We start from the raw sequence: 54,594 nt of genomic DNA, 5'->3' as shown, positions 1-54,594 counted from the left end.
AACACCGGCACCAGGAAGGCGGCGAGCAACGGCAGCGGTTTGCCCAGGCGCGACTCGCGGGGTTTTTCCACGCCTTCGGTGTCGGCGAGCAGTTCGCGCGCGGCTTCGGCGCGGCCGGTGTCGAGTTGGGCGGCGTTGAGCACGCCTTCGTCCTGCTGCACTTGCAACTCGGCGACGCGCTCTTGATACAGCGCCACGTTCAGCGCGGTGCGATCCTCTTCACGCTGGGCACGGCGGCCGCGCAGCACAGGGATCAACAGGAAACTCAGGGCAATCAGAAGCAGCAAGCCGGCTGCGAGCCAGAAATCAATCATCAGTCTTGGTGTCCAGCAATTGGTCGAGGCGTTTACGCTCTTCGGGGGACAGCGCGTCGGAGCCGTCAGTCGGCGCGGCGCGGCGGAGGCGGATGATCACGGCCATCACCACCACACCGCTCAGCAACAGCCCGGCGGGGCCGAACCAGAGCAGCGCGGTCTTGCCGGTGAGCGCCGGTTTGTAGCGCACGAAGTCACCGTAGCGGTCGACCATGAAGTCGATGATCTGCTGGTTGTCCTTGCCCTCCCCCAGCATGCGGAAGATCTCGCGGCGCAGGTCGGTGGCGATGGGCGCGTTGGAGTCAGCGATGTCCTGGTTCTGGCACTTGGGGCAGCGCAGTTCCTTGGTCAAGTCGCGGAAGCGCTCGCGCTCGGCGTCGTTGGCAAATTCGTAGGTGTCGATGGCGGCGTGAGCCACACCGGCCAGGCCCAACGCCAATACCGCGGCGGCTAACAGACGCTTCATGGCTTGGCCTCATCGACCAGCGCCTGGTACTTGGCGGCCAGTTGCTCACGCCACACCACTTCGTCGATCACGCCGACGTACTTGTCGCGGATCACGCCCTTGGCATCGATAAAGAAGGTTTCCGGAGCGCCGTACACGCCGAGGTTGAGGCCGAGGTTGCCGTCCTCATCGCGGATATCCAGCTGATACGGATTGTGGAACTCCGCCAGCCACTTCAAGGCGGCGGCGTTGTCGTCCTTGTAGTTGATGCCGTAGATCACCACGCCCTTCTCGGCCAGCTTGTTGAGCACCGGGTGTTCGACGCGGCAGGAGATGCACCAGGTGCCCCATACGTTGACCAGCGCCGGCTTGCCCAGCAGGTCGACCTGGGTCAGGGTCTTGTCGCCCTGCACCGTTGGCAGGCTGAACGCCGGGAACGGCTTGCCGATCATCGCCGAAGGCAGCTCGGACGGGTCCAGGTAGAGGCCGCGATACAAGACCACCGCACCCAGCAAAAACACGATCAGGGGGATCGCCATCAACCAACGTTTCATACCGCCGCTCCCTGCAGACCGAGGGCTTCACGCACCCGGCTCTTGACCTTGACCCGATAACGCCGATCCAGCGCCGCCAGCAAACCACCGAAGCCGGTGAGCAGGCCGCCGAACCAGATCCAGCGCACAAACGGCTTCACATGCACGCGCACTGCCCAGGCGCCGTCGCCCAGCGGTTCGCCGAGGGCCACGTAGAGGTCACGGGTGAAACCGGCGTCGATGCCGGCTTCGGTCATCATCGAACTCTGCACGGTGTACAGGCGTTTTTCCGGGTGCAGCACGGCCACTTCCTTGCCGTTACGGACTACGCGCACGGTGCCTTTGTCTGACGTGAAGTTCGGCCCTTCGAAGTGCTTGGCGCCTTCAAAGATGAAGTGGTAACCGGCCAGGTCCATGGACTCGCCCGGCGCCAGGCGCAGGTCGCGCTCGGCGCTGTTCTGGCTGGACAGCACCACGCCGAGGGCGCACACGGCGATGCCGATGTGGGCGATCTGCATGCCCCAGTAGCTGCGGGTCAGGCTTGGCAAACCCTTGAGCAGACCTTTGTGGCGGGTCTTGTCGAAGATGTCACGCACGCCGGCCAGCAACACCCAGGCGGCGAGCAGGAAGGTGGCGAGCACCGCCCAGTTGAAGTCGCCGTAGGCAAAGCCGGCGATCACCGCCAGGGCCACGCTGCCGAGCAAGACCGGGGCGAGCATGCCCGCCAGCCATTTCACCGGGGTGTCTTTCCAGCGCACCAGCACGCCGACCGCCATCACCACCATCAACAAGCCCATCAACGGGATAAACAACGCGTTGAAATACGGCGGGCCAACGGACAGCTTGGCGCCGCTCAGCGCATCCAGCACCAACGGGTACAGGGTGCCGAGCAGGATCATCGACGCGGCCACCACCAGCACCAGGTTGTTGCCCAGCAGCAGGGTTTCCCGCGACCACAGGTTGAAGCCGACCTGGCTCTTGACCACCGGCGCGCGCAGGGCGAACAGGGTCAGGGAGCCACCGACCACAAACAGCAGGAAGATCAGGATGAAGATGCCCCGCGCCGGGTCGGAAGCGAACGCATGCACCGACGTCAGCACGCCCGAACGCACGAGGAACGTGCCGAGCAGGCTAAGGGAAAATGCCGCGATGGCCAGCAACACGGTCCAGCTCTTGAACACGCCGCGTTTTTCGGTAACGGCCAGCGAGTGAATCAACGCGGTGCCCACCAGCCAAGGCATGAAGGAGGCGTTTTCCACCGGGTCCCAGAACCACCAGCCGCCCCAGCCGAGTTCGTAATAGGCCCACCACGAACCGAGGGTGATGCCGATGCCGAGGAAGGCCCAGGCGACGATGGTCCACGGCCGCGACCAGCGCGCCCACGCCGCATCCAGGCGCCCGCCGAGCAAGGCGGCGATGGCGAAGGCGAAGGCCACGGAGAAACCGACGTAACCCATGTAGAGCATCGGCGGGTGCACGATCAGGCCGATGTCTTGCAGCAGCGGGTTGAGGTCGTGCCCGTTCGTAGGAATCTGCGGCAGGATGCGGCTGAATGGGTTGGACGTCATGATCAGGAACATCAGGAAGCCGATGCTGATCATGCCCATCACCGCCAGCACCCGGGCCAGCATGACTTGCGGCAACTGGCGCGAGAACACCGACACGGCGAAGGTCCAGCCGCCGAGGATCAGCGCCCACAGCAGCAACGACCCTTCGTGGGCGCCCCACACGGCGCTGAACTTGTAGTACCAGGGCAAGGCGGTGTTGGAGTTATTCGCGACATAGCTGACGGAAAAGTCGTCAGTCATAAACGCGTAGGTCAGGCAACCAAACGCAAACAGCAGGAACGCAAACTGGCCCCAGGCGGCCGGCTGCGCCAGGCTCATCCACAGGCGGTCACCGCGCCAGGCGCCGAGCAACGGCACCACGGCTTGCACGATGGCAAAGCACAGCGCGAGGATCATCGCCAACTGGCCGAGTTCGGGAATAAACAAAGCGGCGTTCATGACTCAACCCTCCTTGGCGGGGGTGGGGGCGGACTGGCCGCTGTCCTTGAGGGCTTTGGTCACCTCAGGCGGCATGTATTTTTCATCGTGCTTGGCCAGCACTTCATCGGCCACCACCACGCCATCGGCGTTGAGCTTGCCCAGGGCGACGATGCCCTGGCCTTCGCGGAACAGGTCCGGGAGGATGCCACGGTAGCTGATGGTCACGGACTTGCTGAAGTCGGTGACCACGAAGGTGACGTCGAGGGAATCGCCGGATCGCTTCAAGGAGCCGGCCTCGACCATGCCGCCGGCGCGGATGCGCGTGTCCAGCGGGGCTTCGCCGTTGGCGATCTGGGTCGGGGTGTAGAACAGGTTGATGTTCTGTTGCAGGGCGCTCAAGGCCAGGGCCACGGCAATGCCGACGCCGGCCAGGATGGCAAGGATGATCAACAGACGCTTTCTACGCAGCGGATTCACTTTTCGGTCTCCCGGCGCAGACGACGCGCCTCTTGTTGCAGGTAACGCTTGCGCGCCAGGATCGGCGCGGCGACGTTGAGGGCCAGCACCGCCAGGCAGATGCCATAGGCCGTCCAGACGTACAGGCCGTGGTGGCCCATGGCGAGAAAATCACTGAACGAAGCAAAACTCATCCGCGCGCTCCCAGGCTGTGTTGCACTTCGGCCTTGACCCAACTGGCGCGGGCTTCGCGCTTGAGCACTTCGAGGCGCATGCGCAGCAGCAGCACCGCGCCGAAGAAGCAGTAGAACCCCAGCACCATCAGCAGCAGCGGCGCCCACATTTCCACGGGCATTGCCGGTTTTTCGGTGAGGGTGAAGGTGGCGCCCTGGTGCAGGGTGTTCCACCACTCCACCGAGTATTTGATGATCGGGATGTTGATCACGCCAACAATGGCCAGCACCGCGCAGGCCTTGGCGGCGCTGTCACGATTACTGATGGCGTTGCCCAAGGCAATCAGACCGAAGTACAGGAACAGCAGGATCAGCATCGACGTTAGTCGCGCATCCCACACCCACCACGAGCCCCAGGTCGGCTTGCCCCAGATGGCGCCGGTGACCAGCGCCACGGCAGTCATCCACGCACCGATCGGCGCGGCGCATTGCAGGGCGACGTCGGCGAGTTTCATCTTCCACACCAGGCCGACGATGCCGCACACGGCGAGCATCACGTAGCAGGACTGGGCCAGCATCGCGGCGGGCACGTGGATATAGATGATGCGAAAGCTGTTGCCTTGCTGGTAGTCCGGCGGCGCGAAGGCCAGGCCCCAGACCAGGCCGATGCCGATCAGCAACACGGCGAAGAGGCTCAACCACGGCAGCAGTTTGCCACTGATGCCGTAGAACCATTTGGGCGAGCCGAGCTTGTGAAACCAGGTCCAGTTCATTGCTGTTTCCATCACGGTTGCTTTTCGTCGATGCGAAAAGCTTAGGGTCTTTACTGGCTAACGCTTAGCCAGACCTCATTATTCGCCGACGCTGATCTTCAGGCCGGCCGCTATTGCAAAAGGTGTCAGGGTTATCGCCAGGGCGGTCAGGCTGCCAAGCCACAAAAGGTAACCCGTCGCCGGCATGCCCATCAGCGCGGCTTGCAACGCACCGCTACCGAGGATCAACACCGGGATATACAAAGGCAGAATCAGCAGGGCCAGCAACAGGCCGCCGCGCTTCAAACCCACGGTCAACGCCGCGCCCACTGCCCCCAGCAAGCTGAGGACCGGCGTACCGAGCAACAGGCTCAGGAGCAGGATCGGCAGGCATTCCGTGGGCAGGCCGAGCATCATCGCCAGCAGCGGCGAAAGCAAGACCAGCGCCAGGCCGGAAAACGCCCAGTGTGCCAGTACCTTGGCCAGGACCAGTAGTGGCAGGGGGTGCGACGAAAGGACCCACTGCTCCAGGGAACCGTCTTCGAAATCACTGCGAAACAGCCCGTCCAGCGAGAGCAGCACGGACAAAAGCGCCGCCACCCACACCAGTCCCGGCGACAAGGTTTGCAACAGTTTAGTCTCGGGACCGACCGCCAACGGGAACAAGGCGATGACGATGGCGAAGAACACCAGCGGGTTGGCCAGCTCGGCCGGGCGCCGACACAACAGCCGCGCTTCGCGGGCCACCAACAGGGCGAAGACACTCATGCTGACCACCGTCCCAGATCGAGGTCGCGGTAACCGGCGGGCAGGCGCGTCAGGGTGTGGTGTGTCGTCAGCACGACTAAACCGCCGCTCTCGCAGTGCTGGGCCAGGTGTGCTTCCAACTGGGCGACGCCTTGTTTATCGAGGGCGGTGAAGGGTTCGTCGAGAATCCACAGCGGCGGGCCCGGCAGGTACAAACGGGCCAGGGCCACGCGGCGCTGTTGGCCGGCGGACAGGGTGTGGCAAGGCACGTCTTCAAAACCCTTGAGGCCGACGGCGGCGAGGGCCTGCCAGATGGCGTCACGGGACGCGGGATGATGCAGGGCGCTGAGCCAGCTGAGGTTTTCTTCGGCGGTGAGCACGTCCTTGATCCCGGCGGCGTGGCCGATCCAGATCAGGTTGCGTGCAAGCTCGGTGCGTTGTTCGTTGAGGGGTTGGCCGTTGAGCCGCACTTCTCCGGCCGTCGGTTGCATCAAGCCGGCCAGCAGGCGCAGCAAACTGGTCTTGCCGCTGCCGTTGGGCCCGCTGATTTGCACCATGTCGCCGCCCGCCAGCCGCAGTTCGAGGTGTTCGAACAGCAGGCGCAGGTCGCGTTCACAGGAGAGCGCTACGGCTTCTAGAAGAGGGCTGGTCAAAAGATCGCGGGCCTTTACGGTTCAAGTCGGCGGTGCAGCGGCCGTTAAAGAGAAGTGCACAATAACGGCTTCGGCGACCGATTTTAGAGAGCTGGATCAAATAGTTGTGAGGTTTTTAGCGCTCTCTTTGCAGACGGGCCGCATTATACATGCGATGCCCTACTCTAAAGAGGGCAATTTCCTTCAAGACGGCGCGCGCGATGACCGGTGAGATCAACCTTCCTACGCTTCCACCTGCACCGGCGACCGGGCCCAGCCCTGCGCCCGCCAGCGGTGAATTGCTGAAACTGCTGGAACCGCAGATCGGCTTGATCACCCCGGGAAAAACCGTGAACGCCGAGGTCATCGCCCTGAAGCAAGGTGGTGAAGCCTTTCAGCTGCTGCTCAAGCTGACCCTGGAAAGCGGCCGCCAGACCCTGGTGCAAGCCAGCAGCGCCCAGCCCTTGCCCCTGGGCAGCAATGTCGCGGTGAGCCAGACCCCCGCCGGCAACCTGACCCTCAGCCTGCAACAGGCCTTGAGCGCCAATGTGGCCGCCCTGACCCGCATCGACACCAGCAAGATGCCCGAGGGCACGCTGTTGCAAGCCAAGGTGCTGACTACCCAGATGCTGCCCCAGGGCGCGGCGCAACCGGCGATCTACCGCTCACTGGTGACCGTGCTCAACAACGCCCTGGCCGGCGCCACGCTGACCCTGGAAAGCCCGCAACCGCTGCGCGTTGGCAGCTTGCTCAGCGCCGTGGTGCAGAACGCGCAGACCTTGAACTTCGTGCCGCTGAGCGGGCTCAAGGATCAACTGGCGATCACCCAGCAACTGGCCACCCAACAAAGCCGCCAAGGCTCGCTGGATGCGGTCTTCACCGCCTTGCAGAATCTGCCACGGGGCGCCGGCACCTCCGCCGAACTGCGCGCCGCCGCCGACCGCCTGCTGGCCGCCCTGCCCGACCTGGCCCAGGTCAGCAACCCGAAAATCCTCGCCCAGGTGATCCAGAACAGCGGCGCCTTTCTGGAGGCCAAGCTGCTCGCCGGGCAAAACCCTGGGGTTCCACCGCTGGACATGAAAGGTGCCTTGCTGCGCCTGGTCGCCGACCTGCTGCCGGCCCTGCCCACCAGCACCAACCTGAATGCCATCCTCGCCGCCAACACTCTGGCCCAAGTGCTGCCCAACTTCGTGCGCAGCCCGCTGAACACCCTCGGCCAGGTCAGCGCGCGCCAGGCCCCCGTAGGCTTCCCCCTGCCCGAGCGGCTGATGGCAAAACTGGAAGGCGAAGGCGATCTGGAAAACCTCCTGCGCCTGGCCGCTGGCGCCATCTCGCGCTTGCAGAGCCACCAGCTGTCGAGCCTGGAACAGACCGGCACCACCGCCGACGGTCGCCTGCAAACCACCTGGCAGCTGGAAATCCCCCTGCGCACCCTGCAAGACATCGTGCCGTTGCAGGTCAAGTTCCAGCGTGAAGAACCGGCGCCGGACAAGGACCAGCCAGAACGCAAGGACAAGAAAGACCCCAAGCAGATGCTCTGGCGCGTCGAGCTGGCCTTCGACATGGAACCGCTGGGGCCGTTGCAGGTTCAGGCGCAATTGAACCAGGGCAAGCTGTCGAGCCAGCTGTGGGCCAGCCGGCCCTTCACCGCGAGCCTGATCGAGAGCCACCTGGGCAACCTGCGCGAACGGCTGGTGACCTCGGGCATCAACGTCGGCGACCTCGACTGCCATCTCGGCACCCCGCCACGCGGGCCGAAAACCGGACTGGAACAACGCTGGGTGGATGAAACCGCATGAAGAACCCCAACCCGCCGCGCCAGGCGATTGCCCTCAAGTACGACGGCCAGCAAGCGCCGACCCTGACAGCCAAGGGCGACGATGCATTGGCCGAGGCGATCCTCAAGCTGGCGCGGGAGAATGAAGTACCGATCTATGAAAATGCCGAGCTGGTGAAGCTGTTGGCGCGCATGGAGCTGGGGGACAGCATTCCGGAAGAGTTGTACCGCACGGTGGCGGAGATCATTGCGTTTGCCTGGACGTTGAAGGGCAAGTTCCCGGTGGGGTATGACGCGGATGCGAGGCCGGTGGAGCGGGATATCACAGAGCGTGGCGACGACTACTGAGCACTTCCAGACATACATCAATCCAAATGTGGGAGCTGGCTTGCCTGCGATGGCGGTGGGTCTGTGCCAAATGGGCAAGCTGATCCGCCGCTATCGCAGGCAAGCCAGCTCCCACAAAAGCCAGCTCCCACAGTGGATCTTCACTGTCAGCAGAGGACTTCGCTCAGAGGGATGAAGTTGACACTGTCGCCAATCGCCAACGTCGTCCCTTCCAACACTTCCACAAACCCTTCCGCCCACGCCGCGCTGCGCAGCACGCCGGAGCTCTGGTTGCGGTAGATGATCGCCTTGCCCTGCTCGATGCGCCCACGCAGGTACTCGCGGCGGTTGCCCGGCTTGGGCCACACGAACCCCACCGGCACTGCGAAGCGCAGCGGCTCGACATCCGCCACCCCTTGGCGGCGCAGCAGGTACGGCCGCGCCAACAGCGCAAAGGTCACCAGGGTCGAAGCCGGATTGCCCGGCAGGCCAATCACCGGCACGCCACGGAAGTGCCCGAACGTCAGCGGTTTACCCGGCTTGATCGCCAGTTTCCACAACGCCAGCTCGCCTTCTTCACGCAGGGCAATGCCGAGGAAATCCGCCTCGCCCACCGACACACCGCCGGTGGACAGGATCAGGTCGACGTTACCCAGGCCCGCCAGGCGGGTGCGGGTCTGTTCCAGGTCATCGGGCAGGATGCCGGCGTCGATCACCTCGCAGCCCATGCGTTCCAGCCAGGTGCACAACACGCGGCGATTGCTGTTGTAGATCTGCCCGGGGCCCAGCGGCAGGCCGGGCTCGATCAGTTCGTCACCGGTGGACAGCACAGCGACGCGCGGACGGCGTACGACCTCAAGACTGGCGCGCCCCAGTGAGGCGGCAAGCCCCAGCTCGATCGGCCCCAGGCGTGTGCCGACGTTCAAGACCAACTCGCCGACCGTGGTTTCCTGGCCCTGGGGGCGGATGTTCTGCTGAAGGTGCAGGGGCTCGCTGAAACTCACGCGCTCGTCGGCGTGGACCACGGCGTTTTCCTGCATCTCCACGCAATCCGCGCCTTCCGGCACCGGCGCGCCGGTAAAGATGCGCGCGCAGGTACCGGCGGCCAAGGGCTGCGGCGCCTGCCCGGCGAAGATGCGCTGGCTGACCACCAGCGGCTCGCCGTGCCAGTCCGCCAGGCGCAGGGCGTAACCGTCCATGGCGCTGTTGGGCCAGGGCGGCAGGTCGAGGGTGGCGATCAGGTCGTGCGCCAGGACGCGGCCATCGCACTCGGCCAGGGGCAAGGTCTGCCGCTCGCGGATCGGCGCAGCCTCGGCCATCGCCAGCAGTTGCGCCAAGGCGTCTTCCACCGGCATCAGGGCGCCGGTCTTGCCAGGCTTACCCACGGGAGGCGCAGGGTTCGGCCTGCTTCAAGTGGGGGACGAAGTTGCACGGGCGATGACGGTTATCCAACTGCTCGGCGAGGATGCCATCCCAACCGGTGCGCACCGCATTGGTCGAACCCGGCAGGCAGCACACCAAGGTGCCGTTGGCCAGGCCGGCCAGGGCGCGGGATTGCACGGTGGAGGTGCCGATATCGGCCACGGAGATCTGGCGGAACAGTTCGCCAAAACCGTCGACCTGCTTGTCCAGCAGGCAGCTCACCGCTTCCGGGGTGCTGTCGCGGCCGGTGAAGCCGGTGCCGCCGGTGATCAGCACGACCTGCACCACGTCTTCGGCGATCCAGTGGGCAACCTGGGCGCGGATCTTGTAGAGGTCGTCCTTGAGCAGCACGCGCTCGGCCAGGTTGTGGCCTGCGGCGGTGAGGCGATCGACGAAGACCTGGCCCGAGGTGTCGGTGTCCAGGGTGCGGGTGTCGCTGACGGTCAATACAGCGATATTCAGGGGTACGAAGGGCGCATCTGCCTTGGCGGTCATGGCACGGTCCGGTTGTCGAAGAAACAGGCCGGTGTTATATCACAGCCCCCCCTTTTGCTGCCGCTGCGGAACTGCCATGCCTATCGATTCATCTGCCCTGCCCTGTTCGGTCCTGTTGCTGTCGGGGGGCCGTGGCCAGCGCATGGGCGGCCTGGACAAAGGCCTGCTGGAATGGCGCGGCCAACCGTTGATTGCGCATCTGCACGGCCTGGTGCGGCCGCTGACGGACGACCTGATTATCTCGTGCAATCGCAACCCCGAGAGGTACGCCGCCTTTGCCGACCAGCTGGTCAGCGACGACAGCGCGGACTTCCCCGGCCCGCTTGCCGGGATTCGTGCCGGGCTTGGCGCCGCACGCCATGGGCACCTGCTGATCCTGCCGTGCGATGTGCCGCAACTCGATGCACGACTACTGGCCGAGCTGCGTGAGACGGCGCAGCGCAATCCCCTTGTGCCGGTAATGGTCCGCCATGGTCAATTCTGGGAGCCGCTGATCTGCATCCTGCCCACCGCCCTGCGGGACGCGGTGGAAGCCGCGTGGCAGGCCGGCGAGCGCAGCCCACGGCAGATCTTCATGAAACTGGGCGCGGTGGGCGTGGAGTGCCCGGCGGATGATCCGCGCCTGGCCAACCTGAATACCCCCGAGCTGTTACTCCCACACGTTGGCGTGTCAGAATGAACCTCGCATCAGGAACTTTGTCGGCGCCTCGCGCGTCACAAGGTCAGCTTTTCAAAAGAATTCTCTCGGAGACAACACCATGACTCAACGGACCATCGCCGCTCTCATGCTTGCACTGGGCCTCGCTACCCTCGCCGGTTGCGCTTCGCCAACAGTGATCACCCTGAATGACGGTCGCGAAATCCAGGCCGTCGACACCCCTAAATTCGACAAGGATTCGGGCTTCTACGAGTTCGAACAACTGGACGGCAAGCAGACCCGCATCAACAAGGATCAGGTCCGCACCGTTAAAGACCTGTAAGTCTTAGCGTTTGCCAACAAGGCCCGCCGCGTGCGGGCCTTGTCATTTCCGAGGGTTACCAGTCGAGGGTGATCTGGCTGCGGAACTGGCGCTCTTCGCCGCTCACCGGGTCGATGAAACGCACGCCCTGGGCCAGCAGTTTCAGCGGGTTGGCGTAGTCGTCCACGGCATCCTTGAGCACATCGGGGTAGAACGGGTCGTTGCAGATACTCGCGCCAAGTGCGGTCATGTGCACGCGCAGCTGGTGCTTCTTGCCGGTCACGGGGAACAGGCCGTAGCGCCATAGGTCGCCGTGCTTCTCGCGCACCTCAACCGCCGTTTCGGTGTTGCTGGCGCCAGGACCTTCCTGCATGCGAAAGAACGGTTCTCCATCCACCAGACGGCTTTTATGCACCAGCGGAAAGCTCAGGCCTGGCAGCGCAGGTGCAATGGCTTCGTAGAATTTATCGATCTGGCGCGTGGGAAACAGCTGCTGGTACGCCGAGCGGCTGGCCGGGTTGGCCGAGAACAGCACCAGCCCCGCCGTGTGCCGGTCGATGCGGTGCAGGGGCACCAGCGAAGGGTTGTCCAAACGACGGATCAGGCGGCGCAGCAGGGTTTGCTCGACGTACTCACCGGCCGGCGTCACGGGCAGGAAGTGCGGCTTGTCGGCGACCACCAGGTGCTCGTCGGCGTAGAGGATGGTCTCCTCCACCGGGATCACTTTTTCGTTCGGCACTTCGCGGAAGTAGTAGATGCACAGGCCTTCCTTGTAGGCCAGGCCCAGGGGGATCGGGCTGCCGTGGATATCCAGCACCCGCCCCCGCGCAATGCGGTCCAGCCAGTGTTCACGGCTGATCGCCGGGAAGTGCTCGCACAGGCAATCGAGCACCGTGGCCCAAGCCCCGGGTGGCAGGTACAAGGTGCTGGCCTGGTGCTCGGACGGAATAAAAATCGAAGTGGACATGCGTAAAGCCTGGAGAAAACCGGCGGGCATTATCCCGCATGGCTCAGGCCTTGGCCAATTGCGCCCGCAGCACCGGCGAGGCGCTGGCGGCCTCGGTGAACTCCTTGAGCCAGCGCAGCACGTCCACCGCTTCCCAGCGGCCCGGATCGTACAACGCGTACAGCAAGCCCTGGTAACCCACCACATCCAACTGCTTGTGATAACCGGCGCGCTGGAACAGCGCCTCGATCTCGGCAAAGCAGGTATTGAAATGCACTTTGTTAAACGGCGTCTTGCCTTCCGTGACCAGGCCGTCGAGGCGCAGCTCGTTCACCGCATCGCGCACGACATCGGCGGACATGCGATTGACGCTGCTTTTCAGTTGTTCAACATTCACCACGGGCGTTCCCTCTATTCAATCGCTGTACAAACATACAGTAACGTAATATTTGGAAACCCGCTATCGCCTAAACCTCAGCTGAGGAAGGCGACTACCTGTTCGGCGTCGAACGGCCAGTCCAGCTCGGCGCCCGTGTCGGCCCGTCGGAGTACCGGAATCCTTAGGCCGTAGGCGTCGGTCAGGTCTTCAGGGTCGGTTATATCCACCAGTTCAACCAACAACCCGCGTTCGACGAGCGGCATGATTTCGGCTTCGGCAATCTCGCAAAGATGGCAACCCAGGGTGCCGAACAGCTGGCATTCAGGAAGCATGACGAATGGCTCTGATCAGAAAGTAGGCGGTCATTCTATGCCCGCAACACCCCTGTGGCGAGGGAGCTTGCTCCCGCTGGGCAGCGAAGCGGCCCCAAAATCCTGGGAGCGCTGCGCACTCCGCGGGAGCAAGCTCCCTCGCCACAATAAACCGTGACCTGAATCAGCATGGCCTATAACTGATTCAGCGATTCTCGCGGCTTTTTGCCTGCCCCTTGCAACGGAGATGCGTGTGTTTGCCAACCTGCTGATCATTCTGGCCTCATCCCTGGTGGTGATTGCGCTGTTTCGCCGGCTGCAATTGCCGCCCGTGCTCGGCTACCTGTGTGTGGGCCTGGCCGTGGGGCCGACCGCCCTGGACTGGGTGAATGACAGCGAAGAGCTGCCCGACCTCGCTGAGCTGGGCGTGGTGTTCCTGCTGTTCTCCCTGGGCCTGGAGTTTTCCCTGAGCAAGATGTTCGCCCTGCGCCGCGTGGTGTTTGGCCTGGGCAGTTTGCAGGTGCTGGGTTGCGGGGTGCTGCTGGGTGTGTTGCTGATGATCCTTGGTGTGGCGCCGGGCATCGCGTTGTTGCTGGGCGCGGGGCTGGCGTTGTCCTCCACGGCCATTGTCAGCAAGGAGTTGACCAGCCTCGGCGAAATCTTCAGCAGCCATGGGCAGAATGCGATTGGCGTGTTGCTGTTCCAGGACGTGGTGGCCGTACTGCTGCTGACCCTGGTGCCGGTGTTTGCCGGCACCGGCGAGCAGGCCTGGTATATCGCACTGCCGCTGACCCTGGCCAAGACCGTGGTGCTGTTTGTCGGTTTGTTGCTGGCCAGTCGCTGGTTATTGCCGCGCCTGTTTCATGAGGTGGCCGCGTCCCATTCGGCAGAGCTGTTTGTGCTGCTGGCGCTGGTGATCGTGTTGCTCACCGCGTGGCTCACGCACCTGCTGGGCCTGTCCCCTGCCCTCGGCGCCTTTCTCGCCGGCATGCTGCTGGGGGAAAGCCATTACCGCCATCAGATCGAAGCGGATATCCGCCCGTTTCGCGACATCTTGCTGGGGCTGTTTTTCGTCAGCATCGGCATGCTGATCGACCTGCAGCTGTTCGTCAGCCACAGCCTGTTGATCCTCGGCCTGACCCTCACCTTGATGCTGGTCAAAGGCTGCGTGGTCGCGCTGCTGGTCAAGTGGCGCGGCAGCGACAGTGAAACCGCCTGGCGCAGCGGCCTGGCCCTGGCCCAGGGCGGCGAGTTCTGTTTTGCGCTGATGGCGCAGATGCAGCAGAGCCGGCTGATCCCGGACGAGTTCAATGGCCTGCTGCTCGCCGCCACCTTCTGTTCGATGCTGCTCACGCCGCTGCTGTTGCGCGCCGCCCCGGCCATCGCCCTGCGCCTGCACCGCAAGCCCAACCAGCAAGTGCAACTGGAAGAAATCACCGCGCTCAACGCCGAGCTGCGCGGGCATGCGGTGATTTGCGGGTATGGCCGCGTCGGGCAATCCATCGGGCGGTTCCTGCGCAAGGAACAACAGGTGTTTATCGCCCTGGATGACGACCCGGAACGGGTGCAGGAAGCCGCCACCGAAGACAGCAGCGTGCATTACGGCGATTGCCGGCGCGGAGCCCTGCTCAGTGCGGTGGGCCTGGAGCGCGCGCGGCTGGTGGTGATTGCCGTGGACAACACCGAGGTGGCGCTGGCGGTGTTGAAGGAGGCGCGGCGCATCAACCGCGACGTGCCGATCCTGGTGCGCACTCGCGATGACAGCCAATTGGCCGAATTGAAAGCCGCGGGCGCCAGCGAAGTGGTGCCCGAGCTGCTGGAGTCGAGCCTGATGCTCGCCTCCCACGCCTTGATCCTGCTGGGCCTGCCGGACCAACAGGTGCAGGCGCGGGTCGATGAAGTGCGGCAGAACCGCTATCGCCTGCTGCACGGTTTCTACGCGTCGGCCGACAACCCGATCAATCCTGACTGACCGCGCCAATCTTATGGATCGACAAGTCCGCGCCGTAGTATTCCTCTTCCTGGCTCAGGCGCAGGCCCGTTACGCGCTTGAGGGTGCCATACACGAGGAACCCACCTGCCAACGCCACGGCCACGCCGAGGGCGGTGCCGATCAACTGGCTGATCAGGCTGACGCCGCCCAGCCCGCCGAGCGCGGTCTGGCCGAAGATGCCGCAGGCAATGCCGCCCCACACGCCACACAGGCCGTGCAGCGGCCACACGCCGAGCACGTCGTCGATCTTCCAGCGGTCCTGGGCGGCAATAAAGCACCAGACGAACAGGCCACCGGCCACTGCACCGGTGACCAGCGCACCCACCGGGTGCATCAGGTCGGAACCGGCGCAGATCGCCACCAGCCCGGCCAATGGGCCGTTGTGCAGGAAGCCTGGGTCGTTGCGGCCGATGATCAGCGCCGCCACGGTGCCGCCGACCATGGCCATCAGCGAGTTGACCGCCACCAGGCCACTGACGCCGTTCAGCGTTTGTGCACTCATGACGTTAAAGCCGAACCAGCCCACGATTAGAATCCACGAGCCCAACGCCAGGAACGGAATGCTCGACGGCGCAAACGCCACCAACCGGCCATCCCGGTAGCGCCCGTTACGCGGGCCCAGCAACAGCACCGCCGCCAGCGCCAGCCAGCCGCCCATGGCGTGCACCACCACGGAACCGGCGAAGTCATGGAAGCTCGCACCAAAGGTCGCCAGCAGCCAGGCTTGCAGGCCGAAGTTGCCGTTCCACACCATGCCTTCGAAAAACGGGTAGATAAACGCGACGATCAGCGCCGTGGCACACAGTTGCGGAACAAAGCGTGCACGCTCGGCAATGCCGCCGGAAATGATCGCCGGGATCGCCGCCGCGAAGGTCAGCAGAAAGAAGAACTTCACCAGGCCATAGCCGTGATCGGCGCTGATCACCGCGGCCGGTTGCATGAAGCTGACGCCGTAGGAGATCCAATAGCCTATAAAGAAATAGGCCAGGGTCGAGATGGCGAAGTCGCTGAGGATTTTCGACAGCGCGTTGACCTGGTTTTTCTGGCGCACGGTGCCGACTTCGAGGAACGCGAAGCCGGCGTGCATGGCCAGGACCATGACCGCGCCAATCAGGATAAACAGGGTGTTGGAACTGTGGACCAGCGTGTCCACTGCACTTTGCAAATTTTCCATGGAGGTTGGCAGGCCTGCATTAAAGGCAAAAAGCACCAAAGCGGTTCAAGCCCGGGTTACGCGCACTAAATTGGCACCACCGGTTCCACCCCTCTGCAGAGGGCGTGAACCGCTTTAGCGCAGCGATCAACACAACAGGCCGATGCCGACAGGGTTTTTCCGCGAGTTTCAGTTATTTAGGGTAAGGTTTTTGAAGGCTTCCTGCCCGACCGCCCGGATTTCGCGCAAGCCCCGTGGCGTGCGCACCAAGGCAAAGCAAAAGCTGTACCAGACAATTGCACTGAACCTTCACCGATACCGGTGACTCGAAACGACATCTACAGCTCAGCCCATCACGGAGATACCCATGGCCAGAAAAACCGCAAAGACTGCTCAAGAAATCCTGCTGGAGGATTTTCAAACCCTGGTCAGCGACACCGAGAAGCTGCTGGACGACACCAAGGTGCTGGCCGGCGACCAGGCTGACGAGCTGCGCAGCAAGATCCATGAAAGCCTGCTCAAGGCCCGCGAAACCCTGCAAGTGACCGAAGACTCTCTGCGCGAGCGCGGCCAGGCAGCGGTCACCGCCACCGAAGACTATGTGCAGGCCAATCCTTGGCAGTCGGTGGGCATTGCCGCCGGCGTGGGCTTTTTGATCGGCCTGCTGGCCACAAGGCGCTAATCATGTCTATCGGCGAAACCGGCTCGTCCACGGGCACTACCTCAAGACGTCTGGGCGCGGCCGTGCTGGGCTTGCTGCACAGTCATGTCGAGTTGTTTGGCATCGAATTGCAGGAACAGAAGGCCCGCACCGTCAGCCTGCTGCTGTTTGCCGGGCTGGCGCTGGTGTTCGCGCTGCTGTTGCTGGTGGGGTTGTCGACGCTGGTGATGATCCTCGTGTGGGACACCGGCTACCGCCTCACCGGGATCATTTGCCTCTGCGTGTTCTACAGCCTGGCTGCAGCGTTCTGCGGGGTGCGCTTGAAAGCGGCGGTGTTCGATGAGTCCACGCCGTTCCACGCCACCCTCGAAGAACTGGCCAATGACCGGGAGCGCCTGTTGCCATGAGCCTGACTGAAATCCCGCAGAACACCTCACGCCGGGAAATGCGCAAGGCGTTAATCCGCCTGCGCATGGAAATGCACCGCCAGGAGATCCGCCACGAATCCCAGCAACTGCTGGCACCGCTGACCAAGGTGCGCAACATGGGCCAGAACTGGCAGGACAACCTCGGCATCAAGCATGCGCCGCTGTGGGGCGTGGCCGCGGTGACGCTGCTCGGCTTCTTCACCGGCAAGGGCGCCAAGGGCGGCAGTATCAGCAGCCTGACGCGCCTGGTGCGGCTGGGCGCCGGGCTGATCCCGCTGATAAAGCTGGCCATGCAGGGCGCTTCGCGCAAAGGTTGAGCCACCCTGGCTGCATTCTTGCAAACAGAAGCGGCCCGGCTCTCGTGTTCGAGAGCCGGGTCTTTTTTTCGCCAACTCTTTAAGGAGGCCCTGTGATCGACGGGCAACCGCTCGCCTGCTTCCAGCCGTTTATCGACACCGCCACCGGGCGCATCGCTGGCGTCGAGGCCCTGGGTCGCTTGCGCCAACCAGACGGTAGCCTGCTCTCCGTGGGCCCGCTGTTCGCCGACCCGCGCACGCCTGGCGTGACCTTGCGCCGCCTTGATCGGCAAATCCGCGACAACGCGTTGAGCCGCCTGCATGAAGTGCCCGACGACTGGTTCCTCAGCCTGAATATCTCGCCGCGCTGGATCAACCGCCTGCGCCCCGGGCAAGCGCTGCCCAGCCTCAAGCAAGTGCACGCCCAGGGTGTCGATCCGCGGCGGATCGTGTTCGAGATCACGGAATTGGGCGGTGATATCCAACGCCTGGCCGACGTGGTGGCGCGCTATCGCGAAGCCGGCGCGCGGATTGCCATCGATGATTTCGGTGCCGGCTATTCCCAGCTCGACCGGGTGCTGGCCCTGCAGCCGGATATCCTCAAGCTCGACATGCGCCTGTTTCAGGAAGCCGCACGCGGCGGGCCGAGCAGTGAAGTGGTGCGCGCCCTTGCGCAAATGGCCGAGAAAACCGGCTGCTGGATCATTGCCGAAGGCGTGGAGACCGAAGCGCAGTTGAGCTTTGCCCTGGAGTGCGGTGCGCGGTATGTGCAGGGTTATCTGTTCGCCCAGGCGCAGTTGGACTGGTTCGCCGCCGATGCCTTTGTGCCCCGCTTTGCCCAACTGCGCACGCAGTACGTGCAGCAAAAACTCGCCGAGCGTGGGCGCATCATGCAGTTGCGCCAGCAGTTGGCCGAACTGATGAAAATCCTCCAGGCCTGGGCCCAGGGCCAGGCGCCGCTGACCCAGCTGCCGCAACTGCCGGACTTTCCGTGGCTGTTGCGCTTCTACCAGTGCGACCGCCATGGCACCCAACTGACCCCCAACTTCGAGTGGCGGCACGATGCCTGGCAGTCCGACAGCCGCTACCTGGGCCACAACTGGTCGTGGCGCCCGTACTTCTATCATTTGCTGGCCGAAGGCTGGGAGGAACGGCGGCTGAATCTGTCCTCGACCTACCGCGACGCCACCACCAACCAATACTGCCTGACCGCCGGACAATTCTTCGATAACGGTCAGCGCTTGCTGTTAATCGATGTCGATGCTGCCGGCCTGTAGATTTTCGCTTGCCCCGCCAGGGCGGAACCGGGAAGCTGGGCGGGTCATTCACCGAACGGAGCGTCCCCGCCTTGGATTGGCCCACCCTGCTGACTCGCGAACGTCTTGGGAAACCCCTGCACAGCCCGGAAGAACTGGGGCGCAGCCCGTTTCACAAGGATCACGACCGCATCATCTTCTCCGGCGCGTTTCGCCGCCTGGGCCGCAAGACCCAAGTGCACCCGGTGTCGAGCAACGATCACATCCATACGCGGCTGACCCACTCGCTGGAAGTCAGCTGCGTCGGCCGCTCCCTGGGCATGCGCGTCGGCGAAACCCTGCGCAGCGCCCTGCCCGACTGGTGCGACCCGAGCGACCTGGGCATGGTAGTGCAATCGGCCTGCCTGGCCCACGACATTGGCAACCCACCGTTCGGCCACTCCGGCGAAGACGCCATCCGCCACTGGTTCCAACAAGCGGCCGGGCGCGGCTGGCTGGACGACATGAGCAGCGCCGAGCGCAATGACTTCCTCAACTTCGAGGGCAATGCCCAGGGCTTCCGCGTGCTGACCCAGTTGGAGTATCACCAGTTCGACGGTGGCACCCGGCTGACCTATGCCACCTTGGGCACCTACCTCAAATACCCTTGGACCGCGCGCCACGCCGACGCACTGGGCTACAAGAAACACAAGTTCGGTTGCTACCAGAGCGAGTTGCCGATTCTTGAACAGATCGCCCAAAAGCTCGGCCTGCCGCAGCTGGAGGAACAACGCTGGGCGCGCCATCCGCTGGTTTACTTGATGGAGGCGGCAGATGACATCTGCTACGCCTTGATCGACCTGGAAGATGGCCTGGAAATGGAGTTGCTGCAATACGCCGAGGTCGAGGCACTGCTGCTCAACCTGGTGGGCGATGACTTGCCGCAAACCTATCGACAGCTGGGCCCCGGGGACTCGCGTCGACGCAAACTGGCGATCCTGCGCGGCAAGGCCATCGAACACCTGACCAACGCCGCGGCACAGGCTTTCGTTGAACAACAGGACGCCTTGCTCGCCGGCACCCTGCCCGGCGACCTGGTGGAACACATGCACGGCCCGGCCCAACGCTGTGTGCTGGATGCCAAGGACATGGCGCGCAAGAAAATCTTCCAGGACAAGCGCAAGACCCTGCATGAAATCGGCGCCTACACCACCCTGGAAATCCTCCTTAACGCCTTTTGCGGTGCCGCGCTGGAACAGCATGGCGGCCGTACGCCGTCGTTCAAGAACCGGCGCATTCTCGACTTGCTCGGCAACAGCGCACCGAACCCGGCCTGGCCGTTGCACGCCTCGTTCCTGCGCATGATCGATTTCATCGCCGGCATGACCGACAGCTACGCCACCGAAATGGCGCGGGAGATGACCGGGCGTTCCAGTCCTCAATAAACGTCGGCAATCAAGCAGCCTGTTCCCTGAAAAGAATCGCCCTACGATGGGAACAGAGCGGCCTGATCGAATTCGCACAACCACTCAAAGAATAATCACGCGCGCTTCCGGCCGACCTCGAGAGCAATTCCTACGCTCAGCCCTATCGACGCTTGACTCAGTGTGTGCCCTTTTATGCCCCAACATTGCCTGCGTATTCTGCTGGTGGAGGATCATCCCTTTCAGCTCCTGGCAACCCAATGCCTGCTCAAGAGCTTCGGCTTCGAGCAATTGACGCTGGCGGAAAATGCCGAACAGGCGATTCGCCAGATGACCCGGGCCCGGACGCCTTTCGACCTCATGCTGTGCGACCAGTGCCTGCCGGACCTGCCCGGGCTGGAACTGGTCGAAATAGCCAGCCGTCGGGGCTTCATTACCGCAGCCATTCTGCTCAGCGGCCTGTCCATGCTGGAACTTTCGAAGCTCTATGCCCAGGCACTGCAACGCGGCCTGCCTATATTGGGTTACTTACCCAAGCCATTGAATCGGGATGAACTTACCGTACTAATCAATCAAACTTCTGACTTTTAGCCGTAGGACGTTAAACATCACGCAATACGAAAAGCACAGTACAGAACCAACCTCGGCTCGCTATCCACGCCATTGTCTCCACACAACGCCCAACAGACTGACATACCCAAGCATTAAGTCCTGACAAATCGTAAGCAACAGCCTTTTTTACTGTAGGAAGTTTCTTGTTTTGTGTCCAGCACCACTGAGCTTCATGCTCACGACACACCATCTGAGCTAATGTGCCCGCTTTATTTGTACTTGCATGGAATGGGATCATGAACTCAGTTTTCATTATCGATGACCACCCCGTCATACGGCTGGCGATTCGAATGTTGTTGGAACACGAAGGCTATAAAGTCGTCGGCGAAACAGATAATGGTTGTGATGCGATACAGATGGTGCGCGAATGCCTCCCGGACCTGATCATTCTTGACATCAGCATTCCGAAACTTGACGGGCTCGAAGTGCTGTGCCGGTTCAATGCCATGAACACCCAGATGAAAACCCTTATCCTCACGGCCCAGAGCCCCACGCTGTTCGCCACGCGCTGTATGCGCTCGGGCGCCGATGGCTACGTGTGCAAGGAGGGCGACCTGAGTGAACTGCTGAGTGCCATCCGCGCGGTATTGTCGGGCTATAACTATTTCCCCAGCCAGGCATTGAATGCCGGCGCCACCGATGCCAACTCCCAGGAACTTGAACTGTTCAAGTCGGTTAACGACAGGGAATTAATGGTCTTGCAACTTTTTGCACAAGGTCGCACCAACAAAGAAATCGCCAAAGGCATGTTTTTAAGTAACAAAACCGTCAGCACCTATAAAAAGAGGCTCATGCAAAAACTGAAAGCCAAATCCTTGGTAGAACTTATCGAGTTGGCAAAACGAAACGCGCTAGTGTGAGAAAGCGGATACCCAGGCGTATAAAGGATTATCTGATTGTATTGAGTGCAGGCCTATGCTTGAACACTACTGTGGTCGCGGCTCAAATGGAGCCGCAGCACTTCACCCTGTTGAGCCGTGCAGGGTCCCTTCAACTGGACACTCAACTGGACAAAGCCCAGCGCCAATGGCTACAGAACAAACGCGAACTGGTGCTGGGCACTGCGCTGCCTGACTATCCCCCCTTCGACCTGACGTCCAGCGGCCAAGACTACGAAGGGCTCACCGCCGACTACGCCGGGATCCTCGCCAAGGCGCTGGCAATGCCCGTCAAGGTGGTGCGCTATCCCACGCGGGAGGCGTCCATTCAAGCGCTGGAAACCGGTGAAATCGACCTGCTCGGTTCCTCCAACGGCTTCGAGGCTGCCAACCCACGGCTGACCCTCTCCGAACCTTATGCGGTGGATCAACCGGTACTGGTAACCCGTGAAGGCGAAACCCGCAGCCTCAGCGAAGGCTTGGCCGGGCTGCGCTTGAGCCTGGTGTATCACTACCTGCCGCTGGACGAAGTGCAAAAGCTGTATCCCAAAGCGATTATCCGCGCCTACCCCTCCTATCAGAATGCCCTGAATGCAGTGGCATTCGATCAGGCGGACGTGTTTCTCGGCGACACCATTTCCACCCATTTCATGATCAACAAGGGCTACCTGAAAAATATCCGCATGGCCAACTTCGGCAAACACGAGGCCTATGGATTCAGCTTTGCCCTGCGCCAGGACCAGCACATGCTCCTGGGCATCGTCAATTCGGTGCTGGCCACGGTACCCAGTAGCGAACGGGAAAGCATTGCCAAGCGCTGGAGCGCCGGCAGCGACATCCTGTTGACCGACCAGAAGCTGCAACTGACCAGCCGCGAGGAGCGTTGGCTCAAGGACCATCCGGTGATCAAGGTAGTGGTCAACGAGACCTTCGCGCCGTTGACGTTCTTCGACACCGACGGCAATTTTCGCGGCATAACCGCCGACTTGCTGGAGTTGATCCGCCTGCGCACCGGCATGCGTTTCGAGATCACGCGCGTGCGGGGCGTGAGCACCATGATCGAACAGCTCGAGACCGGGAAGTCCGACATGATTGGCGCCATCGCACCAAGCGCCGAACGAGAAACCCAGCTCAACTTCAGCCGGCCCTACCTGGAAAACTCCTATGTGATGTTGACGCGCAAAGAGGATCAAGCGCCCGCCAGCCTGGAGGCAATGGGGGGCAAACGCCTGGCGTTGACCCAAGGCAGCCCGATGACACCCTTCCTGCGCGAGCACTTCCCCGACATTCAATTGGTAGAGACAAGCGATACCTTCAAGTCCGCCGAACTGCTGGTACAAGGCCATGTCGAGGGGGCGGTGAACACCTTGGTGGTAGCCAACTATTTCCTGTCCTCGCCCATGTTCCAGGACAAGATTCAGACCAGTTTCAGCATTGGTACCACGCCAGCCACCTTCGCCCTGGCGACGCCCCGCGCCGCCACCGAGCTGAGTTCAATCCTGGACAAGGCACTGCTGAGCATCGCCCCGGAAGAGCTGGGGGTCATCAACAGCCGGTGGCGGGGCTACACTGCCGCTTCCGACGGCTATTGGCGCAACTACCATGACCTGATAGCCCAGATCATCCTCGGCACCGGCCTGTTGTTATTGATCTCCCTGGCCTGGAACGCCTACATGCGCCGGCAGATCAAGCATCGCAAGATGGCGGAGCGGGCACTCAACGATCAGTTCGAATTCATGCGCGCGCTGGTCAACGAAACCCCTCATCCCATCTACGTGCGGGACCGCAAAGGGTTGCTGCAGACCTGTAACGACAGCTATTTGCAGGTGTTTGACGTCAAGCGTGAGGACGTGATCGGTAAAAGTGCGATGCAGATCAGCACCGCGCTGGAAGCCGAATCCACTCAATACCACGCCGACTACCAGCGCGTCGTGGCACAAGGCAACCCTCTGATTCTGGATCGCCCCCTGCATATCCGGGGGAAGAAATACACGATCTACCATTGGATCTTGCCCTACCGCGACTCTACCGGAGAGGTCCAGGGCATCATCGGCGGCTGGATTGACATCAGTGAACGGCGCCAGCTATTCGATGAGCTGCGTACCGCCAAAGAGCGCGCCGACGAGGCCAACCGCGCCAAGAGCACCTTTCTTGCAACCATGAGCCACGAAATCCGCACCCCGATGAACGCAGTGATCGGCATGCTGGAACTGACGCTCAAACGAGCCGACCAGGGGCACCTGGACCGCCCGGCAATCGAGGTGGCCTACAACTCGGCGAAGGATCTGCTGGAATTGATCGGCGATATCCTCGACATCGCACGCATCGAATCCGGCCGTCTGAGCCTGGCCCCCGAACGCGTCAACCTGAAGGAGGTGATCGAGTCGGTAGTGCGCGTGTTCGACGGCCTGGCCCGCCAGAAAACCCTCAGCCTGCTGCTTGAGTACAAGGCCGACTCGGACGACAACGACGTGCTGATCGATCCTTTGCGCTTCAAGCAGGTGTTGTCCAACCTGGTCAGCAATGCCATCAAATTCACTGAGCGCGGCCAGGTGAAGATCCGGGTCGAAGTATTCGCCACCGAGATGCCCCAGCAGGTCGAGATGAAACTGGTCGTAGAGGACACCGGCATCGGCATCAGCCGCGACGATCAACTGCGCCTGTTCGAACCTTTTTCCCAGGCGGACAACTCGGGGCACCTGGCCCGCAGTGGCGCGGGCCTGGGATTGGTCATCTGCCGCAGCCTGTGCTCGATGATGGGCGGGCAACTGAGCCTGAGTAGCGTGCCCATGGTGGGCACACAAGTGCATGTCAGCCTGAAAATGCCGCGCCTGCAGCCGCTCCAGGCAGTGGATGATCTCAAGCCGGCGACACCCGCATCCGCCCAGGTGCTTAACGTCCTGGTCGTGGACGATCATCCCGCCAACCGCCTGCTGATGTGCCAGCAACTGGGCTACCTGGGGCACCAGTTCACGGCCGCCCAGCACGGTGCAGCAGGATTCCAGGCGTGGCGTCAGGAACACTTCGACCTGGTGATCGCCGACTGCAACATGCCCATCATGAACGGTTACGAATTGACCCGGTCCATCCGTGAATACGAGCAGCGCGAACAGCGGCGCCCGTGCATCGTTCTGGGTTTTACCGCCAACGCTCAACCCGAAGAAAAGCAGCGCTGCGCTGAAGCCGGCATGGATGACTGCCTGTTCAAACCCATCAGCCTCACCGCACTGGAGCGACAACTGGCACAAATCAGGCCGCAGGCATCCGGCACGCAGCTAGACCTCGGCAGCCTGGACGCACTCACCGGGGGCGACCCGCAGCTCAGTCGGCGCCTGCTGGAAGAGCTGCTCAGCAGCAGCGGCCATGATCGTCAGGTATTGATGGGGTTGTTGGCACGCCGGGCCCCGGCACAGGAGATCATCGAGCAGGCCCACAAGATCAAGGGCGCCGCACGTATCGTGCAGGCCAGCGACTTGGCCGGGCAATGTGAAGCGCTGGAGCAAGCCTGCGCCCGGGAGGAGGAACAACCGGTAATCGAAACAGGCATCAAGGCCCTGGAAAAATCCATGCTGGAGCTGGAGAGAATGCTGCAGTCGCGCCTCAATGAGCTCAATCGCGCCTGACTGCGCGCCGCAGGAGCGGACTTGCTCGCTCCTGCGGCACCGGGTCAGCAGTCGGTCAAGCGCAGGAAAATCGACGCCAACTGTTCGATGCCCGCCTGGTCCTGCGCGGTAAAGCGCGCCAGCGACGGGCTGTCGAGATCAAGGACGCCGATCAACTGTCCATCCTTGACCAGCGGCACCACCAGCTCACTGTTGGAGGCGCTGTCACAGGCGATGTGCCCAGGGAACGCGTGCACGTCCTCTACCCGCTGGGTTTGTCGCGAGGCCGCAGCAGCACCGCACACGCCACGGCCAAACGGAATGCGCACACAGGCAATCTGGCCCTGGAATGGCCCAAGCACCAACTCTTCATTGCGGTTGAGATAGAAGCCGGCCCAGTTCAGATCGTCCAGCTGGTTGAACAGGAACGCAGAAAACTGTGCGCTGTTGGCGATAAAGTCACGCTCGTCGGCGAGCAGCGACTCCAGTTGCGCACACAGCATGGCGTAGCCATCGAGGCCAGTGCCGGCTTGTTGTAGATCGATCACGATTGACGCTCCAGCAATTTGAGGCCCACCCAGTAACGGGCGAATTGATACGCGCAACGGCCGTTGCGATTGCCGCGCCCGGTTGCCCAGCGCACGGCAAGGATGTCGAGATTTTCATCACGCTGCCACTGCAAACCGGCCTTGCCCGCCAGTTCGCCGATCCAGTGCTCCACCACATCCAGGAAGTGCTCCTGGGTGAACGGGTAGAACGACAGCCACAGGCCAAAACGGTCAGACAGGGCAATCTTGTCTTCCACCGCTTCGCTCGGGTGCAACTCGCCGTCCACACGCTTCCAGTTGTCATTGTCGCTCTGGTTTTCCGGCACCAGGTGACGACGGTTCGATGTGGCGTACAGCAGCACGTTTTCCGGCGCCTGCTCGAGGGAACCATCGAGCACGCTCTTGAGCACGCGGTAGTCACCCTCGCCCGCTTCGAACGACAGGTCATCACAAAACAGAATAAAGCGTTGCGGCAGCTTGAGCAGTTGCTCGACCACACGTGGCAGGTCGGCCAGGTGATCGCGTTCGATCTCGATCAAGCGCAGGCCGGCCTGCGCGTGCTGGGCCAGCAAGGCGCGCACCATGGACGACTTGCCGGTGCCCCGCGAACCCCACAGCAACGCATGGTTGGCGGGCAGGCCATCGAGGAACTGCTGGGTATTGCGTGCCAGGGTTTCACGCTGCTTGTCGACGCCGATCAGGTCGGACAGGCGCATGTCCAGGCTGACTTCCAGTGGCAACAAGAAGCCGCTGCGGCCTTCACGCTGCCAACGGGCAGCCAGGCACTGGTTCCAGTCGATGGCTTGGCGCGGCGCGGGCAACAAGGGTTCCAGGCGGGCGAGCACGGCATCGGCTCGCTCCAGAAAGGCATTCAATCGAGAATCCACGATTATTCCTCTGGCAAGTTCTTGCAAAAGATGGCGTATTGGCAGCCCCGCGGCAAAACACACGAGGCTGCGTAAAAACCGATTAGTGCCGGGCAAGCCAGAGCCGGTGGATGTTCAGCTATGCTTGCCGGGCGAAGGGAAACGTGAAGTGGTTCAACACCCAATGGATATCAAGTTCGCCCACCGCTTGTCTTATAAACAAGCCCGATTGACTGTGCTGGTCGGTTTCGTCTTGGGAACCTTGCTCAGTCTGATCCAAATCGGCATTGATTATGCCAGCGAAGACGCATCCATCAACCGTGAAATACGCTCGCTGCTCGAAATCAGCCACAACCCCGCGTCACGTATCGCCTACAACATCGACGCAGAACTGGCGCAAGAGCTGACCCTGGGCCTGCTGCACTCTCCGGCGATCATCCGCGCCCGGTTGGTCGACAACAACGGCGTAGTGCTCGCTGACGTCAACCGACCTCGCGCGCAAAGCACCTACCGGCCCATCAGCGACTTCCTGTTTGGTGCCAATCGCCAGTTTGAAGACCGCTTGTTCCTGACGCACATGCCCAACGAGTCCCTCGGCGAGCTGCACCTTGAGGTCGATACCTACGCGTTTGGCAGCCGCTTCCTGCACCGCGCCGAGATCACGCTGCTCAATGGCTTTGCCCGCAGCCTGCTGCTGACCGGGATCTTGCTCGGCCTGTTCTACGTGATGCTGACCCAACCCCTGGTACGCATCATCCGAGCGCTGAGCACCAGCAAACAAACACGCCTGGATTGCCCGCCCGGTCACGAAAACGACGAGATCGGCGTGTTGGTGAATGTGGCCAACCAGCAATTCGAAAACATGCAAACCGAGATCCAGCAGCGCCGCCACGCCGAAGACCGTCTCACCGAATACCTGGGCCAACTGGAACATATCGTCTCGGCCCGCACCCTGGAGCTCAAGACCAGCAACCAGCGGCTGAGCCAGTCCAATGCCGAGCTGGAAGCCGCGAAGGTCAACGCGATTGGCATGGCGCAGGCAAGAGCGGCGTTCCTGGCCAACATGAGCCACGAAATCCGCACGCCCCTCAATGGCCTGCTGGGGATGATCGCCTTGTCCCTGGACAGCCCGCTGAACGCCGAGCAGCGCCAGCAACTGTCCATCGCCCATGACTCGGGCAAGGTGCTGGTGGAGTTGCTCAACGATATTCTCGACCTGTCCAAGTTCGATGCCGGCCAGCTTGAACTGGAGTCGATCCCCTTCGACCTCGGTTCATTGGTGGAAGACACCGCGAACCTGCTGTCGCAGAACGCCGCGTCGAGCGTCGAGCTGACGTGCCTGATCGACCCGCTGTTCCCGGCCCAGGTCATCGGCGACCCGACGCGGGTGCGGCAGATTGTCAGCAACCTGCTCTCCAACGCGTTGAAATTCACGCGCTTCGGTCGCGTGGACGTGCGTCTCAGTGCCCACAATGGCCAGGTGAGGATTGAGGTGTGTGACACCGGGATCGGCATTGCGCCAGAAGCACAGCTGAAGATATTCCAGCCGTTTACCCAGGCGGGCGCGGGGATTACCCGGCAGTTCGGCGGCACCGGGCTGGGCCTGGCGTTGACCCACAACCTGTGCGAAGCGATGCGTGGCCGCTTGAGCATCAGTTCCGAAGTGGGCTTCGGCAGCCAGTTCTGCGCCGACCTGCCGCTGCCCACCCACTTGCCCGCCGCCCGCCAGGCGCTGCTCCAGGGCGAGGTGATCGTCATTACCAGTGCCGGCAGTGGCCTGGCGGAGCTGCTGAGCAGCCTGTTGCCCCATTGGGGGCTCACGCCGCATTGCTATCCCCGTGACGCGGACATGACCGGGCAAAAACCCGACCTGTTGATCACCGACTGCCCGGAATGCCTGTTCCGCCTGCGCCCGACCCTCAGCGCCCCGATCCTGCTGGTCACCGCCTATGGCAGTTTCATGCCCAGCGAAGAAGTCGCCGCGCTGGCGCCGTTGCAACAACAGGCGCGCCCGCTGAGCCGCAATGCGCTGTACCAGATCCTGCAACGCAACTTGCGCAGCGACGCGCAACCGTTCCTCGACCCGATCCAGATGGACGCCCCACCTCTTACCCACCGGGCGCGCATCCTGCTGGTGGAGGACAATCCGGTCAATCAACTGGTGGCCAAGGGCATGCTCGGCAAGCTGGGCTGCGAAGTGATCGTCGCCGCCCACGGCGGTGAGGCGCTCAAGTGCCTGGAGGAACAGCACTTTGACCTGGTCTTGATGGACTGCAACATGCCGGTCATGGACGGCTACGAGGCCAGCCGGCAGATTCGTCGCAGCGGGCGCTGGCCGGACCTGCCCATCGTGGCCTTGACCGCCAACGCCCTGGCCGAAGAACGCGAGCGCTGCCGGGCGGCGGGGATGAATGACTACCTGGCCAAGCCGTTCCGTCGTGAAGAGCTCAAGGGCCTGTTGGACCTGTGGGTGCCGCGCTCGACAAGTCTCTGATTTGCGCGAGTAGCTGATCCAGACCGTCGCGCAGGGCGTCGGCCTGGTTCAGGTCGACACCGCTGTCGCACAGCAGGCGGGTTTTCAGGCCGTGGGCCTGGTCCCGCAACTGCACGCCCGCCTCGCTCAGGCTCAAATGCACTTCACGCTCGTCCCGTGCACTGCGCTGGCGGCGCACCAGCCCAAGCTGCTCCAGGCGCTTGAGCAGCGGTGTGAGCGTGCCCGAATCCAGCATCAGCCGCTCCCCCAGCGCCCTGACCGTAGGCTGGGCCGGTGATGCGCCGTGCCATTCCCACAGCACCAGCATGGCCAGGTATTGCGGGTAGGTCAGGCCGAGTCGATCCAGCATGGGTTTGTAGGCACGCGTCACCGCCCGGGATGCCGCGTACAGCTTGAAACACAGCTGATCGTCGAGGGCCAGGGACACATCTGGCAAGCCGGTCATTTGAGCAGGGCTTCGATCTCTTGGGTCAGGTCTTGCGGCTTGGTGGTCGGGGCGAAACGCTTGACGACCTGGCCGTCGCGACCGATGAGGAACTTGGTGAAGTTCCACTTGATGCCTTTGGAGCCCAGCAAGCCCGGTGCCTGTTGTTTCAACTGCACGAACAACGGGTGGGCATCGCTGCCATTGACGTCGATTTTCTTGAACAGCGGAAAACTGACACCGAAGTTCAACTCGCAAAACTCGGTGATCGCGCCTTCGTTACCGGGCTCCTGTTTGCCGAACTGGTTGCAGGGGAAGCCCAGCACCACCAGGCCCTGGTCCTTGTAGTCCTGCCAGAGTTGCTCCAGGCCCTTGTACTGTGGGGTGAAGCCACATTTGCTGGCGGTGTTGACCACCAGGATGGCCTTGCCGGCGAAATCGGCCAAGGTCTTTTGCTCACCCTTGATGGTGGTGCAAGGGATGCTCAGCAGGTTGTTGCTCATGGCAGTGCCTCAGGAACGGGAAGGAGCGACAAACATAGCGAGCAATTAAATTGCATGCAATTTAATTAACTGAAATAGAACCGTGGCGAGGGATCTTGCTCCCGTTCGACTGCGCAGCAGTCGCAAGCTTTAGGGGCGCTTCGCACCCCAGCGGGAGCAAGCTCCCTCGCCACATCGTCTAGCGGGGTACGAAGTCCAGGCACACCGAGTTGATGCAATAGCGCAACCCCGTCGGCGGCGGGCCGTCCGGGAACACGTGGCCCAGGTGCGCGTCGCACTTGGCACAGGTGACTTCGGTGCGGATCATGCCGTGGCTGACGTCACGGATCTCGATCATCGCGCTGTCGGCAATCGGCGCGTAGAAGCTCGGCCAGCCGCAACCCGAATCGAATTTGGTGCTGGAATCAAACAACGGCTCATTGCAGCAGATGCAGTGATAGACGCCATCGGTCTTGGTGGCATTGTACTTGCCGCTGAAAGGTCGCTCGGTGCCCTTGAGACGGCACACGTTGTACTGCTCGGGGTCGAGCATCGCCTTCCACTCATCAACGGTTTTCTGCAACTTTTCCATCGGTACACCTCGGCAACTGAAAAACCCTGATCTGTGTCTTTTCCGTAGATCAGGTGGCACGTATGATTGCGCCTCTTCAAAACGCCAGTCTGGCACCCGCGCTACCGGCATTCAAACGTATTTATGGGTGCGGGCCCCGCAGGATTCACAGTACGGTAGTGCCCCTACCTTCTGGATCGTTCATTTTCAGGATCACATCGCCATGCAGGTCAGCAAATCGAACAAGCTCGCCAACGTCTGCTACGACATTCGCGGCCCAGTGCTCAAGCACGCCAAGCGCCTGGAAGAGGAAGGCCATCGCATCCTCAAGCTGAACATCGGCAACCCGGCGCCCTTTGGTTTCGAAGCGCCGGACGAAATCCTCCAGGACGTGATCCGCAACCTGCCAACCGCCCAGGGCTACAGTGACTCCAAGGGCCTGTTCAGCGCGCGCAAGGCGGTGATGCAGTACTACCAGCAGAAGCAGGTGGAAGGCGTCGGCATCGAAGACATCTACCTGGGCAATGGCGTGTCCGAGCTGATCGTGATGTCCATGCAGGCCCTGCTCAACAACGGCGACGAAGTGCTGGTGCCGGCGCCGGACTACCCGCTGTGGACCGCCGCCGTGACCCTGGCTGGTGGCCACCCGGTACATTACCTGTGTGACGAAGGCGCCGACTGGTTCCCGGACCTGGCCGACATCAAAGCCAAGATCACACCGAACACCAAGGCCCTGGTGATCATCAACCCGAACAACCCGACCGGTGCCGTGTACTCCAAGGAAGTCCTGCTGGGCATGCTGGAACTGGCGCGCCAGCACAATCTGGTGGTGTTCTCCGACGAGATCTACGACAAGATCCTCTACGACGACGCCGTGCACGTGTGCACCGCCTCCCTGGCGCCGGACCTGCTGTGCCTGACCTTCAACGGCCTGTCCAAGTCCTACCGCGTGGCGGGTTTCCGCTCCGGCTGGATCGCCATTTCCGGGCCCAAGCACAATGCCCAGAGCTACATCGAAGGCATCGACATGCTGGCCAACATGCGCCTGTGTGCCAACGTGCCGAGCCAGCACGCCATCCAGACCGCCCTTGGCGGCTACCAGAGCATCAACGACCTGGTCCTGCCTCAGGGCCGCCTGCTGGAGCAGCGCAACCGTACCTGGGAGCTGCTCAACGCGATCCCCGGCGTCAGCTGCGTGAAACCCATGGGCGCGCTGTACGCGTTCCCACGGATCGACCCGAAAGTCTGCCCCATCTTCAACGACGAGAAGTTCGTGCTCGACCTGCTGTTGTCGGAAAAGCTGCTGGTGGTCCAGGGCACCGCCTTCAACTGGCCGTGGCCGGATCACTTCCGCGTCGTGACCTTGCCGCGCGTGGATGACCTGGACATGGCCATTGGTCGCATCGGCAACTTCCTGAAGTCCTATCGCCAGTAACGACAATGGCGCTGTGCGACCGAGAATCGGTCGTACAGCGAGTATCTGGCAACACTTCTCTGCCTTTTGCTCCCCTTCCCCTGTCACTGCCTGCCAAGGATCGGCAAGCCCCCTATAATTACGGGACGCGAAGGCATGGGTGCGACGATCACGAGCGGTTTTCCAGGTCGGAAAATCCCTTCAAGGCTCTACATTCAAGCTGTAGGACACAGTTTGAAATAGTCGCTCGGTTGAATAGCCCCATGCCGCACCTTATATACCCCGCAGTACGCGACATATTAAGCATGAGGAGAACTCTACAACCATGATGCGCATCCTGCTGTTCTTGGCCACTAACCTGGCGGTCGTGCTGATTGCCAGCATCACCCTGAGCCTTTTTGGCTTCAACGGGTTCATGGCGGCCAACGGGGTTGACCTGAACCTCAATCAGCTGCTGGTTTTCTGTGCGGTCTTTGGTTTTGCCGGTTCGCTGTTCTCGCTGTTCATCTCCAAGTGGATGGCGAAAATGAGCACCAGCACCCAAGTCATCACCCAGCCACGCACCCGGCATGAGCAATGGTTGCTGCAGACCGTCGAGCAATTGTCCCGCGAGGCCGGTATCAAGATGCCCGAGGTCGGGATCTTCCCGGCTTATGAAGCCAACGCCTTTGCCACTGGCTGGAACAAGAACGACGCGCTCGTTGCAGTGAGCCAGGGCATGCTGGAACGCTTCTCGTATGACGAAGTGAAGGCGGTACTGGCCCACGAGATCGGCCACGTGGCCAACGGTGACATGGTCACCCTGGCGCTGGTGCAAGGCGTGGTGAACACCTTCGTGATGTTCTTCGCCCGGATCATCGGCAACTTTGTCGACAAGGTGATCTTCAAGAACGAAGAAGGCCGCGGCATTGCCTACTACGTGGCGACCATCTTCGCCGAATTGGTACTGGGCTTCCTGGCCAGTGCGATCACCATGTGGTTCTCGCGCAAACGGGAATTCCGGGCAGACGAAGCCGGTGCCCGCCTGGCCGGTACCGGGGCGATGATCGCAGCGCTGCAACACCTGCGCTCCGAACAAGGCCTGCCGGTGCATATGCCGGACAGCCTGACCGCCTTCGGCATCAACGGTGGCATCAAGCAAGGTTTTGCTCGGATGTTCATGAGCCACCCGCCGCTGGAAGAGCGGATCGACGCACTGCGTCGTCGGGGCTGACAGGCCAGGGGTGTCACAAAAAGGGGCGATCTGATCGCCCCTTTTTTGTGGGTGCTTACATCGCCATCGCGGGCAAGCCCGGCTCCCACATTCGAGCTGCATTCCCCTGTTGAAATGCGCTCCCCTGTGGGAGCGGGCTTGCCCGCGATGGCGCCAGCAGATTCAGCGCTTGACCAACTGATACACCCGCTCCTCAAGCCGCGTCACGCCGTCCTGCACAAACTTCCAGCTCTCACCCAGGATGTCCTGCTCTAGCAGCACCTGCAGCGCCCAGTGCTCGCCTAGCAGCAGCTGCACCTCTTCATCCGTCACCGCGAACGGAGGCCCCGCCTTCTGCACTTGCTCGTAGTCCAAGGTCACCAACAACCCTTGGCAACCTGATGGCAGCCACGCATTCAGATGATCGGTGTACTGCGCCCGCATCAGCGGCGGCAAGGCAATCAACGCGGCGCGATCATAAAGCGCCGCGCAATCGGCCAGCACCTCGGCATCCAACGCGAAGAAATCGCCGCACCAGATCTCGATCAGATCCGCCTGATACACCTTGAACACACCCCGCTCGGTGATGCGCGGCGTCAGATTCTGCTCACTGAAAAACGCCTCGACCGCCTGCTCCGACAGTTCCACACCCACTACCCGCAGGCCTTGGCTGGCCAGCCACATCAGGTCCAGGCTCTTGCCGCACAAAGGCACCAGCACTTTGGCGCCTACCGCCAGCGACGGCCAGTGCCGTTGCAGATAAGGGTTGACCTCGGGCAAGTGAAAGCCGATCTGATTGCGCGCCCAGCGCTCCTGCCAAAACTTAGGCTCCATGGATCACCCCGAAAATTCGATCAAATAGCGCTAAAACTTATATTAGATTTAGATCAATGATCTGATTGAAGATGGGCCCATATTAACGCTCAGGACCCTTCTTATGCTCCCTAGCCTGTTTATCTCCCATGGTTCGCCCATGCTCGCCCTGCAACCCGGCGCCAGTGGCCCGGCCTTGCAACGTCTGGCCGCGCAACTGCCACGTCCAAAGGCGATCGTGGTGGTTTCGGCGCACTGGGAAAGCCAAGAACTGCTGATCAGCGGCAGCGCCGCACCGGAAACCTGGCACGACTTCGGTGGCTTCCCACGTGAATTGTTTGCCGTGCAATACCCGGCACCGGGCAACCCACAGCTGGCCGGCGAGATTGTCGAGTTGCTGCACGCCGACGGCCTGGACGCGCGCATCGATGAGCGTCGGCCCTTCGACCATGGTACCTGGGTGCCACTGTCGCTGATGTACCCGGCGGCGGATATCCCGGTGGTGCAGGTTTCCCTGCCCAGCCGCATGGGCCCTGCCCTGCAGACGCGGGTCGGGCATGCGCTTGCCAGCCTGCGCGGGCAAGGCGTGCTGCTCATCGGTTCGGGCAGCATCACCCACAACCTCGGCGAGCTGGACTGGCACGCCGGACCGGAGAGCATCGAGCCGTGGGCGCGGGATTTCCGTGATTGGGTGGTGGACAAGCTGGCGGCCAATCATGAAAGCGCGCTGCATGATTATCGGCGCCAAGCACCGCATGCCGTGCGCAGCCATCCCAGCGACGAGCACCTGTTGCCGCTGTACTTTGCGCGTGGTGCCGGTGGGGATTTCAGCATCGCGCACCAAGGCTTCACCATGGGCGCCTTGGGGATGGACATCTATCGATTCGGCTGAAGGAAAACGTGCGCCTCTCTGTGGGAGCTGGCTTGCCTGCGATGGCGGTGTAACAGTGACCAATGTGCTGACTGAACCACCGCTATCGCAGGCAAGCCAGCTCCCACACTGATTGGGGCTGACCCTAGATTGAGCAGGCAAAAAAAATCCCCGAACCAGTCGGGGATTTTTTATGTGCGATCAATCAGCCCAGGGGCGGATCAATCTTCGCGGTAGCGACGCAGCTTCAGCTGCTTACCGGCAACGCGTGTGTCTTTCAGCTTGGCCAGCAGTTTTTCCAGACCGTCTTCCGGCAGCTCCACCAGGGAGAAGCTGTCACGAACCTGGATGCGACCGATGGCTTCACGTGCCAGGCCACCCTCGTTGAGGATAGCGCCCAGCAGGTTCTTGGCAGCAATACCATCACGCGCGCCCAGCGCGGTACGGCAACGAGCGCGGCCTTCAGCCAAAGGAACCGGAGCACGACGCTCACGATCACCACGGTCTGGACGGTCGCCAGTACGCTCTGGACGATCACCGCGTGGCGCGTTGTTCGGAACCAGTGGGCGTTCTTTCTCGATCGCAGCCAGGGTCAGGGCTTGACCGTTGGTTGCTTTGCGCAGCAGGGCGGCAGCCAGAGCACGTGGGGTGCAACCGATATCGGCGGTCAGGCGGTCCAGCAAGTCGCCGTGGGTCGATTCAGCGTCAGCCACCAGTGGCGACAGGCTGTTGGTCAGTTTCTTGATGCGCGCATCCAGAACTGCTTGAGCATCCGGCAGGCGCACTTCTGCAACTTTCTGACCGGTTACACGCTCGATCACTTGCAGCATGCGGCGCTCACGTGGAGTCACCAGCAGCAGTGCACGACCTTCGCGACCGGCACGGCCGGTACGGCCGATACGGTGAACGTAGGACTCTGGATCGTATGGCATGTCAACGTTGAACACGTGGGTGATACGTGGAACGTCGAGGCCACGAGCGGCAACGTCGGTCGCTACAACGATGTCCAGACGGCCATCCTTGAGGGAGTCGATCACGCGCTCACGTTGGTTCTGGGCGATGTCACCGTTCAGCGCAGCGGCTTTGTAGCCTTTGGCTTCCAGGGCACTGGCCAGGTCCAGGGTCGCTTGCTTGGTGCGCACGAACATGATCAGGGCGTCGAAGTCTTCGACTTCCAGCAGGCTCAATACAGCCGAGGTCTTCTGGTCAGCGTGAACCAACAGGTGAGCCTGTTCGATCGCGGTAACGGTCTGAGTCTTGGTCTGGATCTTGACGTGCTCTGGGTCACGCAGGTGACGTTCGGCAATGGCACGGATCGACTGTGGCAGGGTCGCCGAGAACAGTACCGTCTGACGGGTCGGTGGCAGTGCCTTGAAGATGACTTCCAGGTCATCCATGAAGCCCAGCTTCAACATTTCGTCAGCTTCGTCGAGAACCAGGTGGTTCACGGTCGACAGCACTTTCTCGTCACGACGCAGGTGGTCGCACAGACGGCCCGGCGTGGCGACAACGATCTGTGCGCCATTACGGATTGCTTTCAGTTGTGGGCCCATAGGCGCGCCGCCGTAAACGGCCACAACGGTTACACCTGGCATTTGCTTGGCGTAGGTTTCGAAAGCGGTTGCTACTTGCAGCGCCAACTCACGGGTTGGCGCCAGGATCAGGGCTTGCGGCTCGCGCTTGGCAGGATCGATGCAGTGCAGGATAGGCAGGGCGAACGCGGCGGTTTTACCGGTACCGGTTTGCGCCTGGCCAATCATGTCTTTGCCGGCCATGATGATCGGGATCGATTGCTGCTGAATCGCCGAAGGTTCTTCGTAGCCAGTCGCGATGACGGCAGCAAGAATGTTCGGGTTAAGATTAAAAGCGGCGAAGCCGCCGGTTTCCTGGGTCATGGGTCTGCCTCTAAGTGCATCCGCAAAGACCCATGCTCCAAAGCTGCGCATGCCGTGTTGAGACTCAAGAGTCGCCCTGGCTGCTTTGTCGGCGGGGATTTGCGAAAACGAATGAAAGAAAAAAGATTCGTCAAGGAAGAGTCCGCTGTGCGGACGTGCAGCCGAAGCTGACTTCGGGGAATTGCGCTACCTAAACGCGGCCCGGTTAAAGGCCGGCGCGCACTATACCGGAAATACCTGAAAAAGGGAGCTTTTTTTATCGCAAAGCGCCGATAAACCGCGCTGCGTCACAGTCTTTGCAGATAAGTGCCACAGGGTCTATTTTTCAAAGGCCCGGCCCTGCTGGTCATAACGCTTAAACGGTTCACCCAACCCTTCAGGCCCTTCGGTCTGAAACCTCTCCCGCGCCCGAGGGCACACCCCATGAATCAAGCCAGCAGCAGTCGCGTCAGCCGTGAATTACAGGGCCATGTCTTGCTGCTGGGCCTGGACCGGGTGGCCAAGCGCAACGCTTTCGACCTCGATCTGCTCAATGAGCTGAGCCTGGCGTATGGCGAATTTGATCGAAATGATGAGGCCCGGGTGGCCGTGGTGTTTGCCCACGGCGAACACTTCACCGCCGGGCTCGACCTGGCGAATGTCAGCGGCGTGATGGCCGGTGGCTGGCAACCGCCGCTGGGCGGCTGCGATCCATGGGGCGTGTTCGCCGGCCCCAGGGTCAGCAAACCGGTGATCGTGGCGGCCCAGGGCTATTGCCTGACCATCGGCATCGAGTTGATGTTGGCAGCCGATATCAACCTGTGCGCGAGCAACACGCGCTTTGCGCAGATGGAAGTGCAGCGTGGGATCTTTCCGTTTGGCGGCGCGACGTTGCGCTTTCATCAGATCGCCGGCTGGGGCAACGCGATGCGCTGGCTGCTCACCGGTGACGAGTTCGATGCCCATGAGGCGCTGCGCCTGGGGTTGGTGCAGGAGGTGATGGCCAGTGAAGACCTGCTGCCCCGCGCCATCGCGCTGGCCAACCGCATTGCGCGGCAGGCGCCGTTGGGGGTGCAGGCGACGTTGATGTCGGCGCGCTTGGCACGGATGGAAGGCGAAACCGTGGCGGCCGCCGCATTACAGCCGATGGTGGATAAACTGCTGAATAGCGAGGATGCCAAGGAAGGGGTGCTGGCGATGGTGGAGAAGCGGCCTGGGGTGTTCAAGGGAATTTGAGTGGACTGTGAGGGCCCCTTCGCGGGCAAGCCCGCTCCCACATTTGGACTGCATTCCCCTGTTGAAATGCATTCCCCTGTGGGAGCGGGCTTGCCCGCGAAGGGGCCAGTTCAGGCAATCAAGTAGCCGGCCGGATAGCCTTGATCAACGCCTGCAACGAATACCCCAAGCGCGGCGCCAAGGCCTCGGCACGCGCCGTCAACGCTTGCATATCCAGCTCCTGATCCAACTCCGAAGGCACCAGCAAGATCACATTGCCCTCCTTCACCGGCAGTTCCCAGTAATGCCGGTGATACAACCCGCGCAGCAACGCCGCACCCAACGGTTTGCCGTCGTCGGTGGCCCACTGGTTGATCACCAGCCAGCCGCCGGGATTGAGTTTCTTCTGGCAGTTCTCCAGGAAGCTCCAGGCCAAGTGCCCGACGCCAGGACCGACATCCGTATACAGATCGACAAAGATCAGATCGGCCGGCTCAGCGGTCTCCAGCAATTGCAGGGCGTCGCCGATGCGGACGTACAGACGCGGATCATCGTCCAGCCCCAGGTACTCAATGGCCAGGCGCGGCACATCCGGGCGCAGCTCGATGGCCTCGACATCTTCCAGTGGCAGGAACTTCAGGCACGCCTGGGTCAGCGTGCCGGCGCCGAGCCCAAGGAACAGCGCGCTCTCCGGCTGCTCATGGCACAACGCACCGATCAGCATCGCGCGGGTGTAGTCGTACTCCAGCCAGCTCGGGTCGGCAGTGAACACACAGCTTTGCTCGATGGCATCGCCAAACTCGAGAAAACGGTAATCGGCCACTTCGAGCACACGAATCATGCCGAAGTCATCATGGACTTCGGCCAACAGGCGCTCGACACGCTCCTCGGTCATCATTACTCCTAAAGGGTTTACCGCACGGCAAAGGCGCGATTGTCGGCCAACCGGCGGCAACAGGTCACGCACTAATTGCTGATAACATTGGCGCCCGACCGTCAATCAGCCAATCGAGTTCAAGATGAGCCAACCCTGGAGCCCCGACAGCTGGCGCGCCCTGCCGATCCAGCAACAACCCCAGTACCCGGACGCTGCACACTTGCTGCAAGTGGAGCAGAGCCTGGCCAGCTACCCACCGCTGGTGTTTGCCGGGGAAGCCCGCGAGTTGCGCCGTCAGTTTGCCGAAGTGACCCAGGGTCGCGCGTTCCTGTTGCAAGGCGGTGACTGCGCCGAGAGCTTTGTGGAGTTCTCCGCTGCGAAAATCCGCGACACCTTCAAAGTGCTGCTGCAAATGGCCATCGTGATGACCTTCGCCGCCGGCTGCCCGGTGGTGAAAGTCGGGCGCATGGCCGGCCAGTTCGCCAAGCCGCGTTCGGCCAACGATGAAACCATCGACGGCATCACCCTGCCCGCCTACCGTGGCGACATCGTCAACGGCATCGGCTTCGATGAAAAAAGCCGCGTGCCGGACCCGGATCGCCTGTTGCAGTCCTACCACCAGTCCACCGCCACCCTCAACTTGCTGCGAGCCTTCGCCCAGGGCGGTTTCGCCGACCTGCACCAGGTGCACAAGTGGAACCTGGACTTCATCGCCAACTCCGCCCTGGCCGAGAAGTACAGCCAACTGGCCGACCGTATCGATGAAACCCTGGCCTTTATGCGCGCCTGTGGCATGGACAGCTCGCCGCAACTGCGCGAAACCAGCTTCTTCACCGCCCACGAAGCGCTGCTGCTGAACTACGAGCAAGCCTTCGTGCGCCGCGACAGCCTGACCAACGACTACTACGATTGCTCGGCGCACATGCTGTGGATCGGCGACCGCACCCGCCAGCTGGACGGCGCCCACGTCGAATTCCTGCGCGGCGTGAACAACCCGATCGGCGTCAAGGTCGGCCCAAGCATGAACCCCGACGACCTGATCCGTCTGATCGACATTCTCAACCCAAGCAACGACCCCGGCCGCCTCAACCTGATCGCGCGCATGGGCGCTGGCAAGGTCGGCGACCACCTGCCCAACCTCATCCGCGCTGTACAGCGCGAGGGCAAGCAGGTGCTCTGGAGTTCCGACCCGATGCACGGCAACACCATCAAGGCCAGCAGCGGCTACAAGACCCGCGACTTTGCGCAGATCCTCGGCGAAGTGAAGGAGTTCTTCCAGGTGCACCAGGCGGAAGGCAGCTATGCCGGCGGGATTCATATCGAGATGACCGGGCAGAATGTCACCGAGTGCATCGGCGGTGCGCGGCCGATTACCGAAGATGGATTGTCGGACCGTTATCACACCCACTGTGATCCACGGATGAATGCGGACCAGTCGCTGGAGTTGGCGTTTTTGATTGCCGAGACCTTGAAGCAGGTCAAGCGCTGAGATTCAGGCTGCCTGCACTGACGCCATCGCGGGCAAGCCCGCTCCCACATTTTGATTTGTGAACACGATCAATTGTGGGAGCGGGCTTGCCCGCGATGAGGCCCTAGAGGCCGACACCCATACCGATCATTGCCACCCTCAACCGCACCGCACTCGCCCGCTGACAATTCAACTGCACCCGCGCCAACCCCAACCAATCCGCCATCTGCCGCAAATTCAGCGCCAACGCCACCATCCCCTCCTCATCCAGCCCCGGCTCTTCCTCATGCACAGCATGCACCGCCAGGCAGCCATTCGCGCGCTCGGCCCGCAGATCAACCCGCGCGGCGATCCGCTCATTGTGCAAAAACGGCAGCACGTAGTAGCCGTATACCCGCTTCTCCTGCGGGGTGTAGATCTCCAGCCGATAACGGAAATCGAACAGCCGCTCGGTGCGACTGCGCTCCCAGACCAGCGAATCGAACGGTGACAGCAATGCACTGGCCGACACTTTGCGCGGCACTTTTGTCTCTGGCAGGCAGTACGCCGCCTGCTTCCAGCCTTGCACCTGGCACGCCAGCAGTTGCCCATCTTCCACCAGCTCCGCGAGGCGAGTGCGGCTGTCGGCGGGGTCCAGGCGAAAGTAATCGCGCAGGTCCTTTTCCGTAGCCACCCCCAAGGCGGTGGCACTGTGCAGCAACAAGCCACGCAGCGCTGCGGCTTCGCCTACGCGGGCTTGCAGGACTTCGCCCGGGATCACCCGCTCCGGCAGGTCATAGAGGCGTTCAAACCCGCGCCGACCCGCCACGGTGACCAGCCCGGCGGCGAACAGCCATTCCAGCGCGTGCTTTTCCTCACTCCAGTCCCACCACGGCCCGGCGCGTTCTTCACGGGTGGACAAGCTGCCCGCCCCGACGGCGCCTTGCTGCTCAACCGTCTTCAGGACGCGCTGGATAATCGCCTGTTGTTCACGCCCAAAGCGCGCCATCTGCGCGTAAATCCCCTGCCCTTGCCGTGCCCGCTCCATGCGCCAGCGCATCAACGGGTACAGCGCCATCGGCAGCAACGAGGCCTCATGCCCCCAGTATTCAAACAGCGAGCGCCGCCGCCCCTGGCTCCAGGCGGCCTGTTCAAGGATCTGCGCAGAATAGTTGCCCAAGCGGGAAAACAGCGGCAGGTAGTGCGAGCGCACCACCGCGTTGACCGAATCGATCTGTAACACACCCAGGCGTTCGATCACCCGATTGAGCTGCGCGGCCTTGATCTGTGCAGGCGCCTGGCGCCCGGAAAAACCCTGGGCTGCCAGCGCCATGCGGCGAGCTTGCTTAAGTGAGAAAGACAGGTCGGCGGGCATGGGACTCTCCGTGTGGGCGCGCCAACCACCCTACTGCATCCACGGTCATTTTCGCAGCGGATCTTGCCAGGCATGCAGGCGGCGCTCACGCTCCACATCCGCACGGCGCAGCCCGATGTCCTTGAGTGCATCATCGCTCAAACTCGCCAACACCTGGCGCTCCTGCCAGCGGACTAGTGCATTCAGCACCCCGCTAAATGGGCGCTTCGCCAGCAATACGAAACCTTTTTGACCTTTCATCTTTTCGCCCTCCCTTGGGGATGGCACAAGTGTGTGGCCCGGCTTATGATCAATCCAACGAATGTTTCTTATGCAATACATCTCAGAGATTGATCAATTGTCAGGCTACCCCAGCATCGACACCGAAGTACTGCGCACCTTCGTCGCCATCGCCGACCAGGGCGGCTTTACCCGCGCCGGCGAACAGGTCAACCGCACCCAATCGGCGGTGAGCATGCAGATGAAGCGGCTGGAGGAGGACGTGTTGCAGCGCAAGCTGTTCGAACGCGATGGCCGCCAGGTGCGCCTGACCCCCGAGGGGCAAGTGTTGCTGGGCTATGCGCGGCGCATCCTGAAACTGCACAGCGAGGTGTTCAACACCCTGCGCGAGCCGCATATGGTCGGGCTGGTGCGCATCGGCACGCCGGACGACTACGTGATGCGCTTCCTGCCGGGGATTCTCAAGCAGTTTTCCAAGGCCTATCCGCTGATCCAGATCGAACTGCACTGCGAGTCGTCAACGGTGCTGATGCAACGCCGCGACCTGGCCTTGACCGTGATCAGCCGCGAACCCACCAAGGAAGTCGGCGAGTTGCTGCGCACCGAACGCATGGTGTGGGCGGCAGCGCCGTGTTTCTGCGTGGATGAACATGCGGCCTTGCCACTGGCGATTTCCGGCCCCGACTGCCTCTACACCCAGTGGGCCTGCTCGGCACTGGATGCCATCGGCCGCGACTATCGCCTGGCCTATCACAGCTCCAATGTCGCGGCGATCCAGGCGGTGGTCAACGCCGGCCTGGCGGTGATGGTCAGCATGGAAAGCCTGGTGACCGAAGACCTGCGCGTGCTGGGGAGCGACCAGGGTTTCCCGGCGCTGCCGTCGATGAACCTGCACTTGCTGCGCAACCCGCTGATGGCCTCGCCCATCACCGCATGCCTGGCCGACTACATCATCGAAGGTTTCAGACTTTGAAGGTCAGCATCACCGCACACACGATCAGGAAGCCGCAGAACAGCCCGCGCAGCACCCGCTCCCGCAAGGCATGGGCGACTTTCACCCCCCAGCTGATGCTGAGCAAACCGCCGACCGCCAAGGGCACGCCGATCACCCAATCGACTTCGTGGTGCCAGGCGTAGGTCACCAGGGTCACGCCGGTGCTGGGCAATGCCAGGGCCAGGGACAGGCCTTGGGCGACGACTTGGGTGGTGCCGAACAGGCTGGTCAGTACGGGCGTCGCCACCACCGCGCCACCGACGCCAAACAACCCGCCCATGGAACCGGAGGCTGCGCCCAGCACCCCAAGCCATGGCCAGGAGTAGCGCATCTCGGCCGTCGGCGGCGCATTACGTGTGAACATGCGCAACAGGTTGTAGGCCGACAGCGCCACCAGGAAGGCGATAAAACCGATACGCATCGCGCCCGCATCCAGGCCCACCGCCCAGATCGAGCCCAGCCACGCAAAGCAGAACCCCATGCTGCCCAACGGCAGGGCATGGCGCAGTTGAATACGGTTGCGCTGGTGGTAGCGCCACAGCGCGAGCATCACGTTGGGCACCACCATCACCAGGGCAGTGCCTTGGGCAATCTGCTGATCCAGGCCGAAAAACACCCCCAGCACCGGGATGGCAATCAACCCGCCGCCGATGCCGAACAAACCGCCCACCGTGCCCAAGGCCACGCCCAATACCAGGTACAACGCTAAATCCAACACAGCTGGCCACTCCACAATCCCAAGGCCTGCATGCTACGCAGTCCGCTCTAGCACGGAAACGCACAGCAACGCACAATGGCTGTGCCGATCTCGCATAAGCGCCTGCCATGAACCCGAATACGTTGACCGACCAATTGAGCCTGTTCCTCGATGTACTGGAAACCGGCAGCTTTTCCGCCGCCGCGCGCCGCCATCCCCTGACGCCCTCGGCGGTGGCGCGGCGTATCGACAGCCTGGAAAATTCCGTAGGCAGTCGCCTGTTCCAGCGCAGCACCCACGCCGTGGTGCCGACCCCGGCGGGCCTGGCGTTTGCCGAGCGGGCGCGGCGGATTGTCAGCGAGTTGCAGTTGGCGCGGGCCGAAGCGGTGTCCCTCAGCCATGCGCCGGAGGGCTTGATCCGGGTGGATGCGCCAGCCGCGTTTGGCCGCCGGCACCTGGCGCCGGTGATCGCCGACTTCCTCAATGTGTATCCGGGGCGGGACGTGCACCTGCACCTGATCGACAGCTTTGTGGATATGCAGGGCGCGCACCTGGGCAAGGTTGACCTGGTGCTGCGGGCCGGGCATATCGTCGACACACGGCTGATTGCCACGCCGCTGGCCAGTATCGTGCGCATCGCCTGCGCCAGCCCTACCTACTTGAAAAGCCGCGGTACACCGCGCCATCCCCGCGACCTGAATGAACATGATGGCCTGGATTGGGATGGCCTGGCGCCGATGTTCGCCTGGCGTTTCGAGCTGGACGGGCGCCGCGCCACTTATCGCCCGCAGCGCATCCGCATGAGCGCCAACAATGCCGAGGCCCTGCTCTCCGGCGCCTTGGCCGGCTTGGGCATCGCCCATTTGCCGACGTGGCTGGCCAGCGAATACCTGGTGCGCGGCGAACTGGTGCCGCTGTTTTGCGAAGACGGCCTGCCAAGCCCGGAGACCACCGGCATCTACGCCCTGCGCCTGGAACAACAGCCCAACGCCCGCAGCCGGTTGTTGCTGGAATACCTGAAAACCCGTTTCAGCCCGGTACCGCCCTGGGATCTGGCCTTGCAGAGCGGTTTGGTCTGACTGCCCGGACAGAATTATCTGGCGCCTTAAACATTTGCCCGCTAGATTCCAGCCCATAGATGCTTTGCGAGGTACCCCATGAGCAAAAATCCCGCCCCGTGCGAATCCCTGATGCTGGACAACCAGCTGTGCTTCGCCCTGCACTCCACGTCGCTGCTGATGACCAAGGTCTACAAGCCGCTGCTGCAAGCCCTTGGCCTGACCTATCCGCAATACCTGGCCATGATGGTCCTGTGGGAAGAAGACGGCTTGACCGTCGGCGAAATCAGCAGCCGCCTGCTGACGGACCCGGGCTCACTCACCCCGCTGCTCAAGCGCCTGGAAGCTGAAGGGCTGCTGAGCCGCACGCGCAGCCGTGAGGATGAGCGGGTGGTGGTGGTGGAACTGACCGCCGCCGGGCGCGCCCTGCAGGAGAAAGCCATGGGCATTCCGCAGTGCATCCTGGGTGCCAGCGGCCTGGAGCTGGAACAGCTGCGCAAGCTGCAAGCTGATTTGATTGCGTTGCGCAGCAACCTGCAAGCCAGCGTCTGACACAGTAGACCTGCCGCAGAAACCTGAAGTGTGGGAGCAATCAATGTGGGAGCGGGCTTGCCCGCGATAGCGGTAGATCAGTCAAAAACCTATCGACTGACACACCGCTATCGCAGGCAAGCCAGCTCCCACATTTGATTTTGTGGTGTGGCAAAAAGATCGCGAGGGAAATAATTTGCAAATTTATCTTGCGCGCAAAACATTAGCGCTATACATTCGCCTCACCAACTACTTAGCGCGCAAACATTTAGCGCTACACACCCAGAGGACGACACCATGCAAACTCTCTACACCGCAGTAGCTACCGCCACCGGCGGCCGTGATGGTCGTGCGGTTTCCAGCGACAACATCCTCGACGTCAAACTCTCCACCCCCAAGGAATTGGGCGGTGCCGGTGGCCAGGCCACCAACCCTGAGCAACTGTTCGCCGCCGGCTACTCGGCCTGCTTTATTGGCGCGCTGAAATTCGTCGCCAGCCAGACCAAACGCAAGATCCCGGATGACGCTTCGATCACTGCCCACGTCGGCATCGGTCAAATCCCCGGTGGTTTTGGCTTGGACATCGACCTGCACATCAGCCTGCCGGGCCTGGATCAGGACGATGCACAAAGCCTGGTCGACGCGGCCCACCAGGTGTGCCCGTACTCCAACGCCACGCGCGGCAATGTGGATGTGCGCCTGCACGTCACGGTCTGATAAACAGACGCCCATAAAAAACCCGACGCTAAGTCGGGTTTTTTTCGTAGCGGCGGGGCCAGAATTACTTCTTGGCGCGACCTTTGTACGAACCACCTTCACGGGTGTCGATCTCGATCATGTCGCCGATTTCGATGAAATCTGCAACAGCCAGCTCGGTACCGTTTTTCAGTTTGGCAGGCTTCATCACCTTGCCCGAAGTGTCGCCGCGAGCGGAACCTTCGGTGTAGTCAACCTGACGCACGATGGTGGTCGGCAGCTCTACGGAAACCAGACGGTCTTCGAAGAAGATAGCTTCGCAGATGTCTTCCATGCCTTCTTCAACGAACGGCAGAACGGCTTCGATGTCTTCAGCGTTCAGCTCGTACATGGTGTAGTCAGTGGTGTCCATGAACGTGTAGGTGTCGCCGCTGATGAAGGACAGGGTCGCTTCTTTGCGGTCGAGGATCACGTCGTCCAGTTTGTCGTCGGCGCTGTAGACGATCTCGGTCTTGTAACCGGTCAGCAGGTTCTTCAGCTTGGTCTTCATGATTGCGCTGTTACGACCAGACTTGGTGAACTCAGCTTTCTGAACCAGCCAAGGGTCGTTTTCGAGACGGATCACTGTACCGGGTTTCAGTTCTTTACCAGTTTTCATTGCATATATCCGAAATTTGGATGGGATTTACAAAATTCAAGGTGGCATATCATATCCAACTTTCATAAAACTGTACCAGCGCCGTCGCAAGATCGGCCTGCAAGGCCTGTTCCAGACACCAGGATTCGGCGTGCTGGTTGATCTCCGGCCAGTGCTCCATGAGCATTTTCCACGGTTGCGCCATATCGCCCTGCGTGTTCCAGGCTTGCCACAGCGTGATCAGGGCCGCCCGCGCCGCCGGTGACAAGGCGGCGGTGTACAGCGCCAGGAACGCGTCGAGCTTGTCGAGGTGAATGTCTTCGTCCTGCCGGTAGATGTGCCACAACAGCGGCCGGCCGGCCCATTGCGCCCGCACGAAGGAGTCTTCGCCGCGCACAGCATTGAACTCACAGCACCACAGCAGGCGGTCATATTGGTCCTGGCGCACAAACGGCAGCACCTGCACCGTCAGGGCACTGCGCTGATGCACGTCGCCCACCGCAAGCCCCTCGACACCCAGCCAACGCTGCACATCACCGAGGATGCGCCCTTCCGGCACCAATAGATGGGTGGTACGCCCGTCCGTCGATAACACGTCCAGCCAAGCAGCGAGCCCGGCGTTTTCGTAGGCAAACAGCGAGATCAGCCGCGCAGACGTCGCCGGAAATACGCCCAGGGTTTGCAGGAATTTTTGCTGCGCGGCGGCATCCTGCTGAAACGCCCGACGCTGCTCAAGCAGCCCGGCCTCGCGCAACAGCCCGCCTGTACCCGCACGGAAACCGGGAAAGAAGAAGTACTTCTGCACGCCCTTGAACTTCACCGAGGGCAAGCGGTGACAGCCCACGACCCAATCCTCGGCGCTCAGGTAATCCAGGTTCATCCACAACGGCGGGCGTTCGCGCGCGGCCATGGCGTCCATATAGTCAGGCGGCAGCTGGCAAGCGAATGCGGCAATCACCACATCCGCCGCTGCCGCGCCCTGCCACTCGGCCGGCCAGTGGCACACGTCGACGCCGGCCTGCGATTGCTGGCCCAGTTGTACGTCGATCTCCGGGCACATGCGCTCGAACGCGCGCAGGTCATCAACCCACAGGCGCACGTCACAGCCATGCTCTGCCACCAATTGCCGGGCCAGGCGCCAGGTCACGCCGATGTCGCCGTAGTTGTCGACGACGCTGCAAAAAATATCCCAGCGGGCTTTCATTCCGGGCTCCAACACTTAAAGGCTCGATTGTCCGTATAAATGCGCCGATGCAGAAGACTTGATCGCGATTATTCTGCACGGTGGCTGTGCGACAATCGCCGCCACGCCGCAAATGCCTGCCAGGAGGCCGCCATGTCTGATCGTCCGTTGTCGTTGTTCAAACTCAGTGCCGCCATCGCGTTTGGCGTATGGCTGGGGTTTGTCGCCATTGCGCTGACCGCCTGGCTGGCGTCGCGTTATCTATTCCCGCAAAGCCTGGCGCCAGTGGCGCAGGCGGTGCAGCAACTGGGCACGCCGGTGGAGGTGCCACCGGAACCGCCGAACCGCCTGTTCGAGCAGTATCAACAGAACCTGCACAAGCAGGAACAGCAACAAACCCTGGACCAGGCCCGCAACAATGCGCGCAACCTGTCCAACCCCAAATGCCAGTTCTGGCTGCAACAGGACCAGAACGCCCCCAACGAAAAGACCCGGGCCAATGTCCTGCAATTCTGCGATTGATGACCATGAATAAACACGCCGTCCACCTGTTGATCCTGGAAAAGCTCAGCGTCGATCTCGACATCGCCCAACGCGCTGCGCAAACCGCCTACGAAACCGCGACCCACGAAGAGAATATCGCCGAGAACAAGTACGACACCCTCGGGCTGGAAGCGTCCTACCTCGCGGCCGGGCAAGCCAAGCGCGTCGAAGAGATCAAGCAGGCGCTGACGCTGTGCCAGAACCTGCCACTGCGGGCCTACGATGATCAACGGGGTATAGAAATTGGCGCGCTACTGGGCCTGGAAGACGAGAACGGTCGCCAGCAGTGGCTGTTCCTCGCGCCGGACGGCGCAGGCTTGAAGGTGGATGTGGTGGGGCAACCGGTGACCGTCATCACCCCGCGCTCGCCCCTGGGCAAAAGCCTGCTGGGCAAGTTCGAAGGTGATGAGGTGGAGATTCTGGTGGCAGGCGCCCGGCAACACTTTACGGTTACCGAGGCCAAGTAAGCCACTCAGTGGACGGGCAGTTCAACGCCTTCAAACAGCTCTTCCAGTTCCTGCTTGTTGTGGCACTGGATCGCCTTGGCCATGACTTCGCGGGTCAGGTGCGGGGCGAACTTCTCGATGAAGTCGCACATGAAACCCCGCAGGAAAGTGCCGCGACGGAAGCCGATCTTGGTCACGCTGGATTCGAACAGCTCGCTGGCGTCGAGCACCACCAGGTCTTTATCGAGGTTGGTGTCCACCGCCATCTTGGCGACGATACCCACGCCCAGGCCCAGGCGCACGTAAGTCTTGATCACGTCGGCGTCGGCGGCGGTGAACACCACTTTCGGCGTGAGGCCGCGGTGGCTGAAGGCTTCGTCGAGCTTGGAGCGGCCGGTGAAACCGAACACGTACGTCACGATCGGGTATTCGGCCAGGGCTTCCAGGGTCAGCTTCGGCAGCTTGGCCAGCGGGTGACCTTGCGGCACCACCACGCAACGGTTCCAGCGGTAGCACGGCATCATCACCAGGTCACCGAACAGCTCCAGGGCTTCGGTGGCAATGGCGAAATCGACGGTGCCATCAGCGGCCATCTCGGCGATCTGCATTGGCGAACCCTGGTGCATGTGCAGGGCCACGTCCGGGTATTGCTTGATGAAGTCGCGGATCACCGGCGGCAGTGCATAACGTGCCTGGGTGTGGGTGGTGGCGATGGACAGCGTGCCCTTTTTCTCGTTGGAGAATTCCTGGGCGATCTGCTTGATGCTTTCGACTTTACGCAGGATCTCGCCAGCGGTGGTGATGATGCGCTCACCGGCCGGGGTCACACGGGTGAGGTGCTTGCCGCTGCGGGCGAACACTTCGACGCCCAGCTCGTCTTCGAGCAGGCGGATCTGCTTGCTGATACCAGGTTGCGAGGTGTAAAGGCTTTGAGCCGTAGCGGAAACGTTGAGGTCGTGGTGCGCCACTTCCCAGATGTAGCGCAGTTGTTGAAGCTTCATATGTATCCCTCAAAGCAGATAGACGCCACGGGTATCAGCGACGGTATATAACTATATTAAAGGTTAGACGGATAAATCTAGAACTTTTTATCGTTTTCTACCATCACGCGTCGTCACTGCGTCGACGCTGTAGCGAGGGCACCAGGTAAACCGGCACCGCAGACAGTTGCAGCACCCGTGCAGCGGTGCGTCCCAGCGGTGTGGCCGCCGCCGTTGCATGGCTATGACTGCCGACGATCACCAGATCGACCGACAGCCTACGCAACTGGTCGAGTATCACCTCGCACGGATCGCCCTGGATTACCCGCACCGAACGGATCAGCTTGAGGTCTTGCTCGCCCTCCCCCAACTCTTCGCGAAAACTGTCCAGTACCCGTTGTTCGATGGTCGCCATGACCGTGGTCAGCCCCTGGCTCTGCCATTCACTCAGGGCCTTCTCATCAAGGTAGCTTTGCAACACCGATTCGGCGAACAGCCCGATGGGCTCGACCACATGAATCACATACAGGTCCGCCTTGAACGTTCGCGCCAGCGCCAGTGCATGTTGCATCACATAAGGCGCGTACAGACCCAGGTCCGTGGCGTACAACATCGAACGAATCATAGAACCTCCTGGACTGCCAGGATGGCGGAGATTGAATGAGCTTAGCAGCGCATCAACGACTGCGACTGGCTTAGCTCTCGGACTGAACCCTTACCTCGTTGCTGATGCCATGGGGCACATGCCCGGTGGCCACCACCTCCCTGGCTTTCTCGCAATGACCGGCCTGGTCATCGAAAAACACATCGGCGGCAAACGCTTCCAGGAACGCGGATTTCTCCAGGCCACCCAGGAACAGCGACTCATCCAGGCGGATATCCCACTCACGCAACGTGCGAATCACCCGCTCGTGGGACGGCGCCGAACGGGCGGTGACCAACGCGGTGCGGATCGGGCACGCCTCCTGCGGGAACTCGCGCTGCAACAAATTCAGTGCCGCCAAAAAGCCCTTGAAGGGACCGCCGTGCAAGGGCTGGCGCGCCGACTCCCGCTCGCTGGCCTGGAACGCCTCCAGCCCGCCGGCCTGGTACACGCGCTCCGACTCATCGGAAAACAGTACCGCATCACCGTCAAACGCGATGCGCAGTTCGTCGCTGCACGCGCGGTTCGGGCCGCCGGACAAAATCGTCGCCGCGGCAAAGCCGGCATCGAGGGCGCTGCGCACATCTTCAGCATGGGTTGAAAGAAACAGATGGCAACCGAAGGCCGCCAAATAAGGATAGGGACTACGCCCGCCAACGAACGCGGCGCGGGAAATATCCAAGCCGTAGTGCTGGATCGAATTGAACACGCGCAAGCCGGTGTCGGCACTGTTGCGCGACACCAACACCACTTCGACGCGGGCACGCCCGAGGCTGGCGTTGAGGCTCAGGAGCTTCTTGACCAGCGCAAACGCATCGCCGGTCGCGAGGACTTCCTCCTCGTGCTCGATCTGGTATTTGCGGTAGGCCTCCACACCCTGGGCCAGGTAGACCTTGTGGCTGTCGCTCAGGTCGAACAGCGCGCGCGAGGAAATCGCCAGCACCAGTTTGTCGCCCAATCCCTTTGCCATCGTATGCCTCCCGAATCAGCGGTTATGCCGATCAATAAAACTCAACGCCTGATACAGCGCCTGCATCCGCGGCAGCTCGCAACCGGCAGCCTTGGCAGCGGCTAATGGCCGCGCGTAGATGGCGGCCAGTTCCAGCGGGCGCTTGTGGACATGGTCGTGGTACATGCTCGGCAGGTAATCGTCCATGGTTTCGGTCATGGCAAACATCTGCTCGGCGTAGCTCGCGGGAATCTCATGGCCACAGGCGTGGGCGCCCGCCACGACTTCGGCCATCAGCGCCTGGATCAGTTCGCGGCTGGACTCATCGGCCATCATCGCCGTCGTCCCCGTGCCCAACAACACGGAAAGGCCGTTGTACGGCACGTTCCACACCAGCTTGTGCCAGCGCGCCTGATGCACATTGGCCATGGCCTGGGACTCGATGCCCGCCTGGTGGAACAACGCCGCGCCGGCTTCGACAATCGCCTGCTGCTGCGCTTCGTCATTGGCCGCCGTGCCGCTGTGATAACCCAGGTTGACCCGGCCCAGGGCCTGATGCTCGACTACGCCAGGCCCGGAGCGGTGCACGCCGATGTAGCACAAGCCGCCAAGCAGATGCAGCGAGGCCGGCAGGTGTTCGCGCAGGCTGTCCTCGACATCCAGGCCGTTTTGCAGGAGCACCACCTTGGCGTCCGGCGCCGCGACCTGGGCGATGGTCGGGGCCAGGTCCACATTGCCGGTGGACTTGGTACCCACCAGCAACCAATCACACGGCGGCATGTCGGCAGCATTGGCATAGGCCTGCACCGGGTGCAGATGCATAGGGCCATGCACGCTGCTATTGATATGCAGGCCATGCTTGCTGACCGCCGCATACTCGCTGCGCAGCAGGAAGTGTACGTCGAAGCCGGCACGCGCCAGCATCACGCCGTAGAAACCACCGATGGCGCCGGTGCCGATGATGCCAATGCGTGGCGATGGTGCGGTCATGGCAGATCCTCTGGAAGGCGAGTAAGGGCTTGATTAATGCTGTCGGCAAGGTCAGCTGCTGTAAGGCGCGTCTGCAATTGCCCAAGAAACTGACCCTCGCACACCAGGAACAACGCCGGCAAATGAAAGATCTGGTAGCGTTCAACCGCGCCACCGTTGTGGCCGGCGTCCACCCAGCACACACGGTCCACCGGCAATGACCAACCGGGTAACTGCTGGCGTGCCCAACGGCAACTGGAACAGCCTACGCTGGTGAAGACCAGCAGAGAAAGGCCTGGCAATCCCAGCAATTGCTGGTCAATATCCAGGTCGGTCAATTCCAGTTCCTTCACTATACTGCTGCTGCCGCCGTCAACAGGACGGTGCTCGGAGTCCGTGTACATGGGTCGTTTTTTACCTCACCCTGATGATGTCGCTGTCGAGTTAACACAACGTCCCTCCCCCGCCATTCCCCGTCAACGCCTGCTCACGATCGGCCTGGGCGGCATCGCCTGCCAGTGGCCGCGCGCCTGGCGCCAGGGTACGGCGGTTGACCTGCACATTCCCTCCCTGGGGCCCAGCGCGCGTTATCCGGGCTACGTGGCATGGTGCCGCAAGGTCGCGGACGGCTATCGCATCGGCATCGCGTTTACCGATGAGCATGCCCTGTTCGGTGCGCGGATGGGTGAGCAAGCATGCCGGATAGAGCGCTATTGCCGCCAGCACGAAGACGCCGAACCGACGCCCGAACAATTCGAAGCCCTGGCGCGCGAGTGGGTGTCGCGCCATGCCGTCGAGTTCTCCCATGAGGCCTTTGCGGCGCCAGCACTGGATTAAAGCGGGCTTTGCCCATTGTCGCGGGCCCGTGTTACGCGCTAAGGTTCCTCCCCCCTGCATTCAAATCATGCTGTGCTCCGCCGCACGGGGATGGCTGGCGGCCGGCACCCGTGACCCTGACGAGTAAACGATGGCTGATTTACCGATCAATGACCTAAACGTCGAATCCAACGAGACCCTGATCACGCCCGATCAGCTCAAGCGCGAAATCCCCCTGAGCGACGCTGCCCTGCAGACCGTCACCAAGGGTCGCGAAGTCATCCGTGAGATTCTCGACGGCACCGACCATCGCCTCTTCGTCGTCATCGGGCCTTGCTCGATCCACGACCTCAAGGCAGCCCACGAGTACGCCGAGCGCCTCAAGGTGCTGGCGGCGGAGGTGTCCGACACCCTGTACCTGGTGATGCGCGTCTACTTCGAGAAACCGCGTACCACCGTCGGCTGGAAAGGCTTGATCAACGACCCGTACCTGGACGACTCGTTCAAGATCCAGGACGGCTTGCACATCGGCCGTCAGCTGCTGCTGGACCTGGCTGAAATGGGCCTGCCCACCGCCACCGAAGCCCTGGACCCGATCTCCCCGCAGTACCTGCAGGACCTGATCAGCTGGTCGGCCATTGGCGCACGCACCACCGAATCCCAGACCCACCGCGAGATGGCGTCCGGCCTATCGTCGGCCGTGGGCTTCAAGAACGGCACCGACGGCGGCCTGACCGTGGCGATCAACGCGCTGCAATCGGTTTCCAGCCCGCACCGTTTCCTGGGGATCAACCAGGAAGGTGGCGTGTCCATCGTCACCACCAAAGGCAACGCCTACGGTCACGTGGTCCTGCGTGGCGGCAACGGCAAGCCCAACTATGACTCGGTCAGCGTTGCCCTGTGCGAACAGGCGCTGAACAAGGCCAAGATCAAGCCGAACATCATGGTCGATTGCAGCCACGCCAACTCCAACAAGGACCCGGCGCTGCAGCCGCTGGTGATGGAAAACGTCGCCAACCAGATCCTGGAAGGCAACCAGTCGATCATCGGCCTGATGGTCGAGAGCCACTTGAACTGGGGTTGCCAGGCCATTCCAAAAGACCTGGCCGACTTGCAGTACGGCGTGTCGATCACCGATGCCTGCATCGACTGGGCGGCCACCGAAAACACCCTGCGCAGCATGCATGCCAAGCTCAAGGACGTGTTGCCGAAACGCAAACGCACCTGAACCCGCACTGCGCACACAAAAACGCCGGGCTAAGCCCGGCGTTTTTCATGGTGCTGTTTCATGCCTTACAGCTTCGCCGCATGGCGCTGGTGGCGCTCCATGTAGCGTTCGACATAGGAGCAGGACGGGATCACCGTGTAGCCGGACTCTTCGGCAAACTTCAGGGCTTCCTCGGTCAGCGCCGCTGCAATACCCCGGCCGCGCAGTGCGTTGGGCACGAAGGTCCGATAGATGTCCAGGGTCTGCTTCCCGAGGTCCATGTAGGTCAGGTAGGCACGATGACCGTCCACATTGGTCTCGAACTGATGACCAGCCTGGTCATGGTGGATGGACAACGCCTCGCTCATCACTACTCCTCGCGGGTCTTGGATTTCGACCCCTACCTTACCGATGTTTTTCCGGCGAAGGAACATCTACGCCACCCCGTGCCGGTTTCGACAACGAGAAACCTCTAGCGCTCACAACCAGCACGTAGGGAATAGTAGGCACCAATCCTGAAATTGCTCAAGGCGCACTCATCATCCCCCACCGCTGGCGGTTATAGAAAAGCCATCGATCAACCGGTGATCGATAGCCAGAACATTGCCGGCAGTTGAAGCTTGAG

General features: G+C 62.0%; 61 protein-coding genes (1 of these 61 only partly in view). 27 read left to right on the top strand and 34 right to left on the bottom strand.

Translation table 11 applies throughout. The annotated features are described in order from the left end of the window. The 9 genes from ccmI to ccmA all read right to left on the bottom strand — a co-directional run. Positions 1–314: the 5' end (the start) of a c-type cytochrome biogenesis protein CcmI gene (ccmI, locus tag PSH87_RS08925; protein WP_305433154.1), read on the bottom strand. It extends 871 nt beyond the left edge of the window; the window shows 314 of its 1,185 coding nt (coding positions 1–314); the start codon lies at positions 312–314; its stop codon lies off the left edge, out of view. Then, positions 307–780: a cytochrome c-type biogenesis protein gene (locus PSH87_RS08920; RefSeq protein ID WP_305433152.1), complete on the bottom strand. Its 474-nt coding sequence runs from the start codon at positions 778–780 to the stop codon at positions 307–309. Before PSH87_RS08920 ends, ccmI begins: the two co-directional genes overlap by 8 nt. After that, on the bottom strand, positions 777–1,313 hold the full coding sequence (locus tag PSH87_RS08915; protein WP_305433150.1) for a DsbE family thiol:disulfide interchange protein: 537 nt from the start codon (positions 1,311–1,313) through the stop codon (positions 777–779). Before PSH87_RS08915 ends, PSH87_RS08920 begins: the two co-directional genes overlap by 4 nt. Beyond that, positions 1,310–3,298, bottom strand: coding sequence for a heme lyase CcmF/NrfE family subunit (locus PSH87_RS08910; protein ID WP_305433148.1), 1,989 nt, complete (start codon positions 3,296–3,298; stop codon positions 1,310–1,312). The genes PSH87_RS08915 and PSH87_RS08910 overlap by 4 nt, the downstream gene beginning before the upstream one ends. Positions 3,299–3,301: 3 nt before the next feature. Beyond that, positions 3,302–3,757 carry a cytochrome c maturation protein CcmE gene (gene ccmE / locus PSH87_RS08905; protein ID WP_026136470.1) on the bottom strand — a complete coding sequence of 152 codons (456 nt, stop codon included), beginning with the start codon at positions 3,755–3,757 and terminating at the stop codon, positions 3,302–3,304. Next, positions 3,754–3,930, bottom strand: coding sequence for a heme exporter protein CcmD (ccmD, locus tag PSH87_RS08900; protein WP_003172771.1), 177 nt, complete (start codon positions 3,928–3,930; stop codon positions 3,754–3,756). The genes ccmE and ccmD overlap by 4 nt, the downstream gene beginning before the upstream one ends. Then, positions 3,927–4,682 carry a heme ABC transporter permease gene (locus tag PSH87_RS08895; RefSeq protein ID WP_017734374.1) on the bottom strand — a complete coding sequence of 252 codons (756 nt, stop codon included), beginning with the start codon at positions 4,680–4,682 and terminating at the stop codon, positions 3,927–3,929. Before PSH87_RS08895 ends, ccmD begins: the two co-directional genes overlap by 4 nt. 78 nt (positions 4,683–4,760) lie before the next feature. Then, a complete protein-coding gene (gene ccmB, locus PSH87_RS08890; RefSeq protein WP_305433147.1) occupies positions 4,761–5,429 on the bottom strand; it encodes a heme exporter protein CcmB in 669 nt (222 codons plus the stop codon). Next, the gene (gene ccmA, locus PSH87_RS08885) at positions 5,426–6,061 is read right to left on the bottom strand and encodes a cytochrome c biogenesis heme-transporting ATPase CcmA (protein WP_017734376.1); all 636 of its coding nucleotides are present in this window, start codon (positions 6,059–6,061) and stop codon (positions 5,426–5,428) included. The genes ccmB and ccmA overlap by 4 nt, the downstream gene beginning before the upstream one ends. A gap of 200 nt (positions 6,062–6,261) precedes the next feature. Between ccmA and PSH87_RS08880 the strand changes: the two genes are divergently transcribed. Continuing rightward, positions 6,262–7,839, top strand: coding sequence for a flagellar hook-length control protein FliK (locus tag PSH87_RS08880; protein ID WP_305433144.1), 1,578 nt, complete (start codon positions 6,262–6,264; stop codon positions 7,837–7,839). Continuing rightward, the gene (locus PSH87_RS08875; protein ID WP_305433142.1) at positions 7,836–8,165 is read left to right on the top strand and encodes an EscU/YscU/HrcU family type III secretion system export apparatus switch protein; all 330 of its coding nucleotides are present in this window, start codon (positions 7,836–7,838) and stop codon (positions 8,163–8,165) included. Before PSH87_RS08880 ends, PSH87_RS08875 begins: the two co-directional genes overlap by 4 nt. A 146-nt stretch (positions 8,166–8,311) precedes the next feature. Here PSH87_RS08875 and glp read toward each other — a convergent pair whose 3' ends face one another. Both glp and moaB read right to left on the bottom strand, forming a co-directional pair. After that, a complete protein-coding gene (gene glp / locus PSH87_RS08870) occupies positions 8,312–9,529 on the bottom strand; it encodes a gephyrin-like molybdotransferase Glp (RefSeq protein ID WP_305433141.1) in 1,218 nt (405 codons plus the stop codon). Then, positions 9,522–10,061, bottom strand: a complete 540-nt coding sequence (gene moaB / locus PSH87_RS08865; protein WP_017734379.1) for a molybdenum cofactor biosynthesis protein B — start codon at positions 10,059–10,061, stop codon at positions 9,522–9,524. The genes glp and moaB overlap by 8 nt, the downstream gene beginning before the upstream one ends. A gap of 76 nt (positions 10,062–10,137) precedes the next feature. Between moaB and mobA the strand changes: the two genes are divergently transcribed. Beyond that, on the top strand, positions 10,138–10,740 hold the full coding sequence (gene mobA, locus PSH87_RS08860) for a molybdenum cofactor guanylyltransferase MobA (RefSeq protein ID WP_017734380.1): 603 nt from the start codon (positions 10,138–10,140) through the stop codon (positions 10,738–10,740). Positions 10,741–10,819: 79 nt separating this feature from the next. Further along, positions 10,820–11,041 (top strand): YgdI/YgdR family lipoprotein, encoded by a 222-nt coding sequence (locus PSH87_RS08855; RefSeq protein ID WP_016978480.1) that lies wholly within the window; start codon positions 10,820–10,822, stop codon positions 11,039–11,041. Positions 11,042–11,096: 55 nt separating this feature from the next. On the opposite strand, the gene PSH87_RS08850 is transcribed toward PSH87_RS08855, so the two are convergent. The 3 genes from PSH87_RS08850 to PSH87_RS08840 form a co-directional block, all read right to left on the bottom strand. Further along, a complete protein-coding gene (locus PSH87_RS08850; RefSeq protein ID WP_305433139.1) occupies positions 11,097–11,987 on the bottom strand; it encodes a pseudouridine synthase in 891 nt (296 codons plus the stop codon). 43 nt (positions 11,988–12,030) lie between these two features. Beyond that, positions 12,031–12,366: a hypothetical protein gene (locus PSH87_RS08845; RefSeq protein ID WP_003189932.1), complete on the bottom strand. Its 336-nt coding sequence runs from the start codon at positions 12,364–12,366 to the stop codon at positions 12,031–12,033. Positions 12,367–12,440: 74 nt separating this feature from the next. Then, on the bottom strand, positions 12,441–12,677 hold the full coding sequence (locus PSH87_RS08840) for a glutaredoxin family protein (RefSeq protein ID WP_017734383.1): 237 nt from the start codon (positions 12,675–12,677) through the stop codon (positions 12,441–12,443). Positions 12,678–12,903: 226 nt separating this feature from the next. Between PSH87_RS08840 and PSH87_RS08835 the strand changes: the two genes are divergently transcribed. Further along, positions 12,904–14,628: a monovalent cation:proton antiporter-2 (CPA2) family protein gene (locus tag PSH87_RS08835; RefSeq protein WP_305433137.1), complete on the top strand. Its 1,725-nt coding sequence runs from the start codon at positions 12,904–12,906 to the stop codon at positions 14,626–14,628. Here the strand turns inward: PSH87_RS08835 and PSH87_RS08830 are convergent. Continuing rightward, on the bottom strand, positions 14,615–15,823 hold the full coding sequence (locus tag PSH87_RS08830) for an ammonium transporter (protein ID WP_305433135.1): 1,209 nt from the start codon (positions 15,821–15,823) through the stop codon (positions 14,615–14,617). The two genes, PSH87_RS08835 and PSH87_RS08830, sit on opposite strands and share 14 nt — an antisense overlap. Before the next feature lie 346 nt (positions 15,824–16,169). Between PSH87_RS08830 and PSH87_RS08825 the strand changes: the two genes are divergently transcribed. The 8 genes from PSH87_RS08825 (at position 16,170) to PSH87_RS08790 (ending at position 24,959) form a co-directional block, all read left to right on the top strand. Then, positions 16,170–16,484 (top strand): YqjD family protein, encoded by a 315-nt coding sequence (locus tag PSH87_RS08825; RefSeq protein ID WP_017734386.1) that lies wholly within the window; start codon positions 16,170–16,172, stop codon positions 16,482–16,484. A gap of 2 nt (positions 16,485–16,486) precedes the next feature. After that, a complete protein-coding gene (locus PSH87_RS08820) occupies positions 16,487–16,870 on the top strand; it encodes a phage holin family protein (protein WP_012723020.1) in 384 nt (127 codons plus the stop codon). Continuing rightward, on the top strand, positions 16,867–17,208 hold the full coding sequence (locus PSH87_RS08815) for a hypothetical protein (protein ID WP_017734387.1): 342 nt from the start codon (positions 16,867–16,869) through the stop codon (positions 17,206–17,208). Before PSH87_RS08820 ends, PSH87_RS08815 begins: the two co-directional genes overlap by 4 nt. Before the next feature lie 92 nt (positions 17,209–17,300). Beyond that, positions 17,301–18,464 (top strand): EAL domain-containing protein, encoded by a 1,164-nt coding sequence (locus tag PSH87_RS08810; protein ID WP_305433133.1) that lies wholly within the window; start codon positions 17,301–17,303, stop codon positions 18,462–18,464. A 71-nt stretch (positions 18,465–18,535) separates the two neighbouring features. Next, positions 18,536–19,867 (top strand): deoxyguanosinetriphosphate triphosphohydrolase, encoded by a 1,332-nt coding sequence (locus PSH87_RS08805; protein WP_017734389.1) that lies wholly within the window; start codon positions 18,536–18,538, stop codon positions 19,865–19,867. A 174-nt stretch (positions 19,868–20,041) separates the two neighbouring features. Beyond that, the gene (locus tag PSH87_RS08800; protein WP_017734390.1) at positions 20,042–20,437 is read left to right on the top strand and encodes a response regulator; all 396 of its coding nucleotides are present in this window, start codon (positions 20,042–20,044) and stop codon (positions 20,435–20,437) included. 257 nt (positions 20,438–20,694) lie between these two features. Continuing rightward, the gene (locus PSH87_RS08795; RefSeq protein WP_017734391.1) at positions 20,695–21,318 is read left to right on the top strand and encodes a response regulator transcription factor; all 624 of its coding nucleotides are present in this window, start codon (positions 20,695–20,697) and stop codon (positions 21,316–21,318) included. Between the two features lie 8 nt (positions 21,319–21,326). Beyond that, a complete protein-coding gene (locus PSH87_RS08790; protein WP_026136473.1) occupies positions 21,327–24,959 on the top strand; it encodes a transporter substrate-binding domain-containing protein in 3,633 nt (1,210 codons plus the stop codon). Between the two features lie 44 nt (positions 24,960–25,003). On the opposite strand, the gene PSH87_RS08785 is transcribed toward PSH87_RS08790, so the two are convergent. Together PSH87_RS08785 and PSH87_RS08780 are read right to left on the bottom strand one after the other, a co-directional pair. After that, positions 25,004–25,486 (bottom strand): GAF domain-containing protein, encoded by a 483-nt coding sequence (locus PSH87_RS08785; protein WP_017734393.1) that lies wholly within the window; start codon positions 25,484–25,486, stop codon positions 25,004–25,006. Next, a complete protein-coding gene (locus PSH87_RS08780) occupies positions 25,483–26,373 on the bottom strand; it encodes an ATP-binding protein (protein ID WP_026136474.1) in 891 nt (296 codons plus the stop codon). Before PSH87_RS08780 ends, PSH87_RS08785 begins: the two co-directional genes overlap by 4 nt. A 163-nt stretch (positions 26,374–26,536) precedes the next feature. Here PSH87_RS08780 and PSH87_RS08775 point away from each other — a divergent pair, with 163 nt between their 5' ends. Further along, a complete protein-coding gene (locus PSH87_RS08775) occupies positions 26,537–28,846 on the top strand; it encodes a response regulator (protein WP_305433131.1) in 2,310 nt (769 codons plus the stop codon). Here the strand turns inward: PSH87_RS08775 and PSH87_RS08770 are convergent. The 3 genes from PSH87_RS08770 to msrB form a co-directional block, all read right to left on the bottom strand. Then, on the bottom strand, positions 28,800–29,291 hold the full coding sequence (locus PSH87_RS08770) for a MarR family winged helix-turn-helix transcriptional regulator (protein ID WP_305433130.1): 492 nt from the start codon (positions 29,289–29,291) through the stop codon (positions 28,800–28,802). The two genes, PSH87_RS08775 and PSH87_RS08770, sit on opposite strands and share 47 nt — an antisense overlap. Continuing rightward, positions 29,288–29,773 carry a glutathione peroxidase gene (locus PSH87_RS08765; protein ID WP_017734397.1) on the bottom strand — a complete coding sequence of 162 codons (486 nt, stop codon included), beginning with the start codon at positions 29,771–29,773 and terminating at the stop codon, positions 29,288–29,290. The genes PSH87_RS08770 and PSH87_RS08765 overlap by 4 nt, the downstream gene beginning before the upstream one ends. Before the next feature lie 178 nt (positions 29,774–29,951). Further along, entirely contained in the window at positions 29,952–30,344 is a 393-nt protein-coding gene (gene msrB, locus PSH87_RS08760; protein WP_305433129.1) for a peptide-methionine (R)-S-oxide reductase MsrB, read from the bottom strand. Between the two features lie 202 nt (positions 30,345–30,546). Here msrB and PSH87_RS08755 point away from each other — a divergent pair, with 202 nt between their 5' ends. Together PSH87_RS08755 and htpX are read left to right on the top strand one after the other, a co-directional pair. After that, on the top strand, positions 30,547–31,758 hold the full coding sequence (locus PSH87_RS08755) for a pyridoxal phosphate-dependent aminotransferase (RefSeq protein WP_017734399.1): 1,212 nt from the start codon (positions 30,547–30,549) through the stop codon (positions 31,756–31,758). Positions 31,759–32,062: 304 nt separating this feature from the next. Continuing rightward, positions 32,063–32,950 carry a protease HtpX gene (gene htpX / locus PSH87_RS08750; RefSeq protein WP_017734400.1) on the top strand — a complete coding sequence of 296 codons (888 nt, stop codon included), beginning with the start codon at positions 32,063–32,065 and terminating at the stop codon, positions 32,948–32,950. A 162-nt stretch (positions 32,951–33,112) separates the two neighbouring features. Here the strand turns inward: htpX and PSH87_RS08745 are convergent, their stop codons facing one another. Next, positions 33,113–33,763 (bottom strand): thiopurine S-methyltransferase, encoded by a 651-nt coding sequence (locus PSH87_RS08745; protein ID WP_305433127.1) that lies wholly within the window; start codon positions 33,761–33,763, stop codon positions 33,113–33,115. Between the two features lie 103 nt (positions 33,764–33,866). Here PSH87_RS08745 and PSH87_RS08740 point away from each other — a divergent pair, with 103 nt between their 5' ends. After that, complete coding sequence (locus tag PSH87_RS08740) at positions 33,867–34,634, top strand: class III extradiol ring-cleavage dioxygenase (protein WP_305433125.1); 768 nt, start codon at positions 33,867–33,869, stop codon at positions 34,632–34,634. A 200-nt stretch (positions 34,635–34,834) separates the two neighbouring features. Here PSH87_RS08740 and PSH87_RS08735 read toward each other — a convergent pair whose 3' ends face one another. Then, positions 34,835–36,508 (bottom strand): DEAD/DEAH box helicase, encoded by a 1,674-nt coding sequence (locus PSH87_RS08735; protein ID WP_017734403.1) that lies wholly within the window; start codon positions 36,506–36,508, stop codon positions 34,835–34,837. 423 nt (positions 36,509–36,931) lie between these two features. Here PSH87_RS08735 and PSH87_RS08730 point away from each other — a divergent pair, with 423 nt between their 5' ends. Beyond that, complete coding sequence (locus tag PSH87_RS08730; RefSeq protein ID WP_017734404.1) at positions 36,932–37,723, top strand: crotonase/enoyl-CoA hydratase family protein; 792 nt, start codon at positions 36,932–36,934, stop codon at positions 37,721–37,723. A 118-nt stretch (positions 37,724–37,841) separates the two neighbouring features. On the opposite strand, the gene PSH87_RS08725 is transcribed toward PSH87_RS08730, so the two are convergent. Then, positions 37,842–38,597, bottom strand: coding sequence for a spermidine synthase (locus tag PSH87_RS08725; protein ID WP_017734405.1), 756 nt, complete (start codon positions 38,595–38,597; stop codon positions 37,842–37,844). Between the two features lie 124 nt (positions 38,598–38,721). Here PSH87_RS08725 and PSH87_RS08720 point away from each other — a divergent pair, with 124 nt between their 5' ends. Continuing rightward, a complete protein-coding gene (locus PSH87_RS08720; protein ID WP_305433122.1) occupies positions 38,722–40,068 on the top strand; it encodes a class II 3-deoxy-7-phosphoheptulonate synthase in 1,347 nt (448 codons plus the stop codon). Positions 40,069–40,171: 103 nt separating this feature from the next. Here the strand turns inward: PSH87_RS08720 and PSH87_RS08715 are convergent, their stop codons facing one another. Further along, on the bottom strand, positions 40,172–41,401 hold the full coding sequence (locus PSH87_RS08715) for a winged helix-turn-helix domain-containing protein (protein WP_305433121.1): 1,230 nt from the start codon (positions 41,399–41,401) through the stop codon (positions 40,172–40,174). Positions 41,402–41,446: 45 nt separating this feature from the next. Continuing rightward, positions 41,447–41,641 (bottom strand): DUF1127 domain-containing protein, encoded by a 195-nt coding sequence (locus PSH87_RS08710; protein WP_305433119.1) that lies wholly within the window; start codon positions 41,639–41,641, stop codon positions 41,447–41,449. Between the two features lie 70 nt (positions 41,642–41,711). Here PSH87_RS08710 and PSH87_RS08705 point away from each other — a divergent pair, with 70 nt between their 5' ends. Next, positions 41,712–42,593, top strand: coding sequence for a LysR family transcriptional regulator (locus PSH87_RS08705; protein WP_017734409.1), 882 nt, complete (start codon positions 41,712–41,714; stop codon positions 42,591–42,593). On the opposite strand, the gene PSH87_RS08700 is transcribed toward PSH87_RS08705, so the two are convergent. After that, on the bottom strand, positions 42,583–43,332 hold the full coding sequence (locus PSH87_RS08700; protein ID WP_305433117.1) for a sulfite exporter TauE/SafE family protein: 750 nt from the start codon (positions 43,330–43,332) through the stop codon (positions 42,583–42,585). The genes PSH87_RS08705 and PSH87_RS08700 overlap by 11 nt on opposite strands. 107 nt (positions 43,333–43,439) lie before the next feature. Here PSH87_RS08700 and PSH87_RS08695 point away from each other — a divergent pair, with 107 nt between their 5' ends. From PSH87_RS08695 to PSH87_RS08685, 3 genes are all read left to right on the top strand, one after another. Next, positions 43,440–44,390, top strand: coding sequence for a LysR family transcriptional regulator (locus tag PSH87_RS08695; protein ID WP_305433115.1), 951 nt, complete (start codon positions 43,440–43,442; stop codon positions 44,388–44,390). A gap of 78 nt (positions 44,391–44,468) precedes the next feature. Then, on the top strand, positions 44,469–44,921 hold the full coding sequence (locus PSH87_RS08690) for a MarR family winged helix-turn-helix transcriptional regulator (protein ID WP_017734412.1): 453 nt from the start codon (positions 44,469–44,471) through the stop codon (positions 44,919–44,921). Between the two features lie 276 nt (positions 44,922–45,197). Then, positions 45,198–45,617 (top strand): organic hydroperoxide resistance protein, encoded by a 420-nt coding sequence (locus PSH87_RS08685; RefSeq protein WP_017734413.1) that lies wholly within the window; start codon positions 45,198–45,200, stop codon positions 45,615–45,617. 64 nt (positions 45,618–45,681) lie between these two features. Here the strand turns inward: PSH87_RS08685 and PSH87_RS08680 are convergent, their stop codons facing one another. Together PSH87_RS08680 and earP are read right to left on the bottom strand one after the other, a co-directional pair. Beyond that, positions 45,682–46,254, bottom strand: coding sequence for an elongation factor P (locus PSH87_RS08680; protein ID WP_017734414.1), 573 nt, complete (start codon positions 46,252–46,254; stop codon positions 45,682–45,684). Positions 46,255–46,303: 49 nt separating this feature from the next. Next, positions 46,304–47,437, bottom strand: coding sequence for an elongation factor P maturation arginine rhamnosyltransferase EarP (gene earP / locus PSH87_RS08675; protein ID WP_305433112.1), 1,134 nt, complete (start codon positions 47,435–47,437; stop codon positions 46,304–46,306). 132 nt (positions 47,438–47,569) lie between these two features. Here earP and PSH87_RS08670 point away from each other — a divergent pair, with 132 nt between their 5' ends. Then, the gene (locus PSH87_RS08670) at positions 47,570–47,938 is read left to right on the top strand and encodes a hypothetical protein (RefSeq protein ID WP_305433110.1); all 369 of its coding nucleotides are present in this window, start codon (positions 47,570–47,572) and stop codon (positions 47,936–47,938) included. Between the two features lie 5 nt (positions 47,939–47,943). Next, complete coding sequence (locus PSH87_RS08665; RefSeq protein ID WP_026136477.1) at positions 47,944–48,426, top strand: GreA/GreB family elongation factor; 483 nt, start codon at positions 47,944–47,946, stop codon at positions 48,424–48,426. A 5-nt stretch (positions 48,427–48,431) separates the two neighbouring features. On the opposite strand, the gene cysB is transcribed toward PSH87_RS08665, so the two are convergent. The 5 genes from cysB to PSH87_RS08640 form a co-directional block, all read right to left on the bottom strand. Then, positions 48,432–49,406 (bottom strand): HTH-type transcriptional regulator CysB, encoded by a 975-nt coding sequence (gene cysB / locus PSH87_RS08660; protein ID WP_017734418.1) that lies wholly within the window; start codon positions 49,404–49,406, stop codon positions 48,432–48,434. A 103-nt stretch (positions 49,407–49,509) separates the two neighbouring features. Further along, positions 49,510–50,010, bottom strand: a complete 501-nt coding sequence (locus PSH87_RS08655; protein WP_017734419.1) for a universal stress protein — start codon at positions 50,008–50,010, stop codon at positions 49,510–49,512. Between the two features lie 70 nt (positions 50,011–50,080). Beyond that, the gene (locus tag PSH87_RS08650) at positions 50,081–50,998 is read right to left on the bottom strand and encodes a 5'-nucleotidase (protein WP_017734420.1); all 918 of its coding nucleotides are present in this window, start codon (positions 50,996–50,998) and stop codon (positions 50,081–50,083) included. A gap of 15 nt (positions 50,999–51,013) precedes the next feature. Continuing rightward, positions 51,014–51,967, bottom strand: coding sequence for a putative 2-dehydropantoate 2-reductase (locus PSH87_RS08645; RefSeq protein WP_305433108.1), 954 nt, complete (start codon positions 51,965–51,967; stop codon positions 51,014–51,016). Then, the gene (locus tag PSH87_RS08640) at positions 51,964–52,350 is read right to left on the bottom strand and encodes a thioredoxin (RefSeq protein ID WP_305433107.1); all 387 of its coding nucleotides are present in this window, start codon (positions 52,348–52,350) and stop codon (positions 51,964–51,966) included. The genes PSH87_RS08645 and PSH87_RS08640 overlap by 4 nt, the downstream gene beginning before the upstream one ends. On the opposite strand from PSH87_RS08640, the gene PSH87_RS08635 reads away from it, so the two are divergent. Continuing rightward, positions 52,349–52,783, top strand: a complete 435-nt coding sequence (locus PSH87_RS08635) for a PilZ domain-containing protein (protein WP_017734423.1) — start codon at positions 52,349–52,351, stop codon at positions 52,781–52,783. The two genes, PSH87_RS08640 and PSH87_RS08635, sit on opposite strands and share 2 nt — an antisense overlap. 130 nt (positions 52,784–52,913) lie before the next feature. Next, a complete protein-coding gene (locus PSH87_RS08630; RefSeq protein WP_124527136.1) occupies positions 52,914–53,990 on the top strand; it encodes a 3-deoxy-7-phosphoheptulonate synthase in 1,077 nt (358 codons plus the stop codon). A 65-nt stretch (positions 53,991–54,055) separates the two neighbouring features. Here PSH87_RS08630 and PSH87_RS08625 read toward each other — a convergent pair whose 3' ends face one another. Beyond that, positions 54,056–54,337, bottom strand: a complete 282-nt coding sequence (locus PSH87_RS08625) for a GNAT family N-acetyltransferase (RefSeq protein WP_003233387.1) — start codon at positions 54,335–54,337, stop codon at positions 54,056–54,058. Positions 54,338–54,594 lie beyond the last annotated feature (257 nt).

Origin of the sequence: Pseudomonas sp. FP453, assembly GCF_030687495.1 — a bacterium.
In the GTDB taxonomy this organism is placed as follows: Bacteria; Pseudomonadota; Gammaproteobacteria; order Pseudomonadales; family Pseudomonadaceae; genus Aquipseudomonas.
Note: the sequence above shows the minus strand (reverse complement) of the source record. Positions and strands in the feature narration are given on the sequence as shown.

Coding starts and splice junctions, on each gene's coding strand:
- msrB (WP_305433129.1), bottom strand. CDS start 30,344: ATGGAAAAGTTGCAGAAAACCGTTGATGAGTGGAAGGCGATGCTCGAC.
- PSH87_RS08625 (WP_003233387.1), bottom strand. CDS start 54,337: ATGAGCGAGGCGTTGTCCATCCACCATGACCAGGCTGGTCATCAGTTC.
- PSH87_RS08895 (WP_017734374.1), bottom strand. CDS start 4,682: ATGAACTGGACCTGGTTTCACAAGCTCGGCTCGCCCAAATGGTTCTAC.
- PSH87_RS08820 (WP_012723020.1), top strand. CDS start 16,487: ATGTCTATCGGCGAAACCGGCTCGTCCACGGGCACTACCTCAAGACGT.
- PSH87_RS08725 (WP_017734405.1), bottom strand. CDS start 38,597: ATGACCGAGGAGCGTGTCGAGCGCCTGTTGGCCGAAGTCCATGATGAC.
- mobA (WP_017734380.1), top strand. CDS start 10,138: ATGCCTATCGATTCATCTGCCCTGCCCTGTTCGGTCCTGTTGCTGTCG.
- PSH87_RS08715 (WP_305433121.1), bottom strand. CDS start 41,401: ATGCCCGCCGACCTGTCTTTCTCACTTAAGCAAGCTCGCCGCATGGCG.
- PSH87_RS08830 (WP_305433135.1), bottom strand. CDS start 15,823: ATGGAAAATTTGCAAAGTGCAGTGGACACGCTGGTCCACAGTTCCAAC.
- PSH87_RS08710 (WP_305433119.1), bottom strand. CDS start 41,641: ATGAAAGGTCAAAAAGGTTTCGTATTGCTGGCGAAGCGCCCATTTAGC.
- PSH87_RS08795 (WP_017734391.1), top strand. CDS start 20,695: ATGAACTCAGTTTTCATTATCGATGACCACCCCGTCATACGGCTGGCG.
- PSH87_RS08650 (WP_017734420.1), bottom strand. CDS start 50,998: ATGGCAAAGGGATTGGGCGACAAACTGGTGCTGGCGATTTCCTCGCGC.
- ccmB (WP_305433147.1), bottom strand. CDS start 5,429: ATGAGTGTCTTCGCCCTGTTGGTGGCCCGCGAAGCGCGGCTGTTGTGT.
- PSH87_RS08840 (WP_017734383.1), bottom strand. CDS start 12,677: ATGCTTCCTGAATGCCAGCTGTTCGGCACCCTGGGTTGCCATCTTTGC.
- PSH87_RS08825 (WP_017734386.1), top strand. CDS start 16,170: ATGGCCAGAAAAACCGCAAAGACTGCTCAAGAAATCCTGCTGGAGGAT.
- PSH87_RS08670 (WP_305433110.1), top strand. CDS start 47,570: ATGTCTGATCGTCCGTTGTCGTTGTTCAAACTCAGTGCCGCCATCGCG.
- PSH87_RS08835 (WP_305433137.1), top strand. CDS start 12,904: ATGCGTGTGTTTGCCAACCTGCTGATCATTCTGGCCTCATCCCTGGTG.
- PSH87_RS08800 (WP_017734390.1), top strand. CDS start 20,042: ATGCCCCAACATTGCCTGCGTATTCTGCTGGTGGAGGATCATCCCTTT.
- PSH87_RS08755 (WP_017734399.1), top strand. CDS start 30,547: ATGCAGGTCAGCAAATCGAACAAGCTCGCCAACGTCTGCTACGACATT.
- PSH87_RS08665 (WP_026136477.1), top strand. CDS start 47,944: ATGAATAAACACGCCGTCCACCTGTTGATCCTGGAAAAGCTCAGCGTC.
- htpX (WP_017734400.1), top strand. CDS start 32,063: ATGATGCGCATCCTGCTGTTCTTGGCCACTAACCTGGCGGTCGTGCTG.
- PSH87_RS08745 (WP_305433127.1), bottom strand. CDS start 33,763: ATGGAGCCTAAGTTTTGGCAGGAGCGCTGGGCGCGCAATCAGATCGGC.
- PSH87_RS08910 (WP_305433148.1), bottom strand. CDS start 3,298: ATGAACGCCGCTTTGTTTATTCCCGAACTCGGCCAGTTGGCGATGATC.
- PSH87_RS08850 (WP_305433139.1), bottom strand. CDS start 11,987: ATGTCCACTTCGATTTTTATTCCGTCCGAGCACCAGGCCAGCACCTTG.
- PSH87_RS08770 (WP_305433130.1), bottom strand. CDS start 29,291: ATGACCGGCTTGCCAGATGTGTCCCTGGCCCTCGACGATCAGCTGTGT.
- PSH87_RS08630 (WP_124527136.1), top strand. CDS start 52,914: ATGGCTGATTTACCGATCAATGACCTAAACGTCGAATCCAACGAGACC.
- ccmD (WP_003172771.1), bottom strand. CDS start 3,930: ATGAGTTTTGCTTCGTTCAGTGATTTTCTCGCCATGGGCCACCACGGC.
- cysB (WP_017734418.1), bottom strand. CDS start 49,406: ATGAAGCTTCAACAACTGCGCTACATCTGGGAAGTGGCGCACCACGAC.
- PSH87_RS08855 (WP_016978480.1), top strand. CDS start 10,820: ATGACTCAACGGACCATCGCCGCTCTCATGCTTGCACTGGGCCTCGCT.
- PSH87_RS08655 (WP_017734419.1), bottom strand. CDS start 50,010: ATGATTCGTTCGATGTTGTACGCCACGGACCTGGGTCTGTACGCGCCT.
- PSH87_RS08705 (WP_017734409.1), top strand. CDS start 41,712: ATGCAATACATCTCAGAGATTGATCAATTGTCAGGCTACCCCAGCATC.
- moaB (WP_017734379.1), bottom strand. CDS start 10,061: ATGACCGCCAAGGCAGATGCGCCCTTCGTACCCCTGAATATCGCTGTA.
- PSH87_RS08680 (WP_017734414.1), bottom strand. CDS start 46,254: ATGAAAACTGGTAAAGAACTGAAACCCGGTACAGTGATCCGTCTCGAA.
- PSH87_RS08690 (WP_017734412.1), top strand. CDS start 44,469: ATGAGCAAAAATCCCGCCCCGTGCGAATCCCTGATGCTGGACAACCAG.
- PSH87_RS08645 (WP_305433108.1), bottom strand. CDS start 51,967: ATGACCGCACCATCGCCACGCATTGGCATCATCGGCACCGGCGCCATC.
- PSH87_RS08640 (WP_305433107.1), bottom strand. CDS start 52,350: ATGTACACGGACTCCGAGCACCGTCCTGTTGACGGCGGCAGCAGCAGT.
- PSH87_RS08920 (WP_305433152.1), bottom strand. CDS start 780: ATGAAGCGTCTGTTAGCCGCCGCGGTATTGGCGTTGGGCCTGGCCGGT.
- PSH87_RS08915 (WP_305433150.1), bottom strand. CDS start 1,313: ATGAAACGTTGGTTGATGGCGATCCCCCTGATCGTGTTTTTGCTGGGT.
- PSH87_RS08880 (WP_305433144.1), top strand. CDS start 6,262: ATGACCGGTGAGATCAACCTTCCTACGCTTCCACCTGCACCGGCGACC.
- PSH87_RS08685 (WP_017734413.1), top strand. CDS start 45,198: ATGCAAACTCTCTACACCGCAGTAGCTACCGCCACCGGCGGCCGTGAT.
- PSH87_RS08775 (WP_305433131.1), top strand. CDS start 26,537: ATGGATATCAAGTTCGCCCACCGCTTGTCTTATAAACAAGCCCGATTG.
- PSH87_RS08720 (WP_305433122.1), top strand. CDS start 38,722: ATGAGCCAACCCTGGAGCCCCGACAGCTGGCGCGCCCTGCCGATCCAG.
- PSH87_RS08730 (WP_017734404.1), top strand. CDS start 36,932: ATGAATCAAGCCAGCAGCAGTCGCGTCAGCCGTGAATTACAGGGCCAT.
- PSH87_RS08765 (WP_017734397.1), bottom strand. CDS start 29,773: ATGAGCAACAACCTGCTGAGCATCCCTTGCACCACCATCAAGGGTGAG.
- earP (WP_305433112.1), bottom strand. CDS start 47,437: ATGAAAGCCCGCTGGGATATTTTTTGCAGCGTCGTCGACAACTACGGC.
- PSH87_RS08635 (WP_017734423.1), top strand. CDS start 52,349: ATGGGTCGTTTTTTACCTCACCCTGATGATGTCGCTGTCGAGTTAACA.
- PSH87_RS08735 (WP_017734403.1), bottom strand. CDS start 36,508: ATGACCCAGGAAACCGGCGGCTTCGCCGCTTTTAATCTTAACCCGAAC.
- PSH87_RS08815 (WP_017734387.1), top strand. CDS start 16,867: ATGAGCCTGACTGAAATCCCGCAGAACACCTCACGCCGGGAAATGCGC.
- PSH87_RS08740 (WP_305433125.1), top strand. CDS start 33,867: ATGCTCCCTAGCCTGTTTATCTCCCATGGTTCGCCCATGCTCGCCCTG.
- PSH87_RS08695 (WP_305433115.1), top strand. CDS start 43,440: ATGAACCCGAATACGTTGACCGACCAATTGAGCCTGTTCCTCGATGTA.
- PSH87_RS08875 (WP_305433142.1), top strand. CDS start 7,836: ATGAAGAACCCCAACCCGCCGCGCCAGGCGATTGCCCTCAAGTACGAC.